At 62.0% G+C, this 57,671-nt stretch carries 52 protein-coding genes and 2 tRNA genes (1 of these 54 running past the window's edge); 19 read left to right on the top strand and 35 right to left on the bottom strand.

Annotated features, from left to right (window positions below; genetic code table 11):
- Positions 1 to 198 precede the first annotated feature (198 nt).
- The 3 genes from BX591_RS31305 to BX591_RS31315 form a co-directional block, all read right to left on the bottom strand.
- Positions 199 to 1,536, bottom strand: a complete 1,338-nt coding sequence (locus BX591_RS31305; RefSeq protein WP_111935195.1) for an ATP-binding protein — start codon at positions 1,534 to 1,536, stop codon at positions 199 to 201.
- The gene (locus tag BX591_RS31310) at positions 1,533 to 2,273 is read right to left on the bottom strand and encodes a response regulator (protein WP_111935196.1); all 741 of its coding nucleotides are present in this window, start codon (positions 2,271 to 2,273) and stop codon (positions 1,533 to 1,535) included. Before BX591_RS31310 ends, BX591_RS31305 begins: the two co-directional genes overlap by 4 nt.
- 126 nt (positions 2,274 to 2,399) lie before the next feature.
- Complete coding sequence (locus tag BX591_RS31315) at positions 2,400 to 2,771, bottom strand: GFA family protein (protein WP_111935197.1); 372 nt, start codon at positions 2,769 to 2,771, stop codon at positions 2,400 to 2,402.
- A gap of 274 nt (positions 2,772 to 3,045) precedes the next feature.
- Between BX591_RS31315 and BX591_RS31320 the strand changes: the two genes are divergently transcribed.
- On the top strand, positions 3,046 to 3,585 hold the full coding sequence (locus tag BX591_RS31320; RefSeq protein ID WP_111935198.1) for a thioredoxin family protein: 540 nt from the start codon (positions 3,046 to 3,048) through the stop codon (positions 3,583 to 3,585).
- Positions 3,586 to 3,677: 92 nt separating this feature from the next.
- Here BX591_RS31320 and BX591_RS31325 read toward each other — a convergent pair whose 3' ends face one another.
- From BX591_RS31325 to BX591_RS31335, 3 genes are all read right to left on the bottom strand, one after another.
- The gene (locus BX591_RS31325) at positions 3,678 to 4,709 is read right to left on the bottom strand and encodes an alpha/beta hydrolase (protein ID WP_111935199.1); all 1,032 of its coding nucleotides are present in this window, start codon (positions 4,707 to 4,709) and stop codon (positions 3,678 to 3,680) included.
- Positions 4,710 to 4,901: 192 nt separating this feature from the next.
- Positions 4,902 to 5,651, bottom strand: a complete 750-nt coding sequence (locus BX591_RS31330; protein ID WP_111935200.1) for a creatininase family protein — start codon at positions 5,649 to 5,651, stop codon at positions 4,902 to 4,904.
- A gap of 96 nt (positions 5,652 to 5,747) precedes the next feature.
- Positions 5,748 to 7,043 carry an MFS transporter gene (locus BX591_RS31335; RefSeq protein ID WP_111935201.1) on the bottom strand — a complete coding sequence of 432 codons (1,296 nt, stop codon included), beginning with the start codon at positions 7,041 to 7,043 and terminating at the stop codon, positions 5,748 to 5,750.
- A 148-nt stretch (positions 7,044 to 7,191) separates the two neighbouring features.
- On the opposite strand from BX591_RS31335, the gene BX591_RS31340 reads away from it, so the two are divergent.
- From BX591_RS31340 to BX591_RS31355, 4 genes are all read left to right on the top strand, one after another.
- Entirely contained in the window at positions 7,192 to 8,124 is a 933-nt protein-coding gene (locus tag BX591_RS31340; protein WP_111935202.1) for a LysR family transcriptional regulator, read from the top strand.
- Between the two features lie 247 nt (positions 8,125 to 8,371).
- Positions 8,372 to 9,724 (top strand): epoxide hydrolase family protein, encoded by a 1,353-nt coding sequence (locus BX591_RS31345; protein WP_111935203.1) that lies wholly within the window; start codon positions 8,372 to 8,374, stop codon positions 9,722 to 9,724.
- A 264-nt stretch (positions 9,725 to 9,988) separates the two neighbouring features.
- On the top strand, positions 9,989 to 10,321 hold the full coding sequence (locus tag BX591_RS31350; RefSeq protein WP_111935204.1) for a DUF4148 domain-containing protein: 333 nt from the start codon (positions 9,989 to 9,991) through the stop codon (positions 10,319 to 10,321).
- A gap of 85 nt (positions 10,322 to 10,406) precedes the next feature.
- On the top strand, positions 10,407 to 10,823 hold the full coding sequence (locus tag BX591_RS31355; protein ID WP_111935205.1) for an organic hydroperoxide resistance protein: 417 nt from the start codon (positions 10,407 to 10,409) through the stop codon (positions 10,821 to 10,823).
- On the opposite strand, the gene BX591_RS31360 is transcribed toward BX591_RS31355, so the two are convergent.
- Positions 10,820 to 11,749: a LysR family transcriptional regulator gene (locus BX591_RS31360; RefSeq protein ID WP_111935206.1), complete on the bottom strand. Its 930-nt coding sequence runs from the start codon at positions 11,747 to 11,749 to the stop codon at positions 10,820 to 10,822. The two genes, BX591_RS31355 and BX591_RS31360, sit on opposite strands and share 4 nt — an antisense overlap.
- A gap of 140 nt (positions 11,750 to 11,889) precedes the next feature.
- Between BX591_RS31360 and BX591_RS31365 the strand changes: the two genes are divergently transcribed.
- Together BX591_RS31365 and BX591_RS31370 are read left to right on the top strand one after the other, a co-directional pair.
- A complete protein-coding gene (locus BX591_RS31365) occupies positions 11,890 to 12,534 on the top strand; it encodes a glutathione S-transferase family protein (protein WP_111935207.1) in 645 nt (214 codons plus the stop codon).
- Between the two features lie 57 nt (positions 12,535 to 12,591).
- The gene (locus BX591_RS31370; RefSeq protein WP_111935208.1) at positions 12,592 to 14,655 is read left to right on the top strand and encodes a 2Fe-2S iron-sulfur cluster-binding protein; all 2,064 of its coding nucleotides are present in this window, start codon (positions 12,592 to 12,594) and stop codon (positions 14,653 to 14,655) included.
- A 63-nt stretch (positions 14,656 to 14,718) separates the two neighbouring features.
- On the opposite strand, the gene BX591_RS31375 is transcribed toward BX591_RS31370, so the two are convergent.
- The 8 genes from BX591_RS31375 to BX591_RS31410 form a co-directional block, all read right to left on the bottom strand.
- Positions 14,719 to 16,695 carry an acetyl/propionyl/methylcrotonyl-CoA carboxylase subunit alpha gene (locus BX591_RS31375; protein ID WP_111935209.1) on the bottom strand — a complete coding sequence of 659 codons (1,977 nt, stop codon included), beginning with the start codon at positions 16,693 to 16,695 and terminating at the stop codon, positions 14,719 to 14,721.
- Between the two features lie 3 nt (positions 16,696 to 16,698).
- Positions 16,699 to 18,303, bottom strand: a complete 1,605-nt coding sequence (locus tag BX591_RS31380; protein WP_111935210.1) for a carboxyl transferase domain-containing protein — start codon at positions 18,301 to 18,303, stop codon at positions 16,699 to 16,701.
- 60 nt (positions 18,304 to 18,363) lie between these two features.
- Positions 18,364 to 19,578, bottom strand: coding sequence for an MFS transporter (locus BX591_RS31385; RefSeq protein ID WP_244147175.1), 1,215 nt, complete (start codon positions 19,576 to 19,578; stop codon positions 18,364 to 18,366).
- Positions 19,571 to 20,782, bottom strand: coding sequence for an 8-amino-7-oxononanoate synthase family protein (locus BX591_RS31390; RefSeq protein WP_111935211.1), 1,212 nt, complete (start codon positions 20,780 to 20,782; stop codon positions 19,571 to 19,573). Before BX591_RS31390 ends, BX591_RS31385 begins: the two co-directional genes overlap by 8 nt.
- A gap of 408 nt (positions 20,783 to 21,190) precedes the next feature.
- Positions 21,191 to 21,685, bottom strand: a complete 495-nt coding sequence (locus BX591_RS31395) for an Lrp/AsnC family transcriptional regulator (RefSeq protein ID WP_111935212.1) — start codon at positions 21,683 to 21,685, stop codon at positions 21,191 to 21,193.
- 44 nt (positions 21,686 to 21,729) lie between these two features.
- Positions 21,730 to 22,455 (bottom strand): haloacid dehalogenase type II, encoded by a 726-nt coding sequence (locus BX591_RS31400; protein WP_111935251.1) that lies wholly within the window; start codon positions 22,453 to 22,455, stop codon positions 21,730 to 21,732.
- A gap of 26 nt (positions 22,456 to 22,481) precedes the next feature.
- The gene (locus tag BX591_RS31405) at positions 22,482 to 23,207 is read right to left on the bottom strand and encodes a haloacid dehalogenase type II (protein WP_111935213.1); all 726 of its coding nucleotides are present in this window, start codon (positions 23,205 to 23,207) and stop codon (positions 22,482 to 22,484) included.
- Between the two features lie 140 nt (positions 23,208 to 23,347).
- On the bottom strand, positions 23,348 to 23,818 hold the full coding sequence (locus BX591_RS31410; protein WP_146749840.1) for a hypothetical protein: 471 nt from the start codon (positions 23,816 to 23,818) through the stop codon (positions 23,348 to 23,350).
- Positions 23,819 to 24,196: 378 nt separating this feature from the next.
- On the opposite strand from BX591_RS31410, the gene BX591_RS31415 reads away from it, so the two are divergent.
- Complete coding sequence (locus BX591_RS31415) at positions 24,197 to 25,075, top strand: NAD(P)-dependent oxidoreductase (protein ID WP_111935215.1); 879 nt, start codon at positions 24,197 to 24,199, stop codon at positions 25,073 to 25,075.
- A 69-nt stretch (positions 25,076 to 25,144) separates the two neighbouring features.
- Here BX591_RS31415 and BX591_RS31420 read toward each other — a convergent pair whose 3' ends face one another.
- On the bottom strand, positions 25,145 to 25,759 hold the full coding sequence (locus BX591_RS31420; protein ID WP_111935216.1) for a 2-hydroxychromene-2-carboxylate isomerase: 615 nt from the start codon (positions 25,757 to 25,759) through the stop codon (positions 25,145 to 25,147).
- Between the two features lie 192 nt (positions 25,760 to 25,951).
- Positions 25,952 to 26,104, bottom strand: a complete 153-nt coding sequence (locus BX591_RS36655; protein ID WP_167444654.1) for a hypothetical protein — start codon at positions 26,102 to 26,104, stop codon at positions 25,952 to 25,954.
- Between the two features lie 123 nt (positions 26,105 to 26,227).
- On the opposite strand from BX591_RS36655, the gene BX591_RS31425 reads away from it, so the two are divergent.
- Positions 26,228 to 26,542, top strand: a complete 315-nt coding sequence (locus BX591_RS31425) for a helicase (protein WP_111935217.1) — start codon at positions 26,228 to 26,230, stop codon at positions 26,540 to 26,542.
- Between the two features lie 22 nt (positions 26,543 to 26,564).
- Here the strand turns inward: BX591_RS31425 and BX591_RS31430 are convergent, their stop codons facing one another.
- The 5 genes from BX591_RS31430 to BX591_RS31450 all read right to left on the bottom strand — a co-directional run bounded on the left by BX591_RS31430 (position 26,565) and on the right by BX591_RS31450 (position 31,484).
- Positions 26,565 to 27,794, bottom strand: coding sequence for an FAD-binding domain-containing protein (locus BX591_RS31430; RefSeq protein ID WP_244147173.1), 1,230 nt, complete (start codon positions 27,792 to 27,794; stop codon positions 26,565 to 26,567).
- A 25-nt stretch (positions 27,795 to 27,819) separates the two neighbouring features.
- Positions 27,820 to 29,388, bottom strand: coding sequence for a cryptochrome/photolyase family protein (locus BX591_RS31435; RefSeq protein WP_111935219.1), 1,569 nt, complete (start codon positions 29,386 to 29,388; stop codon positions 27,820 to 27,822).
- Complete coding sequence (locus tag BX591_RS31440; RefSeq protein ID WP_111935220.1) at positions 29,381 to 29,581, bottom strand: DUF2256 domain-containing protein; 201 nt, start codon at positions 29,579 to 29,581, stop codon at positions 29,381 to 29,383. The genes BX591_RS31435 and BX591_RS31440 overlap by 8 nt, the downstream gene beginning before the upstream one ends.
- A gap of 77 nt (positions 29,582 to 29,658) precedes the next feature.
- Positions 29,659 to 30,384: a GTP cyclohydrolase I gene (gene folE, locus BX591_RS31445; protein ID WP_111935221.1), complete on the bottom strand. Its 726-nt coding sequence runs from the start codon at positions 30,382 to 30,384 to the stop codon at positions 29,659 to 29,661.
- Between the two features lie 92 nt (positions 30,385 to 30,476).
- Positions 30,477 to 31,484, bottom strand: coding sequence for a MerR family transcriptional regulator (locus BX591_RS31450; protein WP_111935252.1), 1,008 nt, complete (start codon positions 31,482 to 31,484; stop codon positions 30,477 to 30,479).
- 223 nt (positions 31,485 to 31,707) lie between these two features.
- Here BX591_RS31450 and BX591_RS31455 point away from each other — a divergent pair, with 223 nt between their 5' ends.
- A complete protein-coding gene (locus tag BX591_RS31455) occupies positions 31,708 to 32,703 on the top strand; it encodes an NAD(P)/FAD-dependent oxidoreductase (RefSeq protein WP_111935222.1) in 996 nt (331 codons plus the stop codon).
- Positions 32,704 to 32,789: 86 nt separating this feature from the next.
- Here BX591_RS31455 and BX591_RS31460 read toward each other — a convergent pair whose 3' ends face one another.
- Positions 32,790 to 34,895: a hybrid sensor histidine kinase/response regulator gene (locus BX591_RS31460; RefSeq protein ID WP_111935223.1), complete on the bottom strand. Its 2,106-nt coding sequence runs from the start codon at positions 34,893 to 34,895 to the stop codon at positions 32,790 to 32,792.
- A gap of 133 nt (positions 34,896 to 35,028) precedes the next feature.
- Here BX591_RS31460 and BX591_RS31465 point away from each other — a divergent pair, with 133 nt between their 5' ends.
- From BX591_RS31465 to BX591_RS31475, 3 genes are all read left to right on the top strand, one after another.
- Positions 35,029 to 36,567 (top strand): RAD55 family ATPase, encoded by a 1,539-nt coding sequence (locus tag BX591_RS31465; RefSeq protein ID WP_244147172.1) that lies wholly within the window; start codon positions 35,029 to 35,031, stop codon positions 36,565 to 36,567.
- Between the two features lie 48 nt (positions 36,568 to 36,615).
- Entirely contained in the window at positions 36,616 to 36,996 is a 381-nt protein-coding gene (locus tag BX591_RS31470; protein WP_111935225.1) for a response regulator, read from the top strand.
- A 586-nt stretch (positions 36,997 to 37,582) separates the two neighbouring features.
- Positions 37,583 to 37,948 (top strand): response regulator, encoded by a 366-nt coding sequence (locus BX591_RS31475; RefSeq protein WP_111935226.1) that lies wholly within the window; start codon positions 37,583 to 37,585, stop codon positions 37,946 to 37,948.
- Positions 37,949 to 38,190: 242 nt separating this feature from the next.
- Here BX591_RS31475 and BX591_RS31480 read toward each other — a convergent pair whose 3' ends face one another.
- The 10 genes from BX591_RS31480 to fdnG form a co-directional block, all read right to left on the bottom strand.
- Complete coding sequence (locus tag BX591_RS31480; protein WP_146749841.1) at positions 38,191 to 38,850, bottom strand: hypothetical protein; 660 nt, start codon at positions 38,848 to 38,850, stop codon at positions 38,191 to 38,193.
- A 23-nt stretch (positions 38,851 to 38,873) separates the two neighbouring features.
- A complete protein-coding gene (locus tag BX591_RS31485; protein ID WP_111935228.1) occupies positions 38,874 to 39,563 on the bottom strand; it encodes a hypothetical protein in 690 nt (229 codons plus the stop codon).
- Positions 39,564 to 40,575: 1,012 nt separating this feature from the next.
- A complete protein-coding gene (locus BX591_RS31505; protein WP_420849443.1) occupies positions 40,576 to 41,178 on the bottom strand; it encodes a trimeric intracellular cation channel family protein in 603 nt (200 codons plus the stop codon).
- A 721-nt stretch (positions 41,179 to 41,899) separates the two neighbouring features.
- Positions 41,900 to 41,995 (bottom strand) — tRNA-Sec (locus BX591_RS31515).
- Positions 41,996 to 42,032: 37 nt separating this feature from the next.
- Entirely contained in the window at positions 42,033 to 43,952 is a 1,920-nt protein-coding gene (gene selB, locus BX591_RS31520; RefSeq protein WP_111935232.1) for a selenocysteine-specific translation elongation factor, read from the bottom strand.
- Positions 43,949 to 45,391 (bottom strand): L-seryl-tRNA(Sec) selenium transferase, encoded by a 1,443-nt coding sequence (gene selA, locus BX591_RS31525; protein WP_111935233.1) that lies wholly within the window; start codon positions 45,389 to 45,391, stop codon positions 43,949 to 43,951. The genes selB and selA overlap by 4 nt, the downstream gene beginning before the upstream one ends.
- 23 nt (positions 45,392 to 45,414) lie before the next feature.
- Positions 45,415 to 46,410 (bottom strand): formate dehydrogenase accessory protein FdhE, encoded by a 996-nt coding sequence (gene fdhE, locus BX591_RS31530; protein WP_111935234.1) that lies wholly within the window; start codon positions 46,408 to 46,410, stop codon positions 45,415 to 45,417.
- Between the two features lie 94 nt (positions 46,411 to 46,504).
- On the bottom strand, positions 46,505 to 47,167 hold the full coding sequence (locus tag BX591_RS31535) for a formate dehydrogenase subunit gamma (RefSeq protein WP_111935235.1): 663 nt from the start codon (positions 47,165 to 47,167) through the stop codon (positions 46,505 to 46,507).
- Positions 47,154 to 48,086, bottom strand: coding sequence for a formate dehydrogenase subunit beta (gene fdxH, locus BX591_RS31540; RefSeq protein WP_111935236.1), 933 nt, complete (start codon positions 48,084 to 48,086; stop codon positions 47,154 to 47,156). The genes BX591_RS31535 and fdxH overlap by 14 nt, the downstream gene beginning before the upstream one ends.
- A 9-nt stretch (positions 48,087 to 48,095) precedes the next feature.
- Positions 48,096 to 51,164 (bottom strand): formate dehydrogenase-N subunit alpha, encoded by a 3,069-nt coding sequence (fdnG, locus tag BX591_RS31545; protein ID WP_111935237.1) that lies wholly within the window; start codon positions 51,162 to 51,164, stop codon positions 48,096 to 48,098.
- A 218-nt stretch (positions 51,165 to 51,382) separates the two neighbouring features.
- Here fdnG and selD point away from each other — a divergent pair, with 218 nt between their 5' ends.
- From selD to BX591_RS31570, 6 genes are all read left to right on the top strand, one after another.
- Positions 51,383 to 52,447 (top strand): selenide, water dikinase SelD, encoded by a 1,065-nt coding sequence (selD, locus tag BX591_RS31550; RefSeq protein ID WP_111935253.1) that lies wholly within the window; start codon positions 51,383 to 51,385, stop codon positions 52,445 to 52,447.
- 155 nt (positions 52,448 to 52,602) lie between these two features.
- On the top strand, positions 52,603 to 53,670 hold the full coding sequence (gene mnmH, locus BX591_RS31555; RefSeq protein ID WP_111935238.1) for a tRNA 2-selenouridine(34) synthase MnmH: 1,068 nt from the start codon (positions 52,603 to 52,605) through the stop codon (positions 53,668 to 53,670).
- Between the two features lie 32 nt (positions 53,671 to 53,702).
- A complete protein-coding gene (locus BX591_RS31560; protein ID WP_111935239.1) occupies positions 53,703 to 54,758 on the top strand; it encodes a permease in 1,056 nt (351 codons plus the stop codon).
- Positions 54,759 to 54,761: 3 nt separating this feature from the next.
- Complete coding sequence (locus BX591_RS37190) at positions 54,762 to 54,896, top strand: hypothetical protein (protein ID WP_272631883.1); 135 nt, start codon at positions 54,762 to 54,764, stop codon at positions 54,894 to 54,896.
- Between the two features lie 183 nt (positions 54,897 to 55,079).
- Positions 55,080 to 55,364: a muconolactone Delta-isomerase gene (gene catC / locus BX591_RS31565; RefSeq protein ID WP_035561442.1), complete on the top strand. Its 285-nt coding sequence runs from the start codon at positions 55,080 to 55,082 to the stop codon at positions 55,362 to 55,364.
- A gap of 12 nt (positions 55,365 to 55,376) precedes the next feature.
- Positions 55,377 to 55,673: a YciI family protein gene (locus BX591_RS31570; RefSeq protein WP_111935240.1), complete on the top strand. Its 297-nt coding sequence runs from the start codon at positions 55,377 to 55,379 to the stop codon at positions 55,671 to 55,673.
- Here the strand turns inward: BX591_RS31570 and dhaL are convergent.
- Both dhaL and BX591_RS31580 read right to left on the bottom strand, forming a co-directional pair.
- Positions 55,664 to 57,376 carry a dihydroxyacetone kinase subunit DhaL gene (dhaL, locus tag BX591_RS31575; protein WP_111935241.1) on the bottom strand — a complete coding sequence of 571 codons (1,713 nt, stop codon included), beginning with the start codon at positions 57,374 to 57,376 and terminating at the stop codon, positions 55,664 to 55,666. The two genes, BX591_RS31570 and dhaL, sit on opposite strands and share 10 nt — an antisense overlap.
- 278 nt (positions 57,377 to 57,654) lie before the next feature.
- Positions 57,655 to 57,671 (bottom strand) — tRNA-Val (locus tag BX591_RS31580); it runs 60 nt beyond the window's last position.

The raw sequence follows: 57,671 nt of genomic DNA on the forward strand, positions 1-57,671 counted from the left end.
GACTTGATACTTTCGCTTTACGGCAGATTCCGGAGAATCCGCCTCGCGTCTCGCATCAAGCGCCCACACTTATCGGCTGTTAATTTTTAAAGATCATTTTGCTCAGAAGCTCTGCTTTCTTCGCGTCCGTCATCTAACGGGAGGCGAATTATGCAGACTGAGATTTCATTGGTCAACCCTATTTGCGAAATATTTTTTTCACGCCCTTTTCGCCGTCTCACTCAAGTTCTTCAATGCGAGTCTCGCTTCCAGTCCACCGCCCTCGCGATTGTGCAAGGAGAGCGTCGCGTCCATCGCGAGCGCGAGTTGTCTTGCGATGGCGAGACCCAAACCGGTTCCCCCCGTATTGCGGTTGCGCGATGCTTCGAGCCGGAAGAACGGCTCGAACACGGCTTCCAGCGACTCGGTGGGAATGCCGGGGCCGCGGTCCGACACGGTGATCGTGGCCTGCCCATCGTGCAACGCGCTGACCCTGATCTCGGCGGCGCCGCTGAACTTCAATGCGTTGTCCACCAGATTGCCGACAATGCGACGCAGCGCCTGAGGGCGCGTCATGATCGGCGTGCCGAACGATCCCTGCAACGACACCGACTGTCCAGCGTCGACGTAGTCGCACACCAGACTGTCGAATAGCGCGTCGGGATCGATACGGCAGCGCACCTCCGTCGCGCCGTGCAAAGTCCGCGCGTACGTTACGCCCTCTTTCACCAACGCTTCCATTTCCTGCAAATCCTGGCGCAGTTTCGCGCCTTCAGGTTCGCCTTCCATCACATCGACGCGCAATCGCATACGGGTGATCGGCGTTTGCAGGTCGTGCGAGATTGCCGCGAGAATCTGCATGCGCTCGGTCATGTACACCGAGATACGGTCCTGCATGGCGTTGAACGCTCGCGCCGCGCGCGCCACTTCGGACGGTCCCTTCTCCGACAACCGCGCCGCCTTCAGGTCGGGGCCGAGTGTATCGGCGGCCACAGCCAACTCATGCAGCGGACGTGTCGCCAATCGCACCGCCAGCCAGCAGCACGCAATCAGCACGATCAATTGCAGCAGCAAGCCGAGCAACAGCCAACCTGAGAGCGGCGCACTCGGCATGGGGCGTAGATCGATCGTCAACGGCGCGCCGTCCGAAAGTTTCAGATGAACCTGCAGGCGTTCGCGGTCGCCCGGTACGGCATTCACCGTGAGCGGATAGTTGGTGCCGATCCCTGCCGAGATGGACTGCGCGATCCGCTCCGACAAATGCGCATCCACCGGGCCGCCGCTCACGCCGGGGCCGAGAATAAATTCGTAGCTGCGCCGCGCGAGACGCGGCAGCCATTGCGCGCGTTCATTCGCCGGCAGGTGATCGAGCAACGCGACCGAGCTCGTCACTTCGCGTTCGATATAACCCGTCATGATGTTCGTCATGGTCTGGTCGCGTTCGGTCATGGTGAGCCAGAACGACAACGCCTGCGCCGACGCCAGGCCAATGAACAGAATCACCGTCAGCCGCGCGAACAACGAGCGTGGCCAATGCAACCAGGCACTCGCGTTCATGGCTCGTCCCCGATCACGTTGACGGCCGCGGAAAACACATAGCCCTCGCTACGCAGCGTCTTGATGTAACGAGGCTCGCGAGCCTCGTCGCGCAAACGCTGACGCAAGCGGCTCACCATCAGATCGATCGAGCGGTCGAACTGATCGGCTTGCCGGCCCTGGGTCAGATTGAGCAATTGATCGCGCGTCAACACGCGCTGCGGATGATCGAGAAACACCCGCAGCAACCGGTACTCGGCACCGCTCAGCGCGACCATGGTGCCCTCCGCGTCGAGCAGATGGCGGGCGGTCGTATCGAGCCGCCAGTCGCCGAATCCGAGCATCTGCGCGGACTCCGAGACCTGCATGCCGGGCGGCAGCATGCGCGCGCGGCGCAGCACCGCGCGAATTCGCGCGAGCAGTTCGCGCACGGCAAACGGCTTGGGCAGGTAGTCGTCCGCGCCCATTTCCAGCCCGAGAATACGGTCGGCTTCTTCGTTGCGCGCCGTCAGCATCAGCACGGGCACCGAACGGAATTTGCCGGCCCGCAGTTCGCGGCACAGCACGAGGCCGTCTTCGCCCGGCATCATCAGATCGAGCACGATCAGATCCGGCGCGCCGTGCTCCAGCGCGGCATGCATCTGCCGCCCGTTGGCCGCGAGCGTGACGCGCATGCCGTGCTTCTCGAGATAGCCGGCAATCAGTTCGCGAATGCCGCGATCGTCGTCGACGATTAGTACGTGGTCGGTCGTGTCCATCACTGCATCATCTCTTTTGACGTTTCACCTGCACCCAGCTCGAATTCAGCAACGAACACTGCACCGGGTGCGCCCATTCAGCGGCCAGCCCGCCTGCCACGAAGGCCATGATCGACAGCAGCCGCCTCATGCGTCCTCCAGAACGGACAGGCTGGCGCCGTCGGCAACACCGGCTTCCAGCGTATACGGGTCGATCCCTTCAAGGCAACCGATATTGGCGCGCCACCGCAGCGGGTCTTTACGCGTCTGATGAAACGGGTAAATACCGCAATGGCGGCAGAAATAATGCTTCGCCACCCGCGTGTTGAACTGGTACAGCGTGAGATCTTCTTCGCCCTGCAGAATCGTCAATTCATCCGCGGGAAATAGCGGCGTCATCAGCGCGCCCTTGCGCCGGCACAGGCTGCAATTGCAGCGCCCGGCGGGTTCGATCGGGGCACGAATTTCGAATTTGACGGCCCCGCAGTGGCAGGACCCTTTCAGTACCGTGGCGCTCATGAAACTCTCCGTGAATAGGCAACGACTGCTTTATAGCGCGGCTCACCGGACGATTTGTGTCGCAATGTATCTGCCTCGTCGTCAGACACAAAACATTGCACCGGGACGTACCGGGCGACACAAGCCAGATACCCGCGAACGTTCCAATAGGGCCGTGCGATCGACGGCACGACGGTCATGCAGTTCTTCTCCGCTACGCCGTTCGATCCGCAAGCAGGTTTGCCCGACCGCGCCTGCATTCACCGTTTACCAGCCGCCCTGAAAGGACTACGACATGCTCAACCTCAATCGACTGAAAACGCTGGCCATGACCGCCGCATTCGCCGCCACTGCGGTCACCGGTACGGCCGCCATCGCGGACCCGCTCAAGACGGGTCCTCGCGCGCCGGAGTTCACCGGCATCGGCACATGGCTGAACAGCGATCCGCTCACGATCCAGAAACTGCGCGGCAAGGTCGTACTGGTCGATTTCTGGACCTACACCTGCGTCAACTGCATCAACACGCTGCCGTACGTAAAGAGCTGGAATCAGAAGTACAAGGATCAGGGCCTCACGGTAATCGGCGTCCACACTCCCGAGTACCCGTTCGAGCGCGATACGGATAACGTCAAAACCGCCATCGAACGTTTCGGCATTACCTATCCGGTTGCGCAGGACAACCAGTATGCAACGTGGAGCGCTTACAACAACCAGTACTGGCCCGCGTTCTATCTGATCGACAGGAAAGGCCAGGTGGTCTACACGCACTTCGGCGAAGGCGACTACGCCAGGACCGAAACGGCCATTCAGGCACTGCTTGCCCAGAAAGATTAACGCGCAAACGGTCAAACGGGCCGCAGCGATAGTTTTATCGCTCCGGCCCGTCTTTTTACGAGCGACTCGTCAGAGTCGCTCACTGCTTCCGTTTAAAAATGGGCGACGTCGATCACCGCATCGGCGAATGCTTTCGGCGCTTCCTGCGGCAGGTTATGGCCGATCCCACCGCCAATGTTGCGATGCGCGTACTTGCCGGTGAACTTCTTCGCGTACGCGGCCGGATCAGGATGCGGCGCACCGTTAGCGTCGCCTTCCATGGTGATGGTCGGCACGGCAATCGTCGGCGCCGTGGCCAGACGCATCTCCAGTTCTTCGTATTGCGGCTCGCCCTTGACCAGCCCCAAACGCCAGCGATAGTTGTGAATCACCACCGCGACATGATCCGGATTGTTGAACGACTCGGCCGAACGATCGAATGTCGCCTCGTCGAAATTCCATTTCGGCGAGGCGGTGTGCCAGATCAGCTTGTTGAAGTCGTGGCGGTTCGCTTCGTAACCCGCATAGCCGCGTTCCGTAGCGAAATAGAACTGATACCACCACGCTAGTTCCGCTTTCGGCGGCAACGGCGCGCGGTTCGCTTCCTGACTCCCGATCAGATAGCCGCTCACCGACACCATGCCCTTGCAACGCTCCGGCCACAGCGCCGCGATGATGTTCACCGTGCGCGCGCCCCAGTCGAAGCCGCCGAAAATCGCCTTGTCGATCTTCAGCGCGTCCATCAGCGCGATGATGTCCACGGCGACCACCGCCTGCTGTCCATTGCGCGGCGTCTGCGCGGACAAAAAGCGCGTGGTGCCGTAGCCGCGCAGATACGGCACGATGACGCGATAGCCGGCCGCCGCAAGCAACGGCGTCACTTCAGCGAAACTGTAGATGTCGTAGGGCCAACCGTGCAGAAGAATCACCACCGGCCCATGGTGCGGACCCGCTTCCGCATAGCCCATGCTAAGCGTGCCGATGTCGACCTGCTTGATGTTGTCGAACGACACGAGGCGCGACCCCGCCGGCGCAGCGTTGGACTGTGCATTGGCGATTCCGCTCAGGCCCAATTCGAGCAGGCTGAGGCCCGCAACCGTCGTGCCGAGCAAACGACGGCGCCGGGTATTGATCTGATCCGACATGATTAACTTCCCTGATGTAGTTGCGCCTCGAAAGGCGCGCACGTGGCTGAAGAAAACGAACGGGCCTTGATTCCCTTAAAACCCCTAAACCATTAGACGCCGCGTACGTATCCCGCTATGTCGGGAAAGTACTCCGGTGAATCCTTATGTACCGTACGACGCCGCGGATACAGTGCGATACACACGGCTTCTTCAGTCCGGCACGCTCTCGTGGCTGAACGCCTCCATCTCGCGGATCAGGCTTCGCGCGGCCAGTTCGACCAGCGCGCCGCCTCGTTCCCGCGAGGCTTGCGCCGGGTCGGAGCCCATCCGTCCATCGGCAAAGCGCGCGCGGAAATCGAGCGCTTCGCGAATCGGTCCCGATGGCGCAATCTGAGGGCTATAGGCCGCTGATTTGATCGACTCAGGCAGCGCCCATTGCGTAATCGCGATCTCGGACGGCGTGGCGTGCGCGCCGTGGCCGGTCGGGAACTGCTCGCGCGCCAGGTCGCCGACGCCTTCGAGGTCCCACCAGTTGCACAGCTTCAGCGCGAAGCCTGCGCGCCGCCGCGCAAAACTCGCCTCGGCATATAGCTCGGAGAATGCGGCTTCGATCGACGCGATGTTGCCGCCATGACCGTTCAGGAACAGGATTTTCTCGAAGCCGTGCAATGCGAGCGATCGGGTCCAATCGCCGATGGCGGCGATGAAGGTCGACGGTCGCAGCGAAATGGTGCCGGCAAACGCGAGGTGATGCTGCGCCATGCCGATGTTGAAGGTCGGCGCGATCAGCAGATCCGCGCGCTTCTCGGCTTCATGCGCGATGATCTGCGGGCACAACCAGTCCGTGCCCAGCAAGCCGGTGGGACCATGCTGTTCGTTCGAGCCGATCGGTACGACGATCGAGCGGCTGCGTGTCAGGTATTGGCCGACTTCGGCCCAGGTCGACAGATGTAAAAGCATGTGAGGTTCTCCGCTTCGCCGTTTCCAGGTGGAACGCGGCACGTTGGGTTGCCGAGGATGCGGGTTAATTGGCCCTGTTCATGTCCGCACATGGCGTTAAGTCGACGGCGATCGGTGCGCGGCCAGCAATACATACAACAACCCCGCACCGCACAAAGCGAGCGCCGCCACGATCAACAGACCGACATGCAGATTGCCGGTCGCCGTCCTGGCCCAGCCGATAATGGCTGGCCCCCAGAATCCGCCGGACAGGCCGATCGTATTGATCAGCGCGATCCCGCCCGCCGCTGCGTCTCCCTTGATGTGTTCGGACGGAACCGCCCAGAACACGGTATAGGCCATCCAGAGCGCTGTCGTGGCGAATGTGAGCAACGCGAGCGTGATGACCAGGTGGCCGTCGCTGAGCACGCACGCACACAGCAGCACCGCCGCGAGCAGCGCCGGGACCGAACTGTGGTAACGCCGTTCGCCACACGCATCCGAGCGACGGCCGATATAGACCATGCCGAACGCGGCGCCGACGTAAGGAATCGCCGCATACCAGCCGAGCCGGATCGTGTCGTCCACACCCTGAGATTTGACGATGGTGGGCAGCCAGAAGCTCATCGCGTAGATCGACGCGATGATGCAGAAATAGGCACAAGCCAGCAGGTAGATCTTCGGGTTGCGCGCTACGTCCTTGAAGGCATGATGGCCTTCCGAAACCGGACCCAGTTCGACCGCGAGCAGACGCTTTTCGTCGTCGCTCAGCCAGTTGGCCTCGGCAGGCCGATCCGACAGGACAAACAGCGTCAGCACGCCCATCGCGATGCAGGGCAAACCTTCGGCGAGGAACATCCACTGCCAGCCGGCCAGACCCGCGTTGCCGGCGAGGCGCGTCATCAGCCAGGCCGACAACGGCCCGCCGACAATTCCGCCAAGCGGCCCCGCAAGAAACACGATCGCGATCGCCCGCGCCATGCGGGTGGGACCGTACCAGCGCGACAGATAGAAGATCATGCCCGGCGCGAAACCGGCTTCGAAAATACCGAGCAGAAAGCGCATGCCGTAAAACATCGGCACGTTGCGGACGAACAGCATGCAGGCCGACGTGATGCCCCATAACACGAGGATGCGGAAAAACGTTTTACGCGCACCGATCTTCGGCAACATCAGGTTGCTCGGCAACTCGAACAGCACGTAGCCGAGAAAGAAGATGCCGGCGCCGACACCGTAAGCGGCGTCGGAAAAACCGAGGTCGCTTTGCATCTGCAACTTCGCGAAGCCGACGTTGACGCGATCCAGATAAGCGAACAGATAGCAGACCAGCAGAAACGGCAGCAAGCGCCAGTTGAGCCGGTCATAGAGGGCGGACACTTCGTCGCCTGCGAGTGCGGTCTGAGTTGCGGCCATTCCAGTCTCCGTTTCAACGTTGTTTCCGGCTCATCGTGTGCAACCAGTTTGGCAACGCCCAATGCAACTAGCAACAGCAACTAAGTTCACGTATCGTTGCCCACAGAGCAACACTAGCCTCGGCCCAACGGAAGCGGAACGCCCGACCATGCGCGAAATCAATCAGCAACGCCTGCGGTATTTCCATGAAGTGCTGACGCACGGCACGATTCGCGGCGCGGCGGACAGTCTCAACACGTCGCCGTCCGTGATTACGCGGCAAATCAGGCTGCTGGAAGACGAACTCGGCGCGACGCTGTTCGAGCGTCAGGCGCGCGGCGTCAAGCCCACCGAGGCGGCGGCGCATCTGCTCGAATTCTGGCGCGGCTACCGGTCGCAACAGGAAAAGCTCGAAGACCGGCTTCATGCGTTGAAGGGCCTGCAACAGGGGAATGTGCAACTGGCGATCAGCGAAGGCCATGTCGACATGCTGGTCGACGAAGTGCTCACGCCGTTCTGCGCGCGCTACCCGAAGCTGGAGATCGGCGTGCAGATGCTGCCCGTCGACGACCTGCTGAACGAAGTGGCGGAAAGCCGCGCACATATCGGCCTCGCCTACAATCCGCCGCCCGATCCGCGCGTCGAGTATCGGGCCAGTTCGGCGCAACCCGTGGTGCTGCTGGTGCGGCCCACGCACCCGCTGGCGGTGCGAGGGGGCGCGGCCAGCATTCACGAGGTGCTGGCCTATCCGCTGGCCTTGATGCCGACCACCTTCGGCATCGGCCATGCGGCGAAGATGCTGGAGTTCGCCGAGAACATTGAAATACGCGCCGCGCTCACCACGAACTCGCTGACCGCGCTCAAGCGGCTCGTCGCGTCCGATAATTTCGTGACCCTGGTCGGCGAGTTCGCCGCGTATCGCGAGATCGCGGCCGGCGAGCTGACTATCGTGCCGATCGACCATCCCCTGTTTCGCGGCGCCAAGGCGCGCGTGCTCGTCAAAGCCGGCCGGCCGCTGGTGGCCGCCGCGCACGAACTGCTCGAGTGGATCTTGCGTCGCATGAACATGTTCGCAGAGCCTGACGACAACGAACGCGCGTAGGCCTCGGCCGCATGCTTGCCCCTTTGTATCGCAACGTATCTATTGGGTAGGTCGATACACGCGCTTGCAGAAACCGCACTTCACGGAAACAAGCGGGATACATCGGCGCGTTCCAATACGCCCACGCGGAGCGTACTCCGCGTGGCAGGTGGTCTTCACCCGTTCGGCGTTCAGCGTTCACCCATTGCAGCGCTTTCAGCGACGAGGTTCCTGGCGACGACCTGCCTTTCCTCCAATCGGAAACCGTATGCCCAACACCACCCTTCCCGAATCGCCGTCACGCCGCCGCTTTGTCGGCGTCGCGGCGGCGGCCGTTGCCGCAGGTTCGCTGAGTCAGCTCGCGTTTGCCGACGGCAACCCGTCCATTACCGGCCTCGCAGCGCCGGCGGCCGGCGACAAAAGCACGATTCGTCCGCTTCGTATCCACGCACCGGAATCGCAACTCAGCGACCTGCGGCGACGCATCAAGGCGACGCGTTGGCCGGACCGCGAGATCGTCAACGACGATTCGCAAGGCGTGCCTCTCGCCACGATTCAGACGCTCGCGCAACATTGGGCCACCGACTACGACTGGCGCCAATGCGAGGCGAAACTGAACGCGCTGCCGAATTTCGTTACCGAAATCGACGGGCTCAACATTCACTTCATCCACGTCCGTTCGAAACATGAAAACGCGCTGCCGCTGATCGTCACGCATGGCTGGCCCGGCTCGGTGATCGAACAGCTCAAGATCATCGATCCGCTGACCAATCCGACCGCGCATGGCGCAAGCGCTTCGGACGCGTTTCATCTGGTCATTCCGTCGCTGCCGGGCTACGGCTTTTCCGGCAAACCCACCACGATCGGCTGGGGTCCGGAGCGCACCGCGCGCGCGTGGGTGCTACTCATGAAGCGCCTCGGCTACGCGAAATTCGCCGCGCAAGGCGGCGACCTGGGCGGGATCGTGGCGAACGTGATGGCGAAGCAGGCGCCGCCGGAATTAATGGGCATTCACGTCAACTTCCCCGCGACGATTCCACCGGACATCGCCAAGGCGCTTCTGGTCAACGATCCGCCGCCCGCCAGTCTCTCCGCCGACGAAAGGCTCGCCTACGTCCAGCTAAGCGCCTTATCAAAGCGACGCGCGTACGCACTGGAGCAGGGCACGCGTCCACAAACGCTCTACGGTCTGGCCGATTCACCTATCGCATTGGCAAGCTGGCTGCTCGACCACCCCGACGGTCATGGGCAGCCCGCGGCGGCGCTCACGTCGGCCGTGCTCGGGCACACGGTCAACGGACACGCCTCGGGTGACCTGACCCTGAACGATGTGCTCGACGACATCACGCTCTACTGGTTGACGAATACGGGCGTTTCCGCCGCGCGCTTCTATTGGGAGTCGCACTTCAACTTTTACGCCGCCGCCGACGTCTCCGTTCCCGCCGCCGTGAGCGCCTTTCCCGGCGAGAACTATCAGGCGCCGAAGAGCTGGTCGGAGCGGGCGTATCACAACCTGATCTATTACAACCGCCCCGAGAAAGGCGGCCACTTCGCGGCGTGGGAACAGCCGCGGATTTTTGCCGAAGAGGTGCGTGCGGGCTTAAGGCCGCTGCGCACGTAGCGGATAAAAACATGGCGCGGAGCGTCGCTGTCCGCGCCATGTTCCCTCGCTCTGCCGATTCACCATCTCATGAGTTTGTATCGCACTGTATCCCGCGAAAACACAGACACACACCGATTCAAAACACCCTCGACCGGACACAAGCCAGATACCTCCAGACGTTCAAATACACCCATGCCGAACACAGATGCATGCCCGGACACAACAGACCCGCAAGCACTGCAAGTTCCAGGCAGGCCCTATTCAACTCTCGAGGTATTCATCATGAAATCGTTCGCTCAGGTCGCTCAAGCCGCCCTCGTCGCCGTCGCGCTCGCCGCTCCGCTCGCTTCGTTCGCCCAGTCGAATCAACCCGTCACCCGCGCTCAGGTTCGCGCGGAACTGGTGCAACTGGAACAGGCCGGCTACAACCCTTCCCGCAGTTCGGACACGACCTATCCCGCCGACATCCTCGCCGCCGAAGCACGCGTCGCCGCACAGAATGGTGCGGACACGGCGGTGGGCGGTACGCACAGCAGTTCGTCGGAATCCGGCGCGCGGTCCACTTCGCACGCAAAAGCTTTCGACGGTTTGAAGCCGGTTTATTTCGGCCAGTAAGTCATACGGCGGTCTCGGCCTCGGACGCGCAGTGCGCGGACCGGCCGCTGAGCCCGCCCCACCCATTCAACAGGAGCAAACCCTCATGACCCGCATCGAAAACGTGCTGTACACCGCGAAGACCCACACGACCGGCGGACGCGACGGCGTCGCGCGCAGTTCGGACAACCGGCTCGACATCAAACTCTCGTCGCCCGGTTCCTCGGGCGCCGGCACGAACCCGGAGCAACTGTTCGCGGCCGGCTGGTCGGCCTGCTTTATCGGCGCGATGGGTTTTGCCGCCCGCGCGTTGAAAGTGACGCTGCCGCCCGACACGCATGTCGATGCCGAGGTGGATCTGGGCACCACCGAAGGCGCGTATTTCATCCAGGCGCGCCTGAACGTGAGCCTGCCCGGTCTCGCCCACGACGTGGCTCAGGCCGTGGTCGACCAGGCGCATCAAACCTGCCCGTATTCCAAGGCCACGCGCGGCAATGTGGACTTCACGATCACGCTCGTCTAAATCACCTCCAGACGCGCCCCGGCGGTCGCCTCCCACTGCGTCCTGACCGCATCGATCAGCGCCCTGACCTTGCGCGACGGAAACTTCGTCGCGGGAAAAATCGCCTGAATGCTCGCCGGCGCCGTCGTCCAGCCGTCGAGCAGGCGTACCAGGCGGCCCGCCGCGACGTCGTGCGCGATCGAGAAGTCCGTGAGCAGCGCGACGCCGCCGCCCGCCAGCGTCGCCGCCCGGCACGCGGTGGCGGTATTGGTCAGAAACGCGGTTGGGTAGCGCAAGCTGTCCTTGCGTCCATCGCGATGCTCCAGCGCCACCGACAAAGGCCGCGGCAACGTGGCCACCGCCACATACGGCATGCCGGCGAGCGTGGCCAGCTCCGTGTGCTCGCCGTCGGCGCCGGCCACCGCCGGACTCGCCACCATCCACTTGACGAACTCGCCGATTTTTACCGCGCGGTAGTTCGAATCGGCGAGCCGCCCCAAGCGGATCGCCACGTCGATCCCCTCGCCCACCAGGTCGACGAATTGGTCGACGCATTGCAGGTCGACCTCCAACTCCGGATGCGCGCACCGCATCTGCACTAGCGCCGGCGCAACGAACAGCGAGCCGTAGTCGATCGGCGCATTCACCCGCAGCGTGCCGCGCAGTGGCCCGACCTCGCCCGCGATCGCCGACAAACCCTCTTCAGCCGCTCGCAGCGCCAGACAACTGGCGTCGTAGAAGGTGCGGCCCGCTTCGGTCACGTTGAGCCGCCGCGTGGTGCGCACCAGCAGGCTGGCACCCACCTCCGCCTCCAGCCGCTGCATGTGTTTGCTGACCATGGTTTTCGCCAGGCCGAGCCGCTCGCCGGCGCCGGTCAGCGAGCCGGCCTCCACCACCGCCACGAACACCGCCAGCCGGTTGAGATTCACATCGCGTACGTCAGCCATGAGCGATTGTCCATTATCAGGGGATTATGTTTCGCCCATTATCCCCCTTACGGAACCTATCGGCACTGACTACTCTTCAGGTCAAGCATCGAATCAGCATGTTTCGACGCCAGCCCATCTCAACTTTTCTGGATCCCATCATGCCTACCACGCAACCCGCCGCCCCCATCCGCCTCCACACGACGCTACTGTCGGGTCACGGTCATCGCGTCAGGCAATTTCTCACGATGCTGGGTCTGCCGTTCGAGATCGTGCCGATCGACATGAAAGCCGGCGACAACCGTCGCCCCGAATTTCTCGCCATCAGCCCGTTCGGTCAGGTGCCGGTGATCGAAGACGGCGACGTCGTGCTGTTCGATTCGACCGCGATCCTCGTCTATCTGGCCAAGCGCTACGGCGACGCCTCCTGGCTGCCGACCGATCCGCTGGGCGCGGCCGCCGTGCAACGGTGGTTATCGCTCGCCTCTGGCCAGATCGCTTACGGCCCGTGCCGCGCGCGGCTCGTGACCGTGTTCGGCGCGCCCTACGATCACGAAACCGCCAAGTCGATCGCGGTAAATCTGTTCAACGTGATCGAAACGGAATTCGCCCACAAGCGCTTCGCGGCCGGCGACCAACCGACCATCGCCGATATCGCCGCACACGCTTACATTGCGCATGCACCGGAAGGCGGCGTCTCGCTGGATCCGTATCCCAATCTGCGTGCGTGGCTGCGTCGGGTCGAGGCGCTGCCCGGTTTCGTCGCGATGCCGGCGAGCAAGGCGGGGTTGCTCGCCGAAGCGTGATGCACTGAAACCCACCGTCTACTCACACGATTTTCGCCGCGCCGCGTGGAGGCTCTCATGTCCGATGTCTTCATTCCTCTTGCCGATCTTTCCTCAGGGGGTTCGCCGTTTCACGCAGGCGAGCTGGCGGTGCAGGCGCGCGCCGGTGTGGTCGACTTCGCGAACTCCGTGGGGCGTCGCAGCATTCGCACCGAAATGCCGGAGCAACATCAACTGTTTTTCGCGGAACGGCCGTTCATGGTGCTAGGCGGAATCGACGCTGCGGGTCAGCCGTGGGCGACGCTGCGCGTCGGCACGCCGGGTTTCGTGTCGGCGCTCGACGCGCGCACGCTGCGCATTGCCGGCAGCGCGCTGCCCGGCGATCCGCTGGCGGGTAGTTGGCGAGTCGGCTCGATGATCGGCGGGCTCGGCGTGCAACCCGAAACGCGCCGCCGCAATCGCGTGAACGGCGTGATCACCTCGCTCGACGACGATGCGCTCACGCTGAAGGTCAGCCAGAGTTTCGGCAACTGTCCGAAGTACATCCAGAGCCGTACACCGAGTTTTATCGCGCGCGCTGCGGCCGAGCCGAGGCTGCCGCCGAGCCGCTCGACCGCCTTGAGCGAGGCCGACCGCGTCCTGCTGCAAAACGCGGACACGTTTTTCATTGCGAGCGCCAATAGTGCGGACGATGCCGGTTCGGCGCGCGGCGTGGACGTGTCGCATCGCGGCGGCATGCCGGGCTTCGTGCAGATCGACGCAGCCGGCACGCTGACCGTGCCCGACTTCAGCGGCAACCGGTTTTTCAACACGCTCGGCAACCTAGTGCACGATCCGCGCGCCGGCTTGCTGTTCGTCGATTTCGCGAGCGGCGACCTCGTCTATATCGCGGCCGATGCGGAAATCGTCTGGGAAGGCGCAGAAGTCGCGAAGGTTGCCGGTGCGGAACGGCTGATGCGCTTTCATGTGCGCGAAGTGCGGCGCACGCCGGGTGTGTTGCCGTTTCGCTGGTCGCCGGTACAGTACGCGTCGCAATTCGCGTCGATGCGCAGCGAGCCTGCGGCGGTGAAAACCGAGAATCCCGCGAGCGTATGGCACACGTTCAACGTGGTCGACGTGCAGGAAGAAACCCCGGCTATTCGCTCGTTCTATCTGCAGCCAGCGGACGGCCGTACGCTACCCGCGTTCGAGCCGGGCCAGTATTTGCCGATCCGGATTCCCGTGGCGGGCAGCGATCAGCCGCTGGTGCGTACCTACACGCTGTCCGCTGCGAGCGACGGTTTGCGTTACCGGATTTCGGTGAAGCGTGAGGGCGTTGCGTCGACATGGCTGCACGAGCACGCCACGGTCGGCACGCAGCTTCAGGCACGCACGCCGCGCGGCGCTTTTACCTTCGACGCCGCGAGCACGCGGCCCGCCGTCTTGCTGTCGGCGGGTATCGGCATTACGCCGATGACGGCGATTCTGCACAGCCTGATCGCGGCACGGTCAACCCGGCCGGTGTACTTCATTCACGGCGCGCGCACTTCGCAGGATCGCCCTTTCGCGAACGTGTTGCAGCAGATCGCGTCGGCGCATCCGCATATCGCCGTGCATCTTCTGAACAGCGCGGGCGATTCGTCCGTTGTCGCGCCGGATGGGACACGCGCCGGCCGCGTCGAAATCGGCATGGTGAAACGGCTGCTGCCATTCGACGATTACGACTTCTATCTGTGCGGCCCCGCCTCGTTCATGAGCGACCTCTACCACGGTCTGCGGGCGTTGAACGTACCGGACGAACGCATTCGCTTCGAAGCGTTCGGGCCCGCCAGCGTGAAGCGCACGCCGCCGGCTTCCGCCGCCTCGGCGCACGCCGCTTCGACCGTACCGGCGCACACCGCCGAAGTGATCTTCGCGCGCTCGCAACGCACGGTGCAATGGTCCGCGCAAAGCGGCACGTTGCTGGAGTTGGCCGAAGCCAACGGCATACCGGTCGAATCGAGTTGCCGGATCGGCGAATGCGGCACCTGTTCGACACGTCTGCAAAAAGGCCGGGTTGCGTATCAGGGCGAGGTCGCGGCGGATATCGAGCCGGGTTGCGCATTGCTGTGTGTGGGCAGGCCGGACACTGTGGAATCCGGCCCGGTGGTGCTCGATCTTTAGAACAGTGGCGGCGTCATGGACCTCGGTGAGCGACGCAGGCGAGCGGACCCCGGGCCATTAACACTACGCCGTACCGGTTGCGATGCTGGCCAGCGTTTGCCCCGCCGCCACGATGTCGCCCAGGCGGCAGTGCAGCGCGCTTAGCGTGCCGGCAGCCGGCGCATAGATGCGATTCTCCATCTTCATCGCTTCCACGATCGCGATCACATCGTCCTGCTCGACCCGGGCGCCGATCTCGACGGGCAGCGCAACCACGGCGCCGGGCATGCGCGTGACGACCTCGCCGCCGTTCGCTTTGTCTAGCTCGCCCGCCAGATCCTGGCGAGTCAGCAATTGAACCCGGGTCCCCGCCACGCTCACTTCCAGAACATCGCCGAACCTGGCGGCGGCCCAAGCCAGTTCGCCGACGCGGCCTTTCCATAAACCGCCGGATTGCGTTCCGCTCACCGCGAAACGCTGCTGCGCTACCTCGACCTCCACGCCGTCGCGGTCATGCCGGAGCAAGCCGGCTTGCAAGGGCTGCCCCTGGCACTGATAGGTCAGCCGGCCCAAAGGCGCGTCGGGGTCCAGCGCAATCCGGTCCAACGGACCGAGACTGCCGGCCCAAGGCGAACGCGTTTCGTGGCCGGCGGCCGCGATTGCTTCTGCGCTGTCCACGAATGCCGCGCACGCGGCGGCCGGCTCGATCGCGGACAGCGGCGCGGCACGCCCGATGAAGTCATCCACCAGATGCGTATCGACCTGACCTGCCTGGACGCGCGGGTCCTGCAGCAAGCGTTGGGCAAACCCAAGGTTGCTCGTCAAGCCGAGCAGAGTCGTCTCCGCGATGGCGGCCTGCAGCCGCCGCAAACTCTCCGGCCGATTCGCGCCATGCGCGATCAGCTTGGCGACCATCGGGTCGTAGAACGACGGCACCGGTTCCTGCCGGTCAAACGCCGCATCCACGCGGCAACTATCCGGCCATTGCACCCGCAACGCTTCGCCGGGCATCGGGCAGAAACCCTGATCCGGATCTTCGGCGTAGACCCGGCATTCGATCGCGTGGCCGGCAAAGCGGATCGCGTCCTGCTGCAACGGCAACACTTCGCCCGCCGCGATCCGCAATTGCCACTCGACCAGGTCGAGACCGGTAATCGCCTCGGTCACGGGATGTTCGACCTGAAGGCGGGTATTGACCTCCAGAAAATAAAACTGATCGTCCGGCGCGAGAATGAACTCGAAGGTGCCGGCGTTGACGTAGCCGATCGCTTGCGCGCCACGCACCGCCGCGGCCAGCAACCTGGCGCGCACATCCGCCGGCAGATTGCTGGCGGGCGCTTCCTCGACGATTTTCTGGTGACGTCGTTGCAGCGAGCACTCGCGCTCGAACAGATGCACCACGTTACCGTGGCTATCGCCGAATATCTGCACTTCCAGATGCCTCGGCGTGGCGATATAGCGCTCCACCAGCAAACGGCCGTCGCCGAAATTCGCCTTGCCGATACGGATCGCCGCATCGATCGCCGCGTCCAGTTCGCGACTCTCTGTGACCACCTGCATGCCTTTGCCGCCGCCGCCCGCCACCGGCTTGAGAATGACCGGGTAACCGATCTCCTCGCAGGTTTCGCGAATCAGGCCGTGCGATTCGGTCGCTTCCCTCGAACCGGGCACCACCGGCACATCGGCGCGGGCCAACATTTTTTTGGCCGTTGCCTTGTTGCCCATACTGTCGATAGTCCGCGCGTCCGGCCCGATAAAGACCAACCCGGCCTGCTCGACCGCCGCCGCGAACGCGGCGTTTTCCGACAGAAAGCCGTAACCGGGATGAATCGCTTCGCAGCCGGTGCGAAGCGCCGCGGCAATGATCGCTTCGGCGTTCAGATAGCTGCTGCTCGCGGGTGCCTCGCCGATCGGCTCGCGCTCGACCGCGCCCTCGAGATGGGCCGCGTTGCGGTCCGCCGCCGAATAAACCGAGACGTATTCCACCTCCAGGCGCCGGCAGGTTCGAGCGATACGGCGTGCTATTTCACCGCGGTTCGCAATCAATATTCGTTTGAACATGAGTTACATCCTGAAGACGCCGAAGCGGGTTTCCTGGGAGGGTGCTGCCGCGGCGAGGGCCAGACTCAAGGTGAGCCACTCGCGGGTCTGGGCGGGGTCGACAATGGCGTCCACCCACATTCGCGCGGCAACGTAGAGCGCTTGCCCCTGGCGTTCATAGGCGTCGCGAATCGGGCGCTTGAACGCCTCTTCCTCTTCCGGCGTGAACGACGTGCCCTGTTTCGCCGCCTGTTCCGCGCGGATCAACGCCAATACGGTGGCAGCCTGTTCGCCGCCCACTACCGAGGTCTTGGCGTTGGGCCACATCGCCATCAATTGCGGGCCGATGGAACGGCCGCACATCGCGAGATTGCCCGCGCCGTAACTGCCGCCGATCAGGATGCTGAACTTCGGCACGCGCGCACACGAGGCCGCGTTGACCATCTTCGCGCCATGCTTGGCGATGCCGCCCGCTTCATAGTCGGCGCCCACCATGAAGCCATTGATGTTGTGCAGGAACAGCAACGGAATCCGACGCTGCGAACACAGCTCGATGAAGTTGGTGGCCTTTTGCGCGCTCTCCGAGAACAACACCCCGTCGTTGATCAGCACCCCGACCGGATAACCGCCGATATGCCCGGTGCCGCAAACGATGGTGGTGCCGAACCTCGCGCGGTATTCCGCGAATTCGCTGTCGTCGAGCAGGCGCGACAGAATTTCCCGGGCCGGTATGTGTTCGCGCGGATTGGCGCTGACGATGCCGGGCAATTCGGCGGGATCGTGCCGCGGCGGCAACGGTGCTTGCGGCGGCGGCGCCAGTTTGCCGCGACCCCGCCGCGACACGATTTCGCGCATCAGCAGAATGGCATGTTCGTCGCTGTTGGCGTAATGATCGGCGACGCCGCTATCGCGGGTATGCACGTCGGCGCCGCCCAGCGTTTCCGCATCGACGATCACGCCGGTTGCGGCGCGGACCAGTTGCGGGCCGCCGAGGAAAATCGAGCCGTTGCCGCGCACGATGATCGTTTCGTCGCTCATGGCCGGGATATACGCACCGCCCGCGGTGCACGAACCCATCACCGCCGAAATTTGCGGCAGGCCCAGCGCGGACATTTCAGCAATATTGCGAAAGATCTTTCCGAAGTGATGTTCGTCCGGAAAGATCTCTTCCTGCAACGGCAGATAGACACCGCCGGAATCGACCAGATACAGGCACGGCAAGCCCTGCTCCCGCGCGATCTGCTGGGTGCGCAAATGCTTGCGCAGGGTCAGCGGATAGTAAGTACCGCCCTTCACCGAAGCATCGTTGGCAAAAATCGCCACCGCGTGTCCCTCGACGATCCCGATACCCGTGACAATGCCGGCGCACGGCACCGCGTGATCGTAGACGTCATGGGCCGCCAGTTGGCCGATCTCCATGAACGGCGTGCCGGGATCGAGCAGCAACGAAATGCGTTGCCGGGGCGCCAGTTTGCCCTTGGCTCGCTGGCGAGCCTGGGCTTCCTTGCCGCCGCCGAGTACGGCTGCTTCGCGCACGGCGTCGATCTGTTCGCGCAACGCGCCAAAGGCGGCCATGTTCCTGATAAACGCCTCTCCCGACGCCGGGATGCGTGATTCAATACGTGACATGATAAGTATTCCTGTTTTGATGGGCCGGCCGCTCATCCGGACGACGCCGGCGCATCGAAGCTAGCGGATTCTTACTTTCAACTTCACCTGGAGCAGGGTCAGCGCGCCGAGCGCGAACACGGCGAGCGTCCACGTGCCGTCGTGATGCAATAGCACCGAGGCCGTCGCGGCGATACCCGCCAATCCCTGCTGCAGGAAGCCGCACAAGGCCATCGCATGCGCGCCGTAATCGTGGGCCTCGCTGACGGCGGTCGCCATGCTGTTGGGAAACAGCACCGCCTGGCCGAAAATCGTCAGGCAATACAGCGCGATGAAAATCCACAGCCCGGCGAAATGATTCAGCAGACCGCCCAGCCAGGACACCAGCATCAGCGTGGTCGCGAGCGCGATCAGCGTCGCGCCGGCATGCATGAGACGCGCGCCGCCGAACCGGCTCACCATGCGATTGACCAGCATTGCGCCACTGAAATAGGCGACGCCGATCAGCAGTCCGATGCTGCCGAAGCCCGTCACGGGCAGTCGAAAATGCGCCTGGAACACGAACGGACTCACTTCCTGCAAGGTCACGGTCGTGGCGAATCCCAGGCCGCCCGCGCAGGCCGGCCACAGGAACCCGGGGCGTCGCAGCACGGCCCAGTAGGTCGCGGCCATGCCCGAGGTGGCGGCTGTGCGGCGTCCCGTCTTCAAGGGCAACGAATACGACAAGCCGATCGCCAGTGCGGCGGTCACGGCCATCAACACGAAACCCGCTTGCCAACGGCTGTACTGGCCGATCAATCCGCCGATGAACTGCCCGCCGCCCAGCGCCGTGATGAAGGCGATCGACAACACGGAAAGCCGCCGCGCCAGTTCGTCACCACGCCAGTTATCCCGCACGATGATGCGGGCGATGATCGCGGCGCCGCCGCCCGCGATGCCCTGGATGGCGCGCAACACCAGCAACGCCAGTGCGGACGTACAGCTTGCGAGCAGCAGACTGCTGGTCACGAACAGCAGCAGCGAAATCAGCAAAGGCCCGCGCCGTCCCCAGCGCTCCGCGGCGGCCCCCCAGAACAAAACCGGCAGTGCTGCGCCGATCACATAGGCGGAGATCGACAACTCGACGGCACTCTGCGTCATCTTCAACTCGCGCATGACGATCGGCAAAGACGGCAGATACACCGTCGTCGCCATCTGCGCCATGAAGACGATCAAGCACGCCAACGCCATCGCGCGAAACGCCGAGGCGGCGTTTTCCAGCGGTGCGTCGGCAGCGGCAACCGGCTTGTCACTCATGATCGGCCTTGAGCTGGTTGAGGCTCGCGGCAAAGCGCCCGATATCTTCCTGCCGCATATTTGCCCGGATCATGATCCGCAGTCCGGCACGACCCTTCGCAATCACGGGGAAGAAAATCGGCGACGTGTAGAAGCCTTGCTCCAGCAGACTCTTCGCGAAGAAAATCGTGTTGTCTTCGGAGCCGATGGAAATGAAACGGATCGGCAATCCGTCACCGCGGCTATCGGATTCGATCAGTTCGTCGAAATAGCGGACGTTGTCCTGCAAGCGGTTTTGCAGTTGGGGCAACGCGTCCGACCGGTGAATCGCGGTGGATGCGATGATCGCACCCAGACCCGCGGTGTTGATACGCTGCGACCAGGTGATCGGGCCGCCGAAACGCGTCGCCAGGTTATGGCGCTGCAGGTTGTGACGCGGCCCGAGAAAGATCGCTCCGCCCGACGCGCCGAAGCCTTTGTTCAACGAGGTGACGATCAGGGTCCGGTCATTGATCGCGCCCATCTCTTCCAGCACCAGTCCACGCCCATGGCGCCCCAAGGTCGAGAAACCGTGCGCCTCGTCGAAGAACAGGAACAGGCCGTATTTGTCCTGCAATTGCAGCAGTTCCTTGACCGGCGCCTGGCCGCCGGTGCTGTAGACGCCGTCCGCGACGTAAGCCACGCGCGGCCGGGTCTTGCAAAGGTCCTCCAGCGCCTGGAGATCGTTGTGCCGGATGGTGACGACTTCCGCCTCGTCGGCGCAAATCGGCTTCATCAGGTTCAGGCAGAAATGCGCGTTCTTGTCGAACACCATTAGCGGCGCGACGTCGTCGGTCAAGGCGCCGGAGGCCAGCAAGGGCAAGCTCGCCGCGGCGGCCGCGGCGCACGAGGGCGTGGTCAGCACATCGGCTTCGACCAGCTCCGCCAGCGCTTCTTCCGCGCGCTGCAAAATATCGAACTGCACCCGTATTCTGGAAATGGACGTATTCAGAGAACCGGTTTCCAGCACGGCATCGGCCGCTGCACGCAGGATAGCCGGATGAGAATCCAATCCAAGGTACGAATACGACGACATGTTGAGAAACGATTTGCCGGTCGCAATCGCTTCATGCACGCCGTCGTTCAGATTGCGCGAGACGATATTGGCCAATCCAGCCTGGGTGGTGACATCCCAGAAGTTATTGCTGATCTGGATGGCCTTCTTTGTATTAGAGAATAAATGCATGGAATTCCCGGAGATGACCAGCCGGCGCCGATCCACACTCCGAAGAGGCGGATCACGCTAGGCGATAGGATTATTTATCGGCCCGGCGGTCGCAGGTTAAAAATCAGGCTTGATCGGAACTGAATGACCGATATTCAATGCAGCAAGCCTAACTTTTCCCCGGAAAAAAACCTAAATAATTTTTCGATATAACGATATTTGCGTTTATAAAACGCCATGTTTTCATGCGATTTTCAGGGGAAAGCGATGCATTATCGCCATGTCGAGTAATTATTCTACTGATTCATTTTTTGAAAAAATCCAAAATGCAAACCTATCAATCAGCATTTTTTAATCCGATTGAAAGGGCGCTACCGGACACGGTGCGTACCGGCGGTCCGCTCAAACGGCAAACGCGGGCGGCCGGCGTCACGTCTCATCCGACAACAACCGTTCAAGCGGCGCGGCATGCTTCACGAACGGCGAACGAATGACGATATAGCTGAAGTACTTCTCGATGCCAAGGTTCAGATCCAGCAGCTTCTCGACCACCTCCTGATAGTGACCGATATTGCCCACCAGAAACTTCAGCAGGTAATCGTAGCCGCCGCTGACTAGATGACATTCGGTGATCTCGTCGATTTCATGCACGTTCGCCTCGAAGCGGATGAAGTCTTCGCGGCGATGGTCCTTCAGCATCACCTCGGTGAATACCGTCACCGTGTTCGTCAGTTTCGAGAGGTTGATATGCGCGCCGTACCCCGAGATCACACCGGACGCCTCGAGCCGTTTAACACGCTGCAGACACGGACTCGCCGAAAGTCCCACCGCATTCGCCAGATTCGCGTTCGTGATGTTGCCGTTCTTTTGCAGTTCCGCCAGGATCTTGATGTCGATCCTGTCCAGTTTTTGTCGAATGGTCATGTCGTGCTCTCGCGTCGGCTGGTTCTGCTGGCTGCGTGATCCGCTCAGCCTTTGCTGAGTTCTTCATGGTGCGCCTTCACCAGTTGCGCCATGCTCGTCCACTTGAACTCGACCACGGGTTCTCCCACCGTACCCACCGTCGCGCCAAACCCGCGCTGCTCGAAGCGTCGGTAGATCCAGCACGATCGGAGTCCGAGTTCACTGCACGGTTGATGATCGTGAAAGTGACTGTCCGCGACATGCAGCACTTCGTCGCGGCGCACGCCGAGCGACGGCAGAAGATCGAGCATGTAATCGAAATTGCGCCGCGCCGGTTTATAGGAGCCCACGTCTTCGGCGGTGATCACCGCGTCGAACTCGACCTGCAACTTCGCGTTGCTATGCGCGAAGCTCTCGTTGTCGACATTCGACAACACCACCAGCTTGAAGTACTTTTTCAGGTATTGCAGCGTGCTCGCGGAGTCGGGAAACGCGGGCCATTGCTTCACCGATTGCCCGTACGCTGCGGCTTCGTTCGCCGTGGCGTGGACACCCCATTCTTCCGCCAACCGCCTGAACACCACGGCAAGCAGATCGCTGTACGGCATCTCCGGCGTATAGCGCTGCTGCTGCGATTCATGACGCGCGTGCGCTTCGAGCACCTCGTCGCGCGTCAACGGCTTGCCGGCACGCTCGACCAACGGCGCGAGCGCGGCCGTGATGCCGCGCTCCCAGTCGATCAGCGTACCGTAGCAATCGAAGGTAAGCGCTTTGAAATCCGTGAGTCGCATCGCAGCCTCCCCCAAAGTGGTCGCCATTACTTTTGCAGCAAAGCGTCCTGATGCGCCTTGACCAGATCGGCCATGCTGTCGAAGCGGAAATCCACCTTCGGCTGCAAGCCCGGATTCATGGTCGCACCAAATCCCTCTTTCCCGTGCCGGCGATAAATCCAGCACGACGCGAGACCCAACTCGTTTGCCGGCTTGTGATCGTGGAACAGACTTTCGGCCGTATGCAAAATCTTGTCTTTCGCAATGCCGCGCTCGCCGAGCTTCTCCAGCATGTAGTCGAAATTGCGTGGCGACGGCTTGTACGAACCCACGTCTTCGGCGGTGAAGACCGCATCGAACTCGACCTGCAACTTCGCGTTGCTATGCGCGAAGCTTTCATTGTCCACGTTCGACAGAATCACGAGCTTGTAGTACTTCTTCAGGTACTGCAATGCGGCGGCCGAGTCGTCGAACGCCGGCCAGTTCCGCACCGACTGGCCGTACGCGACGCAATCGGCGAGCGTGAACGGCACGTGCCATTCCTCGGCGAGCCGTTTGTAGACGATCGGCAGCAGGTCCCGATAGCGTCTGGCCGGCGTGTACTTCTGTTGCGACGATTCGTGCCGCGCGTGCGCCTCCAGCACCTGATCGCGTGTCAGCGGTTGCTTCACACGTTCCAGAAGCGGTCGCAGTCCCTCGAAAATGCCGGTTTCCCAGTCGATCAACGTTCCGTAACAGTCGAACGTCAGCGTATTGAAGTCGGTGAGATTCATGCCAGGTCCTCTTGTGGGTTCACAGAATGAACTCACAGTGTATTGACGCGTGGCAGCAGGGGTAGCCGAAGTGAAGGGTGCCAGCGGCAGCCGGTTTCGTACGGGAGTAGTCGGACAGCAGATTCTGCTGTCCGACGGGCTTATTTGAAGGGCGCCTTTTCCGGCTCGGCCGCGTACTTGTCGCGGATCGCGTTCACGCAGGTGGTGAAGCGTGTGCGGAAACCGACCGGATCGACGCTTGGCGGCCGAAGTCCGTCGGAGGTCACGGTCCAGCCGTCGGCGGTACGGGTGGCGTCGAGATCGAATGACTCGCCCGGCTCGTCTTCGAGAATCACCGTCTCCCGCACGTCACGGCCTTCCGCGCGGATGATCGCCTGACACGCCTGGCGCAACCGGCCGGTGGTTTTCGTATTGCCGGCGCCCGGGGCCAGGTTCTCCGGCACGGCGCCGTACATCCGGATTGACTGAAATTGGGCCGGCATACCGGCGGTCACGAAGGCGATGTCGGTATCCGACATTCCGTCACTGCAAGCGGTGAGCCCGCCGGCAATCGCAGCCAGCATGAGGCAGGCGAAAGCGCGCTGGGATCTCGGGAAGGTGTGGCGTAGCATGGTCGGTCCAGGTACTCGCGGTATGTTGTTGTTTATGTTGTTGTAAGCGTCTTGCGGTGGTGTCTTGCAGTGGCCGGAACCCCGGAACAGCATCAACGAGAACATCTCGATCTCGCCCGGTCCAATGCGGCAGTAAGGATAGCCGATAGCGATGGCAACGATCTAGCTATCCATATCAAACGAATGCGAAGCGGCGCCTGGACGGCGGCAGTGCAATCCGCGGTAAGCCTTCATTGCGGGGAATGAGGTGAGTGCGCCTCATCTGTCGTCAAAAAATTTTCCTTTGCCGCCGCATGCTGTACCTGACATGATTCTTTCGATAAGCGCCGGATGATCTCGCATTCCGAACCCGGTTGCGCACCGGCAACGGAGATAAGCATGGATCTGGGTTTCATCGGTATCGGTGTCATGGGCCAGCCCATGGCGCTCAATCTGATCCGGGCGGGCACGCCGCTGACCGTCTGGAATCGGTCGTTCGACAGCGTCGAGCCGTTGCGCGCATTGGGTGCAACGGTGGCGGCCAGCCCTGCCGACTTGTTCAGGCGAACCTCGGTCGTCATTCTGATGCTCGCTCACGGCGACGCCATCGACTCGGTACTCGGCCGCGGCACACCTGAATTCGAGGCCAATGTCGCCCGGCACACGATCGTGCATATGGGCACGACCTCGCCCGAGTACTCGCGTGCGCTCGACGCCGATATTCGCGCAGCGGGCGGCTTTTATGTAGAAGCACCGGTTTCCGGTTCGAGAAAACCCGCCGAAGCGGGAGAACTCGTGGCCATGCTGGCCGGCGACGCCAACGTGATCGAAGCAGTCCGCATGCTGCTCAAGCCCGTCTGCCGCGAGACCTTTGTCTGTGGACCGGTGCCGAATGCCTTGCTGATGAAGCTGGCGGTCAATATCTTTCTGATTACGTCGATGACCGGACTCGTCGAGGCCGCTCACTTTGCCGACCATCATGGTCTGGACATGCAGCAATTCCGCGCGGTGGTCGATGCGGGGCAAATGGCCAGCAGTATCTCCCGCGTCAAATCGCACAAGCTGGTGACTCGCGATTTCGCGGTTCAAGCGTCGATCACCGATGTTCTGAAGAACAATCGACTCATTGCTGAAGCCGCGCGAGAAGCCAAAGTGGCATCGCCACTGCTGGACGTGTGCTATTCGCTATTCGGCGAAACCCATGCATTGGGGTACGACAAGGACGACATGATTGCGGTGGTCCGGGCGCTTGAAGCACGTACCGACTCACTAAGTTGATCGCGCTGTTCGTTGGCGCGTAACAAGGCGGACGTGCGCTGTGCGCGCGGTGTGCCTTTGTGTCGCTCGTTATCGAGCGGCTAGCAATAGCGCGTCCTCCAAACGATCGTTGCCCCAGAACATTTCTTCTCCGACAAAGAACGTAGGCGCGCCGAAAATACCGCGCCGCACCGCTTCGTCCGTTTGTGCGCGCATATCGCTCCTGTTTTGCTCGGACAGTGCGGCAGCGATGATCGCTTCCGCCGGCAAATCGAGTTCGCTCAGTGCCCGTGCAACGAGGTCCGGATCGTCGATATTCCTGTCTTCGACGAAGTTGATCTGCATCATCCGCTTGCAGAACGCTCCGATCCAATGCTGCTGCGCACCCACCAGCGCGACGCGCAGAGGAAGCAGCGCCCGGCGCGGAAACTCGCTGGGCTGAGTCCAGGGCAGGCCGTATTTCTCACACTGGCGAGCCATATCGCGCCACATATAAGCGCCTTTCTCTTTCTGCGAGACGAACGGCGAGTTGTCCCAGCCAAACGACTTGAAGATCGCCCCTAACAGGAACGGACGCCATTCGATCGCGATGTCGCGTTGCTGCGCCAATGCTTCGATGCGCATCATGCTGAGGTAGCTGTACGTGCTGCCAAAATCGAACCAGAACTGCAGTGAAGGGCGCGTCGTGAGATCGGGGCTTGTCATGGGTTCTCCAGAACCGGGCGTTTGGTGGCGAGGCGTTGGGCTTTGCTATTTTCCTCCACTCCCTCGCCTTACTTCACAAAAGCAATGCTGGTCTGCAATGAAACCGCAGCCGAGACCAATGTTCACCACCCTGCCGGACACCCTATCGACGCTGAACACAACTCGACGCTGTTCCTCAAGAGCATGCAGTTCTTACAGTCCGCCGGGCACCGCACGTTCCGCCGAATTGCTGCCGCTCGAACTCTGATAGACAAAGCCGTTGTCGAGCACGCCGCAGAGTGTGACCGTGGCCAACCTGAAGCAGGTCGTCGAACGATGGCACGCGCGCGATGGGAGCGAATTCAACGGTGTGCCGTTATTTCCGTGACGGGCTGGTTTGGGCCGCGCGGCGTGCGCTCTGGTGCTGCATGCGCGGTCGCATCGATTTGCCCGCTGCTAGAATGACGGACCTTTTCTTAGGAGCAGCAAATGTCCTGGTTCATCTATGAAGTGCCCGAATACCACGAAGACGGGGCGCGTATCGAACCGTTCAGCGACCTGCGTAACCGCGTCCTGAAAGTAAGCGGGCAAGCAATGGTCGACGAATTGGAAAGCGTCCGCGCGAACGCCGCGACGACAGCGGACACGCCCACACGCCCCTTGCGCACGGCGGAAAATCCGCTTGTATTCCCGATCCCGTACGCCGACTCGATGATCCTGGTAGGGTTCATCTTCGAACTGAAACGCGAGCTCCGGCAGTTGGTGGTATCGCCGGTGGAAATGCCGTGGTTGAAAGACGCGTAAAAATCAACTTGTTGGCGTTTCGTTAAACTGCGTTGACCGCCAGCAAGTCGGCTGTGGTACGAAAGTCGCGTGAAACCCGAGTCCACCACTTCGAGAAAGAGGGAAGCAGCTTGTCATTCGCAGGAAACAGTAATGGCGCGGGAGCACACTCCGCCCATTGCTCCTGATAAGGCGCAAAATGAAGATTGGCCACGCTGCGGATCCGACGCGCGTTCGCTAAAACCTGGCCCACGGAAACCGAATCAGCGTACCAGCAAGTGTCCGTGATCTCGCGCATGCGCGAGCCTACGAAGCGCCAGCGCCTTTCGTTCCAGGGCCATGCCTGATGAAAGTCCGACAGCAACAAGCCAATCACCACCGTGTCGGCCGGCAGATCGGCCGGCAACTCGCCCAGGCTCCATGGATGGACCAGCCAGACGTCGCGTCCGGCGACCTCTATCGACCCCGGCGCCGTAGCGCCCAACTCATCGGGAGGCACGCTCAACAGCACCGGCTCTTCAACACGCTGAAGTTGATCAATTCCATCCCGCTCGATCAATGCCGGAACGTCGACCGCACGAGCCATGCGGTCGAGGGATTCGTACGAGGCGTCGATCACACTGCCTGAACTGTGCCACGCGGGCGGGGCATAGCGGGCAACGTTCTCTGCGTTGAACACGTAAGGCTTGCTACTTCCGGTGCCCGCCACCCACTGCCAGCTCAGGTGGTTGCTTGCGAGATCGCCGTCCAACAGATGGGCGTACAGCCAATCGGCGCCGGCACGCCAGTGCACCTTACGCAGGTGCACCACATAGCTGGCCAGCCACATGCGCGCATGGTTGTGCAGCGTGCCGGTAGCGTAGAGCTCGCGAACCGCCATATCGACGACTGGCACGCCGGTGGCACCTTGGCGGATGTCGGCAGGCAACGCCTTCGCATACGCCTCCTGCGGCAGCGGTCCTTCGTGAAGAGACCGGAAAATCGCGTCTCCCCGGTGCTGCCAGACATGACGGAAAAACTCGCGCCAGCCGAGCTCATAGATGAACTTGTGCTGCACATCGAGCGTATGGCTCGCACACACGCCCGCTACCACCTCGGCCAACGTGATGAATCCATGTGTGATATAGGGCGACAGGCCGCTGACGGCGCCGTCCAGAGCATTGCGGGTGCGGGCGTACGCGGCGGGTCGTACGGCGGAAATGCGCGCACGGGCTGCCGCCAGAGTGGGTTCAGGCGCACCCAGATCGGCGTCCGCAATCAGGTCATCCGCCAACCCTACTTCGTCGGACGCTGCGGGTTTATGCCTTCTGGACACAGCCAACCTCATTCCGGCGGATTGCCGCTGCGCGCTCGCTCACGGCCTGCCTGTCAGCCGCGCTCAGACGGGCAAGGTTTTTCACCTGCAATGCCATTCGTGGATTTCTGGCAAGCAAGGCCTGATGGCGCATCAGGAACTCCCAGTACAACGTCGTGAAGGGGCAGGCACGCTCACCCGCCTTCTCGCCAGGGTCGTAGCGGCAGTTCCCGCAGTGGGGACTCATACGCTGAATGTACTTGCCGGTCGCCACATAGGGCTTGCTGCCCATCATTCCGCCATCGGCGTACTGGCTCATGCCGAGAGTATTGGGTAGCTCGACCCATTCAACCGCATCGACGTACACCGCAAGATACCAGGAATGCACCTTCTGTGGTTGAACGCCCAGCATCAGAGCATAGAGGCCGGTCACCATGAGGCGCTGGATGTGATTGGCGTAGCCATGTCTGAGTGTCTGTGCCAAAGCATCACGCAGGCACGCGAGATCCGTGGCTCCGGTCCAATACCACTCCGGCAGGTCCTGTTGGGCATCCAGCATGTTGCGCTCGCCATACGCGGGCATCTGCGTCCAGTAGATGCCCCGCACGTATTCGCGCCAGCCAAGGATCTGGCGAATGAAGCCTTCAACGCTGGCCAGCGGAGCCCGACCGTTCTGATAGGCAAGTTCAGCAGCTACGACCACCTCGCGCGGGTTCAGCAGCTTCAGATTGAGCGCAGCAGAAATGTGGGCATGGTAGAGCCAGGGATCGTCCGGCCACAGGGCATCCTGATAGCGTCCAAACAGCGGCAGCCTGTCTTCGATAAAAGTGCGCAGCGATTGCAGCGCCTGAGGGCGTGTGACGGGCCAGCAAAAGTCGTCGAGCCGCCCGGGGTGCCCGCTGAAGCGGGCATTGACCAGTGCGATCACCTCGCGCGTCGTATCGTCGGGTTCAAAACAGACGCGCGGCGGCACGAACCCGGGCCCGTCGGCACCAAAGGTTTCGCGATTGAGGCTGTCGAAGTTCCACCGGCCACCGAGCGGCTCGTCAGACGAACCGCCGCTTTCCATCAGCACCTGATGGCGCTTACGCTGCTCCCGATAGAAGTACTCCATCCGCAGAACTTTCCGGCTTTTGACATGCGCCGCAAACTCACGCACGCTGGTAAAAAAGTGGCGGTCCACCCGCACGTCCAGCGGTATCGAGCTAGCCGCAGCAACGGTCTTGATCGCCTGCAGCACGCGCCAGTCGCCCGGGGCTGTCATGATCAGGCGGGCAGGCCTGAGTCGCACCAGGTCGGCGTGCAGTTGCGCGCCGAGACTGCCGGCGTTGTTGGCGGCATCGAGCCGCGTGTAGACGAGGTCCCGGCCCGCCTCCTGCACACTCAGCGCGAAATGGCGCATAGCGGACAGAAACAGCGCCGTGCGCTGCTTGCTGGACCATACATGGGTCGACTCCTCGGCGACTTCGGCCATCCAGACCGAATCCTGTTGCGGGTCGAATCCGTCGAACGCGGACGCGTCGAGGTCGAGCTGGTCACCCAGCACGATAATCAGGGAGCGCAGATTAGCCATGGCGCACCTTGCCCCGCCTGCACGCGTCCGAGCAATATTTCACGTCAGACCAGTTCCTCGCCCAGCGACGACGCCAGCTCATGGGTAAGCCGCAAACGACGCATAGCTTGACCGGCAACGAAGCTTTGTTACCTCGATGCCGGACCGCCGACACATGATGAACGCAATTCACCCGAATCCAGATCGCAGCCATTGCCTCACTCCCGACAGGAAGGCGTTACGTTCAGCCACGCAATACCGAGCACCGCGCCACACTCTTTGCCCCGCCAGTCAATTCCGACCCGGCAGAAGATCCAGAAACTCCCGGCGCAGTGCGGGATCCCGAAGAAACGAACCGCGCATCACGCTGTTGACCATTTTTGCGTCGTCGTCTTTCGTGCCGCGCCAATGCATGCAGAAGTGGTCGGCCTCCAGCACCACGGCAAGCCCGTCGGGCTGGATGCGCTCTTCGAGCAGATCCGCGATCTGCTTGACGGCCTCTTCCTGGATCTGCGGCCGGGTCATGATCCAGTTGATCAGGCGTCCGTATTTGGACAGACCAATGAGGTTCGAATTCTCGTTGGGCATCACTCCAACCCAGACTCGACCCATGATCGGGCACAGGTGATGGGAGCAGGCGCTACGCACCCGTAGCGGACCCACGATCATCAACTCGTTGAGCCGCTCGACATTCGGAAATTCGGTGACAACCGGCGCGGTGTCGTATCGTCCGGCAAAGACCTCGCGCACGAACATTTTCGCCACGCGTTGCGCGGTTTCGTGCGTGTTGTGATCGTTGTCGACGTCGATGACGAGCGAGCGTAAAACGCCTTGAAGCTTGTCCGCGACTTCCCTTTGCAGCAGCTCCAGTTCTCCCTCGCGAAGATAGTCGGCGATGTTGTCGTTCGCGTGAAATCTGGCTCCCGCACTCAGAAGCCGACATCTGATCCGCTGCGACAGCGGTACACCTTCGCCCAACTCCAGGCCTTGGCGTAAGTCCTGCGCTACTGATTCCATGAGACTTTTTCTCCCAACGTCAATGTGTCAATTCGTACGCGTTGCCTGCGCCATGTAATGTGCGCTGTGTCCTCGACTCGCGAAGCCGGGTCTCACTCCGCCTCATGCGGTTGCGGCGACCCGCCTTCTTCGCGCACCACACGTTCGAGCGCCGACTCGATCAGCACGCGCGCGCGATTGGCGACGTCGCCGAGATGCCGGTGTAAAGCAACGTCTTGCGCCGAGCGCGACGTACATGCGTCGCTATAGGATTCGAACGTGGCCAACTGCATCACCAGTTCAGCGAGGTGCCGGGGACACTCGCACGCGATCGTCGACGAGCGGGCCGCGATGGCTTCGAGCTCGGCGTCGTCATACCGACGTGGGGAGCGCGACCAGGTGGATGCATCGCCGGACTCATGCGTCAGTTGAGCGCGCTGGAAAAGATCGCCGAGCATCTGGCGAAGTTCAGTTCTGCTGTCGGGCTCCCGATACAGCCGCACACCGGCGAGGCGCAACGCTTCTGCCGCGCGCCCCGTACCGAAGCCGTACACCACGGCGACCGCCGCCGCACCGCAGGCGTCGGCGAGCGCGAGAACCTCGGCGGCGGCGTCCTCGTGCAGAGAAGGAACACGCAACAGCAGGAGGTTCGCCTCTTCCCCTTCCAGTGACGCGTGTTCGCGCGCCGCTGCCATATCCGCATACTCTGCGAGCTTGCCAACGCCGTAGCGCCGCAGATCGATACCCGTTTCGGCCAGGCGCCGGGCGAGCGTCTCGCCCACCAGCGTGAGCCGGAACCTGAGCTCGGAAAGCGTTTTGGCCGGGCGCGCTCCGCCGGTTGACGAATTTCCGGCGGCAAGAAACTCGAGTTGTTCGCGCTCCAGACGCGCAATCGCTCCAATCGCGTGACCGCGTTGCACCAGCGCATTGATCAGCACCAGCCGGCGCACGTCGTCATCGGAATAGAGGCGCTGTCCCGCCTCACTTTTAGCCGGGCCCACCACTTCATAGCGACGCTCCCAAAGCCTTAGCCTCGTGACCGGCATCCGGGCGAGCCGCGCGGCCTCCCCGCTCCGGTAATGGCGCGGCAGCGACGTGTCTTCGGCGGAGGTTAGCGGCATGGCCATTCCTCTAGCGTTGCATGAGTCTGGATCATATGCCCGTTTCGAGTCAATGTGAATCCTTATTGCGAGTCAAAATTCTGGATATCGGCGACATATCGAAGATTTTCTGTCACAATTTGTCATCTTTACTCTAAATAACAAGTCATGGTGACTCATATCGGCGAGCAATAGTCTTTGCTAGTGGCTCACGGCGAGTTCCTGAACCCAGGAGAGAGCAGTCATGCCTATCAAGCGGAAAGGCCCACGAATAGCCGTCGTCGGTGCGGGGATCGCCGGCTTGTCATGCGCGACGGTCCTGCGCCGCTCCGGTTTCGAGGTCAACGTGTTCGACAAGAGCCGCGGGCCGGCCGGGCGGATGAGCACCCGTCGCGAGGGCAACTGGCAGTGCGACCATGGGGCCCAGTACTTCACCGCGCGCGACCCACTCTTCCTGGCGGAAGTGGCGCGTTGGCAAAACGCGGGCGTCGCGGCGATCTGGCCTGCACGGATCGCGGTGCTCGATGGCTCCGCCCAGATCGCATGGGCGAGCCCGCAAGACCGCTTCGTCGGTACGCCGTCTATGAACGCGCCCGCGAAGTATCTGGCTGCCGCTCAGTCGGTGACCTTGGGTTGCACGGTCACGGCGTTGCATCCGCATGGGCGACACTGGCGCCTCGAGTCCGCCGAACAGGGCACGCTGACGGAGCGTTTCGACGTCGTGGTCCTCGCCATGCCCGCACCGCAGGCGGCGGACTTACTGCGGGAAGCCGCGACCGGACTCGCGGCGTTCGCAAGCAAAACGACGATGCGCCCATGTTGGGCACTCATGGTGCGTGTACCTGAGCGCTTGCCGGTGCCGTTCGATGCCGCCTTTATCAATCAGGGGCTCCTGCGCTGGATCGCGAGCGATAGCAGCAAGCCGGGCCGCAACGGTCCCGAAACATGGCTGTTGCACGCGAACGCGGAGTGGAGCGAGCTTTATATGGACGCCAGCGCGGAACGCGTTGCGCATTGCCTGCTCGAGGCGTTTGCGCTGCACGGTGGCCAACGATCCAGCGAATGGACGGCGCACCGCTGGCGCTTCGCCGACACCGCGCCGAACGACGAACCGGCGCCCGGATACGTCTGGGACGAAGCCAGCGGCCTGGCAATGTGCGGCGACTGGCTCAATGGCGGCAGAGTCGAGGGTGCGTGGCTAAGCGGCCGCATGCTGGGCGAGCGTCTCGCCTCGAGGTAGCCGGCGGCCCTTTCACACAGCCGCTACCAGGCGGGATTAAAGCAATTCCTGCCGTCTGCCGGCGGCAAAGAGTCCAGACCAAAGCGTCATGTCCCGTTGCTACGACGCACGGTGTGTTCATGCAGCAGTGACACTAACGCCGCAGCACTCACAGGCTTTGGCAGGTGGCCGGTGAAACCTGCGGCCAAGGCGCGGTCTATATCGCCCGCGCGCGCCAACGCCGTCACTGCGAAGGCAGGCTTGCTGAATCCCGATGCCCGCGCTTTAGAAATAAACGAATAGCCATCTTCATCAGGCATGCAGATATCTGAAAAGACGCAGTCGACGTCGTTGCTGGAAAGTATTTCACTGGCCCTGGCGGCTGAGCTGGCGGAATGGACGATGACGCCATAAGAAATCAGCATCTCGCACAGAGCCTCCAGGGAATCGGCATCATCTTCAACAAGGAGGACTTCGATTCCGTCCAGACGCAGGTTCGACGCTTCAGCGGAGAGGGACTCACCGGCGGTCAGCCTTTTTGGCGCGCCGAGTTGTTCCGAATGATGCGGCAAAGTGATCACGAACGTTGCCCCTTTCCCCAGTCCGTCACTGAACGCGGCGATTTTGCCGCCGTGCATCGCGACCAGCTTACGCGAGATCGCCAGACCGAGGCCTAGCCCTCCATGCTTGCGCGTCGTGGACCCATCAACCTGCGCGAACGAGGCGAAGATCGTTTCAAGAAAATCCGGTGGTATTCCCTCTCCGCTGTCTTTGACTGTAATTCGGGCACCGCCGGCATCCGCAGCCAGCGTCACCCGGATTTCCCCTCCCGCGGGCGTGTGCCTTAATGCATTACCCAGAATGTTTGAAAAGACCTGCCTCAGACGAGCCGCGTCTCCAATGACCGGAGCAACCGATCCAAACGAGCGCGCCAGTGCCACTCGCTTGCGCTGGGCGAGAGGCTCGATGGCGAGCAACTCGGCGTCCAACGCTTGCGCCAGATCGACGGCGTCAGATTCCATGTGCAGTTTGCCCGCGGCGACCCTGGACGCGTCAAGCAGATCGTCGACGAGACGCGCCTGGGCCATCGCGTTACGTCTGATAACCTCTGCGCACCGCCGGACAAACCCTTCCTCCTCCGGTTTTCGCTGGAGCAGTTCGGTCCACCCCAGAATTGCTGTAAGAGGCGTGCGAAGCTCGTGAGATGCCGTTGCAATGAAGGTGTCCTTCATCTGGCTGTCCTGTTCGGCCGCAATGCGCTGAAGGCGTTCGCTCTGCAATAGCTGCGCGCGATCCTGCTCCAGCCGCTTCTGCGTTGAAACGTCGATGGTGATGCCATCGAAACGCACCGGCGTTCCGCGGTCGTCCCGGCGCACCCCGCCCTTCGCCCGGATCCACCTGACTTCTCCGTTTTCCGACAGCGACCGGTATTCAATGTCGTAGCTCTGGCCGTTCACGACTGCGGCGTCGACTGCCGCACGTGTCCTTGCGCGATCATCCGGATGCAGCCGGGAATAGAAAAAATCAAAGTCAATGACGAGATGTGACTTCGTCAACCAGAAATGTTCAGCACATTTTGCGTTCCAATAGATCAACCCCATTGGCAGCGGCACGTAAAACGTTCCGATTTCGGCTGCATCGACCGCTGATTTCAATCGGCTAAGCGTTTCAAGCAGAAAGCGATGTGCGGTAGTCCCCGCTTTCCGCCTGAACCAGGGAGTTTGATGTCTACTGGTTGTCGGTGCCGTGTTCTGCGCGTCATCCAGTCGCTCGACTGGAGGCTCGGCCTGGCAGACAAGTATTCGGGATCCGGCTCCATCCCGACGAGGGAAAACCGTCAGATGAGGCGAGCCAGCAGACGGCTCCCGACAAGGGAAGACCCGTGGACTTCCGCTGGCAAGCACCTCTTCGAGCATTGCCTGCAACGCAGCCGGATCGGGCAACCAGTCTGGAAATCCGAGCAGTTTGGGAACGTCGAGCACGTGTGTGTCTCGAGGCACATCACCGCCCGCGCCCACAGGCGGCGTAACGACTCGCAAAGTCTCGCCAAAGACAATGACCGGCGCCACCTCCGACAATCCGGATGCGTCTGCTCCTTCTGCTGAATTTTTTCCCATGCGCTTCAATGTGGTTACGCTCTCGAAGAGCACTATGTTGTACCCTACCCACCATGCCGCCGCTGCAACAGCTTCGCCAGGCATCCGTCCCAGCAAGCTACAGCTCGTAAGAGCGTACCTCTTTGAGGTGCTTTTCGAACTGATTCAGTGAAACGCCGAAGCGCTGCAGCCACAAAATTGTACGTTCGGCCTGCATACAATTTCCCCCACAAAAATGAGAAAATAAAGCTTGCTGCGTCGGCTCATCAGCCGAGAGACCATTGCCCGACTGTTCCTACATCAAGGCAGTCAATGGCCAGCCAAACATCTTATCGAATACCTTCAGGCGATGGCACAGAGCATAAAGCGGTTGACCAGTCAGGTCCCCGGTTTCGACACGATCCTGGGAGGCGGCCTGCTTGCAGGTTCTTCCTATATTCTTCAAGGACGTCCGGGCGCGGGCAAAACTATCCTTGCCAACCAGATTGCTTTCGCTCAGGCACGACAGGGTGGCAAGGTACTTTACATTACCCTTCTGGCCGAGTCGCACGACCGGCTTTTCCAGTCGCTTTCAACCCTGCGTTTTTATGAAGCAAACCGGGTTGGCAAAGATCTGACTTATCTGAGCCTGTTCCGCACCTTGCGCACGGAAGGCCTGACCGCTCTGGTCGACCTGTTGCGCAAGGAGCTCGCCCGTCAGGGTTCAACCATGCTCATCCTCGACGGACTGCTTAATGCGCGGGAGAGCGGACAAAGCAATCTTGACGTAAAAGCGTTTGTGTCGGAACTCCAGGGGCATGCGGCATTTAGTGGTTGCACGGTTCTTTTCCTGACGAGCGCCAGGATTGACGACTCGAGTCCGGAGCACACCATGGTAGATGGCGTGCTGCAGCTCGATGAAGAACTGTTTGGTTCACGCACAGTGCGCCGCATGCGGGTCACGAAGTCGCGCGGCAGCAAGGCGCTCGGCGGCTTGCACCACTACCAGATCTGCGATAGCGGAATCGTTGTCTATCCTCGCCTTGAAGCGCATCTCCATCACCCTTCCAACACGGATCACGCGCCAACGAATCGGGTTCCAAGTGGCATTGACGATCTTGACGGCCGCATCGGCGGCGGCTTACCTGAGTTCTCCGCCACCGCAGTAGTCGGGCCCGGCGGTAGTGGCAAAACGAGTTTTGGTCTGAACTTTTTGCGTCTTGCAACCCCCGAGCAACCTGCGTTGCACTTTGGTTTCTACGAAACGCCCGCGCGGCTCGCGAGCAAGGCGCACGCGCTCGACATCGACATCGACGAACTGGTTACTGCCGGAGCACTTTCCCTTCTGTGGAATCCACTGACCGAGAACGTCATCGATGGTCTGGCTTATCAGCTTCTGGAAGCCGTCGAGACCCGTCGCGTGTCGCGACTGGTGATCGATGGCCTGGCAGGTTTCGAGCGCGCTGCGGTTGACAGTCACCGGGTTATCGAGTTTCTCGCGGCACTGACCAACCAGTTGCGCACCCTGAACGTCACCACGCTTTGTACATGGGAAACGCGCGGGTTGTCCGCACCCGCGCTCAATGCATCGTCGCCCGAAGTGCTCAGCCTCTTCGACAACGTCATTGGAATGCAACTCGACGAAGTGGACGGCATGATTTTCCACGGCATGAAAGTCGTCAAAATCAGAGACAGCGCGTTCGCGCCCACCGTCACAAAGCTGATCATCCCTAACTCGACGACAGGTGTGATCTTGTCCGATCCGGGCAAGCACGAGCCCGATAATGCTGGGCACGCGCCGCGTTCCTAACGACATGCGTAACAAGAAACGCGTGGGAAAAAGCACGGACGGCGAGGCATGACGACAATTGTTGTGGTGGACGACGAATACCTGATTACCGACTTCCTCTCGTTCTTCCTGAGAGAAGCGGGGTATTCCGTGCATGTTGCGCGTGACGGCAACGCGGGGCTGGACGTTATCGCCACAGTCACACCTGATATCGTCATTACCGACTTCATGATGCCAGCAATGTCAGGGTTGGAGCTTGCACTCGCGCTCAAGGCCGACGAGGCGCTTGCACACATTCCGATTATTCTCGCGAGTGCAGCGCAAGGCGCAACGGCCCGCGAACATTCGCAACTCTTTGCTGCCGTCCTCGACAAACCATACCCCCCGTCCCTGCTGCTGGATGCAATCGCGGGCGCTCTGGAAGGTCCGTCCAATCCGGAAACTGGATGAGTAGCGTGGAATAGCCTGGACCGTTAGAGAAACAGGCTAATGGTGGTCATCCGAAATACGTGTCTCGTATGTGGCGGCAGCATTAGATTCGTACACACTATCGATCCATAAATTCCCAAGTACCGATTTGTCCTGGAAAGGAATAACAAGCTTGTTATGCCACCGGCATCCGCCAATAGCCAACATGACGGACTTTTGCGCGATTTCATTAATTCTGAAAGAGCACGCGAGGCCAGACGACAGCCCGCTATGAGAATCGCATACGCGCCAGCGTTGCACGCGTAGATCGCATGGGTACGGCCCAATCATTGGACTTAAAACGTCCCGATGGCCCGGAGCGGTTTTCATGTGCTGCGCGCACACCGGCGCCCAACGTCACGTGATAGCGGCAACACAAACCTGAGAATCCCAAAATAATCTTCCTGGTGCTTGACGCCGGATGAGCCAAGTTTCTCGTGATCAAATCGATGCTCAGGGATCGCCAAACAGCAGCCATGAACGCCTGGATAAAGGGTACCGCGTTTTCGGGGAACGCGAATTGCTAGCGCATGCATATGCTTAATCAACATACACAGGCAGACGTCGCATGCACTCCATTCTGCTTGTTGATGACGAGCCGGATATTTTGACGGCTTGGCACCTGATTCTGGTTGAAGAAGGGTATGAGGTGCGTTGCGCCGCGAACGGGGCCGAGGCACTCCAGTTTCTGGACGATTGGCGGCCGGACCTTATCATCACCGACTGGATGATGCCCTTGGTAGATGGGGGGGAACTCTGCCGCCATATCAGATCGCATCCGGAATTGTCGCGCATCCCCGTGCTTGTTCACACGGCCGCCCCGGCAGCCGCTGAGGAGGCCGAATGCTACGACGTCTGCCTGCGAAAGCCGGCGGCTGTCAAAGTCGTCCTCGCAACCGTGGCGAAGCTTTGTGGCAGCGCGTACACAGACTAGGCGTTCAACGCCGAATTCAACGCCCGCGAGCAACCGGGTAGTGGCGGCGGCTCTCGTCCGCGCCCAGTCCGACTTCAAATTGCGAAGCCGAAAATCTCGCGCGCAACGACCGCGAGACGCATGGCCGCGATCTTGACGAGAGCATCGAGCGCGGCGAGTTTCCGCGCCGGACGCTCTTCATCCGGCACGCTCGAGGAAGACCCGACGTGATGTTGTCGGGTGCGCCCTTTATGCATCCATCTTTAGTGCGCCGCCTTTGCCGACATGTACTGTTCTCGCACTGCCAGGCCTCCATAAGGCAAGTGAGACGCTGTCACCGTCGCAACATAGTCTGAATACGAATATTCCACCCTTGCCACCGCCACGGGTTTTTCCATTAGAGAGGTCAAGGTGGCATCGCCGGTCGTCGCTGTCGGCGCTCCAAGGGCTTCGCGCAGATTTTCCAGGGCAATCCGCCAGCTCTGCCTGGTCTCGGATTCAGTCATGCCCCGGCGGTAAAGATTGATCGCCATGAGTGTGCGGTCCGGTTTAAAGCTGAACCATATTTCGCTAACAGGCGGGCCGTTTGTGCGAAGCAGTTGCGCCGGTACGCCGCGACAGCGCAGATAGCGAAAACCACGTGAAATCTCGTCGCAATGCACGTTGTCGCGTGCCATCTGTCCGGCCACGTCCATCTCCGTACTGCGATCGAGCTGGAGCCCGAGCGCCGGACGGTCCGGCGCCGCAAGCGAGCCTCGCTCCCTCGAAATGGCGTTGTTCCGCATGGAGAGGACGACCTGTGAATCGACCGTATCGACCGGGCATGAAACGCCGAGTCTGGCTAGAAGCTGCCGCCCCTGCGACGTGTGCATCCAGCCGATCGCAGCGATGCTCACGCACATCGCTGCAACGAGGCCAGCCATGATGCGCGTGCCTCGCGCCGCCGTTAGCCGGAGCATGATGTCGCAACCGTAGGAGGCAGATAAAGCGGGCCACCCGGCGTAGCGGTCGTGATGGTGCCGCGCAGGTTGAACAGCGTTGGCACCGCACTGTATTGGAACTTTGTGCCAACCGGAATGCCAGCGGAATTGGTCATGGTAAGCGGATACGTTCCATTGGTCGTCGAGGTCAAGGCGGCGAAGTCCGCGGCGGGCAGCTTGCTTTGGAACGTCGCGACCAGATCCACCATGAACTGATCGAACACGCAGCCAGGAACGCCGACGTCGTTGTGTGCGGTCGTCATGTCCTGACACATCTCGGGTTGGGCGTCGACATCGCCGGCAACTTTCACCGGTCCCGGATAGGTGTACGGACCGCCGAGGAGCGATTCGAACTGCAGCGTCAAACATGCTTCCAGGCGGGCGGGGGTGTCATGCGCCGCACTGCTTTTGCTGGTATTGCCAGTTACCGCTGCAAAATACGGCGCCTCGACCGGATCGGCCAAAAGACCCGTGACTGCCGCGTTCACGACGCCGGCCACGGCCGCGGGGGCAGCCGAGTCACCCCCGAGTGCGGACCAGATCGCCTGATTCTCGGGATGCTGAACCACCGGCGGACTGAGATCATTGCCGCCGCCACAAGCAGTGAGCGCCACCAGTGCTGCCGCGGCCGACAGGATGCCAACGAACCGTTTCATGGATTGTCTCCTCAGGAAGCCATCGCGACGCCGTTGTCTCAAGTGCAACGATAGGCACTGCGGCGGGACGGTAAAGCTCTTATACGTGGGCTGAGGTAGAACGGATGCAGCGTGCGCTTCCCTCGACGAAGGCGTGGATAGAACATGGTGGCGGCGTCAGCTGTCATAACGCATACCGGCCCTGCAATATGTAGCCATGCAGCGGTCCTGCGCGCCGCAGACACGAATGGGCCAATCCATTGATCTGACAATTCAGTCAGCGCGCGCTGCTCCCGCCGCGGCTGCCGTCTATGACCGGCCATCCCACAGTCCAGACAGGGACGTGTGACCCGCAACGCCTTCACGCCTGTGTCGGCGCAACGCGTTCCGTGGGGCATGCGCTACCGATCCTGGGCGACCTAATCCGTTGGCTGATCGAGCAACGTTATGTCCGGGTCACTTCCTTTGCTCGCATGAAGGCGAACGCCTCCTGGATTATCAGGCACGACCATCTGATCCCAGGCGACCGGGTTATCGTGATCGGCCAGCAGAATACTCGATGGATGCGGATTCGCTACGCAGGTGGAGGCAAATCATCCGCCGAAGTCTTGAAGAAAAAACAGGACGTCGCTCGATAACGGGCACGACGCCCCCCCTCAGTCATTGGTAGAGCCGTCGACTCAACTACTCAACGATATCCGATCTTGAACGGCGACCGAACGACGGCGAATGGGACGATCCGGACTACGGCGACCACGATTGAACTGAACGGCACAAATGTCGCGCACGAAAGCGATGACCTGTGCATCTGCGGGTGCAATCCGCCGCCGAAGTCGATTGCCTCGCAGAACATGATGTCCACCGACGCATGGCGGTCAGGATTCAGCGAGTTGGAACTGAGGTTGGCGGTGCACGCCTCGCGAAACCGGCTCGCTCATCGAGTTGCATCCCCTGTGCGTAACTGGATCGATGTTCGGAGCGTCTCGGACGCGGTTGACGGCTCGCACAGATGCGCCGCGCGACTCCTGGCCAATCACCTCATTGTGGCCTTCGGCAGTTGCCAGCCGTGCGTGACGGCAAGCATCCGCAGCACGAAGCAGACCGCCCCGCCGAGCAGCGCAGCCGCGACCGGTGGCACACCAAAGCGTCGCGCGGCCACGAGCGCAACACCGCCGACGAATGCCGCACTCGCATAGATATCGGCGACCAGGATTAGCGGCACGCGCGCGAGCAGCAGGTCGCGAATGACGCCGCCGCCCACACCAGTTACCGTACCCATAAGCGTTGCGATAAATGGTCCGATCCCATAGTTGAGCGCCTTCTGCGTGCCTGCGCACGCGAACAGCGCGAGCCCCGCCGCGTCGAGCGTCGTGACGACCATCGGAGGCAGCTCGCGCGCCGCGCCGTGAAAGACGAAGGTCAGCAGTCCCGTCACAAACGCGAGCACGGGATAGCGCCAGTCGCGTACCGCGTTCGGCGGCGTTGCGCCGATCAGAAGATCGCGGATCACGCCGCCGCCCAGCGCGACGACGAATGACAGCACCATCACGCCGAGCAGGTCGAGACCACCTTGCATAGCGGCGAACGCGCCTTCCAGCCCGAACACAACGGTGCCCGCAAGGTCGGCCGCCAGCACGACCGTTTCGATTCTTTTCATGGGTGTCGAGAGCTTTGTGAAGAGGAGGATCGGCACGATGCCGTCCGATGACTCACCGCAACGGGCACCGCGACTAGCCCTTGCAACTAGCCGCACCCGTTGGCGCGCAAGCTATACCATGACATTTGCGTTTGCCTTTCTGGAGCGCGCGCACCATCGCCACCGGTAGCCAGAAAACCGCCAGTTGGTTGGCTACCAGGATGTACGAAGGCGAACGAAACACCGAAGAAGGACCGGGAGAGCTTTCTGGCATTCTACGACTTCGTGGCCTGGTACTGGCAGCATTTGCGGCATCTGACTTTATGCTGCGTGAAGTATCTGGGTAAATTCCGCTCAAGGCGCTCGAACCGGCTTTGTCGAGTTACTGAGGCTGTCGCGTAGAAATGTTGAGATGACAAGTTGCAGATTGCGCTATTACGCAAACGCTTTCCTGCGGTGACCGTGATAAAGCGATTTCGTCTTCTTCATCATTTCATTCTACCGCCGCCTCCCGATCAACCTGACAGTGCCGGTGCAACTGTCGTCCTGCCATATTGCTCTCTCTTCCCACACAAAACCCATTTCGCTACTCAAACTTCGTGCGGACATTGTGCGGAACGTTGATGGAAGCAGCGAGTACGTCGTTACCCAAAAACCGCGCTGAAATCAGCGATCTGGAAGGCGTTTTCGGAGGATATCGGAACGGCCCGGACGCCATGGCTGGCGGAAGGCAGCCGGAGTCGAACCGACCTGAGCGTGTCTGACACCCTCAACTGGGTTTGAAGCCCAGCCGCACCACCGGATGCGAATGCCTTCCTACGGTGATTGAACCACGCGAACCACGTGCTACTTTTTCAAAGCAGATCGAGCCAACGACTCTCCGCGCGCATCAGATGCAGGCCACGGTGGAAGCGAGTATAGCCAACGCGATCGAAGAACTCCAAAAGCTGGATCGCGCGTTTTCGCCCCAGCCCGGTGACATCGCGAAACGGCGCAGCGGCTACCGTACCGCCATTCTTTCCAGCTTCAACGGCCGCAATCGCGGCCAGTTCACGGATAACGTCCTGGTGATAAAACAGATCACGCACGACCTGAAACAGTTCGCCTTGCCGCGCGAGCTTGCGCATCAGTAGTCGCATACGTTCTTCTGAAACGCCATGCATCGTTGCCAGATCGCGCACCCACGGAGGATCGAAGCGCCCCGCTTTCACCACAGGCAGCACCGCTGCGGCGAGCGTTTGATCGGCGTCGTCGAGCGTCACTGCATGACCCGGCAGATGCAACCATGGCCCGCGTTTGACAATGTCCCCGCGTGCAGCCGCATCGTCGACCAAGGCCCGCCACAGCGCATCGTCAACCAATGGCGCAGCGATACGCCGCAAACGCGATACGTCCGGACCGAATTCGTCCGGCGAACGCTCATGGTACTGACCGAGCGATGTGATCAGCCGGTTCGCCAGCGCCCGCCAGGACGCCTCAGCTACCAGCAAGGCATCGTCGCCATGAAGCTCGACAGCGCGAGTGTCGCGCGGCCACGCAGAGGCAAGCGCGGCCGCAGGCCGCCCCGTCAACCGCTCCAGCAGCGAGCGCGACAACCCATATGGCGCTCTTGCAAACAGCGCGTCGAGCGTGCCGGTATCGAGCATGTTTTGAATGGCATCGAGCCACGCCAGCCGCTCAACCGAACGACGCTTACGCGACGGCGCAAACGGATCGAGCACCCGTCCACCGCCCACCGTGCGACTGGCCTGCGCGTTGCGCACCACGAACCGATCACCCGGCAGCGCACATACCGGCCGGTCGAACACGAGTTGCACGCGCGCCTGTTGACCCGCGCCGAGTGTTTCGCCATCGAGCAACGCAACATGTGCAACCTGATGCTGCGTGCCAAGATGAACATGCAGCGGCGCCCAATGCGCCAGACTGCACGAAGCATCGGCGAGCAGATTCAACATGACGTCGACCCGCTCCGACGCTTGCGACAAACGCGGATCGACAATCCAGTCACCCCGTTCTATCGCACTTTTCTCAATGCCAGCGAGATTCAACGCACAACGTTCGCCCGCTCGTCCGCGTTGTACCGGGCGATTCTGCGCGTGAATACTCCGCACACGCACCGGCTGATTCCTCGGCGCCAGCAGCATCGTATCGCCGACGCTCACGCTGCCCGACGCCACCGTCCCCGTCACGATCGTGCCTTGCCCGACCAACGTGAAGACGCGATCCACCGCGAGACGAAACAGACCGTCGTCGCGTTTCATCTGCCACGCTGCGGCGGCCGCATGTAAATGCGCGTTCAACGCGGCCACGCCGATATCGTCGGGCCGCGTCGCGCAGGTTTCGAATATGGGCGCGTCCCGCAGTACGCTATCGCTCAGCAACGCGGTCACTTCATCTCGCACTTCGCGTAGACGCGGCTCATCGACGCGATCGATCTTGGTCAACGCAACCGCACCGCGTTGAATGCCGAGCAATTCGATAATCGCCAGATGCTCGCGCGTCTGCGGCATGACACCGTCGTCGGCAGCGATCACGAGCAGCGCAAAGTCGATACCGCTCGCCCCGGCGGCCATGGTATGCACGAGCTTCTCGTGGCCCGGCACGTCGATCAGACCGAGCACTTCACCGTTTTCGAGCGGCACATAGGCGTAGCCCAACTCGATTGAAATGCCGCGCGCTTTCTCTTCCTTCAGACGATCCGTATCTACGCCCGACAGCGCCTTCACCAGACTCGTCTTGCCGTGGTCGATATGCCCTGCCGTACCGACGATCATGCGGGCGCGCTCTTCGGTTGTTCGATAAGTTGCCCGATCAATTCCCGTTCGTCGGCGGCTTCGAGACAGCGCAGATCGAGACGCAATGCGTCATCCGCGATACGGCCGATCACCGGCCGCGCCATCTCGCGCAGCAGTTTTTCCAATGCGAGCAACTGACGGCCGCCGCGCTTGCCGTCAGCGGTTCTGATCACGAGGCCGTAGCTCGGTAGCACGTCGACCGGCAAAGCGCCGCTACCGATCTGGCTGAACATCGGCTCGGCCAGCACCGCATAGCGCTCGCCGATCGCGCGCTGCAAGACGGGCTGCACACGCTCCGCGGCGAGCCGGATATCGTCGGCGACACGCGTGAGTAAGCGCAACGTGGTGAGCCGCTCGGCGAGTTTCTCCGGCGCGCGATACAGCTGCAAAACCGGCTCCAACGCAGCAAGCGTCAGCTTGCCGACACGCAGCGCACGCTTGAGCGGATGCTTCTTGATCTTCGCGATCAGATCGCGCCGGCCGACGATCAACCCCGCCTGCGGCCCACCCAGCAATTTGTCTCCGCTGAACGTGACGAGATCCGCGCCCGCTTCGACGGTTTCGCGCACGGTCGTCTCTCGCGGCAAGCCCCATTGCCCCAGATCGACCAGCGTGCCGCTGCCCAGATCCACCGCGACCGGCAGGCCGCGCGCATGCGCCAGCGACGCGATCGCGTCGACGCCGACCTCTTTGGTGAATCCGCTGATCGCGTAATTGCTCGCGTGGACTTTCATCAGCAGCGCGGTGCGCGGGCCGATGGCTTCCTCGTAATCTTTCAGATGCGTGCGGTTCGTCGTGCCGACTTCGCGCAGCCTCGCGCCCGCACGACTCATGATGTCGGGAATCCGGAACGCGCCGCCAATCTCGACGAGCTCGCCGCGCGACACGATCACTTCTTTCCTCGACGCCAACGCAGAGAGCGTGAGCAGCACCGCGGCCGCATTGTTATTGACCACGGTCGCCGCCTCGGCGCCGGTCAATTCGCCGATGAGTTCGTCGACCAGATCGTCGCGATCGCCACGCTTGCCCGAGTCGAGATCGAATTCGAGGTTGGCGGGCTGGGTGAGCGCTTTCATGACGGACTGCACCGCTTCATCCGGCAGCAGCGCACGGCCGAGATTGGTATGCAGCACCGTACCGGTCAGATTGAACACACTCTGCAAACGCGAGCGGTTGCGCCGCCGCAGCGAGGTATCGACCACGGCCTGCAAACGCGCGACGTCGAGTGCGCTCACCGACGCAGCGCCCGATTGCGCACTCGCACGCCAGTGGTCGAGCGCGTCGCGCAACGCCGCCACTACCTGGCTGCGGCCATACGCGTCCAGCAGCGCCGCGAACTCCGGCGACGCCATGACCTTCTCGACCGACGGCACGCGCGCCATGAGCGCCCGCAATTCGGAGCCGCTGACATCACTCACGAAGCAATCCCCTTCTGGTCGTTCTAATCCGGCTTGCTGGAAGACTCGTCCGCGTGGTCGGCCTGTTCGGGCCACAGCCACGGATGCGGCGACGCGCGCCGGTAGCCCTCGGCACCCATCAGCAGATCCAGCGTGAGGCTGGCGAGATCGTCCGCGAACGGTTCGAAATCGTAGTCTTTCGACTGAATGCCGATCTTGCGATAAGTATGGCATTCGTCGCAGGATTCCGCCTTCAGGGCGGCATTTCGGGTCGCGGCTTCGCGCTCGGCTTCGTCGGCCTCGGGCGAACCCACCGCGTGATAGGCAATACCCTTGGTCGAATCGCAATTCGAGCATTTCGTGCGGACCATGTGCCACTCGGTCGCGCACAGGCCGCATTGCAGATAACGGTAATTGTCATACGCGCCGCCCACGCGCACGAGACTCGCGACCGGATGCGATCCGCAAACAGGGCAGAGACCCAGGATATCGAGGTACGGCACCGCGCGCCTGTCGATGTCGGCGGCGAGATCGGTCCATACCACCTGCAGCGCGGCCATGATGAACGGCGCGCTTGCCGGATCGACTTCGCCGAAACGCTGCGCGAAGATCGCATCGGCCTGCGCGTCGAGCGTGACGGGTTCGAGTGTGCGCAACTTGCCGATCAGCGCCGCGAGCGGCGGCGTTAGCGGACCCGCGCCTGCCACCTTGTCGAGCAACTGGCGCAGCACGTCATGCCATGCCGGGTCGCGTACGCCGGAGAGCGCCGGAATCAGCGGCATGGAATGCTGCTGCGCGCTCGCAATCGACTCGGGGCTTGGCGGCCGCGCCTTGAAGCCCGTCATCACGGTTTGCTGCGCGTCGGCCAGCACGGCCATCAGGCGCAAATAACCGGCAATCGGATTGCTCCGCGCCGCCAGTTGGCGAAGACGAGCAGCGCGCGCAGCGAACACCGCGAGCCGCTCCGGCGTACGAATACGCGGAATCGCAGTGTGATCGAGCGCTTCAATGTCGCCGGCTTCGAGAATACGTTGGACCACAGTGTCGACCTCTAAAAACTGAAAAGCCGCCGCCGTTCATAGGAACCCAAGCGACGGCCCGGCGTGCGGCGCGCAACAACCCGCGCGGCTTGCTTCAATCCGACTTGCCGATGATGTCCTTGAACCAGTTCGGATGATGCTTTCTCGCCCAACCATACGTTACCGTGCCGCGCGTCATCGCACCGATCGATCCTTTGATCCACAGCGCCGCATAGATATGCACGACGATCCCGACGATCAGCACGAACGCCGCGGCCGCATGCACCAGCGCCGCGAGGCGAATGATCTCGATCGGGAAGTAGAACGAGAAATAGCGCCGCCAGATCACGATGCCGCTTGCCAGCAACAGCAGCAGGCACATCACCATGGTGAAAAATAGCAGCTTTTGGCCCGCGTTGTACTTACCGATGGCGGGGAGCTTTTCTTCGCGATTGTTCAGCACGTCGCCGATCTGCCTCATCCATTGAATGTCGGCGCGGTCGAGATAGTTGTGATGCCAGAAGCGCAGCGCAAGAATCAGGAACGACAGAAACATCACGCAGCCCACGAACGGATGCAGAATCCGCGTCCACTGCCCGCCACCGAAAATCGCGTACAGCCAGGACATGGCCGGATGAAACATCGCCAGCCCGGAGAGGGCGAGCAGCACGAAGCTGATCGCGGTGATCCAGTGATTCGTCCTCTCATTCGGCGTATAGCGTTCGATCAGGCTGTGGCCTTTGACGTCCCTCAACTCGCCTTGCTCACCGTGTTTCATCGGGCGCCTCCTGAGAACGGCGTGCTTCGTCGGCTTCGTGCTGGGCCTCGGCTTCGTCCGCCTCGGACACCTCGTTCGGACCGATCCGCGTGTAGTGGAAGAAGCCGGCCAGCGCCGCGAACGCAATGCCGGCCAACGCCAGCGGCTTCGCGAGCCCCTTCCACAGGTAAACCATCACGCTGATCTTCGGGTTGAGCGGCAGGCCGTGATACAGCGTCGGCTTGTCGGCATGATGCAGCACGTACATCACATGCGTACCGCCCACACCGGCGGGATCGTACAGACCGGCGTTCTGAAAACCGCGCTCTTTCAGATCCTCGATACGATCCGAGGCCTGCTGTTTCATGTCTTCTTTGGTGCCGAACATGATCGCGCCGGTCGGGCACGTCTTCACACACGCCGGTTCCTGACCGACCGCCACGCGATCCGAACATAGCGTGCACTTGTACGCCCGATTGTCCTGCTTCGAGATACGAGGCACGTTGAATGGGCAACCGGTCACGCAATACCCGCAGCCAATGCAGTTCTCCTCGTGGAAATCCACAATGCCGTTCGTGTACTGCACGATCGCACCCGGCGACGGACACGCCTTCAGACAGCCGGGATCCTCGCAATGCATGCAGCCGTCCTTGCGGATCAGCCACGAGAGATCGCCTGCCTCGTTTTCGTATTCGGAGAACCGCATGACGGTCCACGAATGCTCGCTCAGATCGCGCGGGTTATCGTAGACACCGGTGGTAATGCCGATCTCGTCGCGCAGATCGTTCCATTCCATGCAGGCCGTCTGACACGCCTTGCAGCCAATGCACTTCGACACATCGATGAGCTTGGCGACCGTGCCCGTCACCGGTACACGCGCTTGCGGTTCGGGCAAGGTCGTGGCCGACAGGCGTTTGATATCGAGGGATTGAAGTGCCATCTCTGATCCTTATGCCTTTTCGACCTTGACGAGGAACGACTTGAATTCAGGTGTTTGCGAATTCCCATCGCCTACGGAAGGCGTCAGCGTATTGACGAGATAGCCCGGTTTCGCGAGGCCCTTAAAGCCCCAGTGCAGCGGCAGGCCGACGGTCTGGACTTTCTTGCCTTCGATCATCAGCGGTTTGATCCGCTTGGTAACGAGCGCCACGGCAATGATGTAACCGCGGTTGGACGACACCTTGACGCGATCGCCCGCGACTACGCCGACCTCTTTCGCCAGATCTTCGCCGATCTCCACGAACTGCTGCGGCTGCACGATCGCATTCAAGCGCGCGTGCTTGGTCCAATAGTGAAAGTGTTCAGTCAGACGATATGTGGTCGCCGTATGCGGGAAGTTCTCGTGCGAGCCGAACGCGGCGCGGTCGTCCGGGAATACACGTGCCGCCGGATTGCTGACCACCGCTTTGTTCTGCGGGTGCAGCGGGTTGTAGCCGAGCGGCGTTTCGAACGGCTCGTAGTGCTCGGGGAACGGACCTTCCACCAGACCGTCGCGCGAGAAGAAACGCGCCACGCCCTCCGGATTCATGATGAACGGGTTCATGCCGTTCTCCGGCGGCTCGTCCGCCTTGAAGTCGGGAATGTCGGGCCCCGTCCACACCGTGCCGTTCCACGCGATCAACTTGCGGGTGGGATCGAACGGCTTGCCGCTGACGTCGCACGAAGCGCGGTTGTACAGAATCCGCCGGTTGGCCGGCCACGCCCATGCCCAGTTCAGCGTGTTGCCTATTCCCGTCGGGTCGGAGTTGTCGCGCCGGCCCATCTGATTGCCCGCCTGGGTCCATGCGCCGCAGAAAATCCAGCAACCGCTCGCGGTGCTGCCGTCGTCGCGCAACTGCGCGAAGCCCGACAACTGCTCGCCTTTCCTGACGAGTAGCTTGGTGGGGTCTTTGGGATCGGTGAGGTCGGCGAGCGCCTTGCCGCTGAACTCCATGGCGATCTCGTCCGGCGTCGGGCTTTCCGGGTTGGCATAAGGCCAACTCATCTTCAGGATCGGATCGGGATACTTGCCGCCGTCCTTTCGATAGGCCTCGCGCATGCGCAGCCACAGCCCGGACATGATCTCAAGGTCGCTCTTCGCTTCGCCCGGCCCGTCCGCGCCTTGCCAATGCCATTGCAGCACGCGGCTCGAACTTACCAGCGAGCCGCGCTCTTCCGCGAAACAGGTGGTCGGCAAACGGAATACTTCCGTTTGAATCGACTTCGGGTCCACGTCGTTGAATTCGCCGAAGTTCTTCCAGAACTCCGACGTTTCAGTCGCAAGCGGATCCATCACGACGAGCCACTTCAGTTTGGCCAGACTCGCGCCGATCTTTGCCTTGTTCGGCGCCGCGGCGAGCGGGTTGAAGCCCTGCGCCACGTAGCCGTTCATCTTGCCTTGATTCATCAGTTCGAAGGCTTGCAGCAGGTCGTACGATTTGTCGAGCTTAGGCAGATAGTCGAAGCCGAAATGATTCTCGGCGGTTGCATTATCGCCCCACCAGGACTTCATGAAACTGACGTGAAACGCGCGATAGTTGCGCCAGTAGCTCAACTGATTCGGCCGCAACGGCTGGGTGGCGCGCTTGGCGATGAACGCGTCGAAGTCCTGCTCGTCTTCCATCGGCAACGTCATATAGCCCGGCAACAGGTTCGACATCAGGCCGAGGTCGGTCAACCCCTGAATGTTCGAATGCCCGCGCAGCGCGTTCATGCCGCCGCCCGCAATGCCGATGTTGCCCAGCAGCAATTGCACCATTGCGCCGGTGCGAATGATCTGCGCGCCGACCGAATGATGCGTCCAGCCGAGCGCATACAGCACGGTGCCGGCGCGTCCCGGCACGGCTGTGGAGGCCAGCATCTCGCACACCTTGAGGAACTTGTCCTTCGGCGTGCCGCAAGTACTCTCCACCTGCTCCGGTGTATAGCGCGCGTAGTGCTGCTTTAGCAACTGATAAACGCAGCGCGGGTTTTGCAAGGTCGGATCGACTTTGGCGAAGCCGTCGTCGCCGCGTTCGTAGTCCCACGAACTCTGGTCGTATTTGCGCTTGTCGGCGTCGTAGCCGGAATACAGTCCGTCTGCAAACGAAAAATCTTCACGAACGATGAACGACATGTCCGTGTAATTCTTCACGTACTCGTGCTGGATCTTGTCGTTCGTGAGCAGATAGTTGATCACCCCGCCGAGGAACACGATGTCCGAGCCGGTTCGAATCTGCGCGTAATAGTCCGCGACCGAAGCCGTGCGCGTAAAGCGCGGATCGACCACGATCAGTCTGGCCTTGCGGTGCGCCTTCGCTTCAGTGACCCACTTGAAACCGCACGGGTGCGCCTCGGCCGCATTGCCGCCCATCACGAGAATCACGTCCGCGTTCTTGATGTCGACCCAATGGTTCGTCATCGCTCCACGGCCAAACGTCGGGGCAAGACCTGCCACCGTCGGGCCGTGTCAGACACGCGCCTGATTGTCGAACGCCAGCATGCCGAGACTGCGGGCAGTCTTGTGCGTCAGATAACCCACTTCATTGCTGCCGGCAGAGGCCGCAAGCATGCCGGTGGTCAACCATCGGTTGACCTTCTTGCCGTCTTCCGTCGTTTCGACGAAGTTGGCGTCGCGGTCTTGCTTCATCAGTTTCGCGATGCGATCGAGCGCGTCTTCCCAGGAAATACGCGTCCACTCATTCGCGCCGGCCGCACGATACTCGGGATACTTCAGACGGCTGGGACTATGAATGAAGTCGATCAGACTCGCGCCCTTCGGGCACAACGTGCCGCGATTGACCGGATGATCGGGATCGCCTTCGATATGAATGATGCTGGACCTGGCGTTCTTGGCGCCGTCGCCGAGTCCGTACATCAGGATGCCGCAACCTACCGAGCAATACGGGCAGGTGTTGCGGGTTTCAGTGGTACGCGACAACTTGTACTGACGGACTTCCGCCAACGCGGGTGCGGGCGAGAAGCCCAACAGGGCAAGACTCGATCCGGCTAGCGTGGTGGCGGACACCTTCAGGAATTGTCGCCGGGACATGTGGGGCATGTATCGGCCTCGGCTCTTTTTGGGATCCTGAGTTGATTATAGGGGCGGAAATAGCGTCGTGCTTCATATCTTGCCCGATTGAATACATTGTCAAATATGAAACCACATAGCCGATTCAATGAAACGATAACGCTGCCGTGCTGCTGGCCACGCTCAAGACCCTGCGCCCGAACTACCCGCATAATGCGGTCATTCCCAGTCCGAGTTTCAGCACCGCCATGACCGATAACGCCACGCCCGCAACCCAGTCGCCCCGCTTGACCAGCCTGTCGCACGGCGGCGGCTGCGGCTGCAAGATCGCCCCCGGCCTGCTCGCCGACCTGCTCAAGCGCAGCGCACCGCTGCCGTTCTTCCCGGACCTGCTGGTCGGCAACGATACCGCCGACGACGCCGCCGTCTACAAGCTCAACGACGAGCAGGCGATCGTCGCGACCACAGACTTCTTCATGCCGATCGTCGACGACCCGTTCGACTTCGGCCGGATCGCCGCCACCAATGCGCTGTCCGACGTCTACGCGATGGGCGGCAAGCCGATCATGGCGCTGGCCATCGTCGGCATGCCGATCAACGTGTTGCCGCACGACGTGATCGCGGCCGTGCTGAAAGGCGGCGAGTCGGTCTGCGCCGAAGCCGGCATTCCGCTCGCCGGCGGCCATTCGATCGATTCGGTCGAGCCGATCTACGGACTCGTCGCGCTGGGCGTGGTCGATCCGAAGCGCGTCAAGCGCAATGCCGGCGCGCAGGCCGGCGACGTGCTGATTCTGGGCAAACCATTGGGCGTCGGCATTCTCTCGGCGGCGCTGAAAAAAGACCGGCTCGATGCCGCCGGTTACGCCGCGATGATCGGCGCCACCACCAAACTCAATCGCCCGGGCGCCGAACTGGCGAAGCTGGACGGTGTGCATGCGCTGACGGACATCACCGGCTTCGGCCTGCTCGGCCACACGCTGGAATTGGCACGCGGCTCGCGGCTGACGGCTCGCGTGCGCTACGCCGATCTGCCGTGGTTGCCGGACGTGCTTACATTCGCGGAAGCCGGCATTTTTACCGGCGCCTCGGGTCGCAATTGGGACGCGTATGGGCAAAACGTCGTGTTGCCGTCCTCGTTGCCGGCAACGGCGCGCACCTTGCTGACCGATCCGCAAACCTCGGGTGGGTTGCTGGTGTCGTGCGCACCGGAAAGCGTCGACGAGGTGCTCGCGCTGTTCCGCGCCGACGGTTTCAGCGACGCGCGCGCGATCGGTGAGATGGTGGGCGGCGAAGGCCGCGTCGAAATCGTTTAAGGCCGGCGGCCGGCACACGCGATAGCGCGGCGCAAGGGTCAATCGACTGAAGATCCCCAGACGAGTCCTGGACGCAGGCCTGATCGGCCGCCTGCCAGCTTTGGCGGCGCATGCGATAATTTCAGCCTTCCGCCGCGCCACCCTGTCCGTTCCCCTTGAAAAATCTTCTCGTCAGCCTCGAAAAAGCCGGTGATTTCGACGAAATCATCGACGTACGCACGCCTCTCGAGTTCGCGGAAGACCATATCCCGGGCGCGACCAATGCCCCCGTGCTCAGCAACGAGGAACGTGTACTGGTCGGCTCGACTTACAAACAGGTGTCGCCGTTCGAAGGCACGCGAATCGGCGCGGCGCTGGTCGCGCGCAACATCGCGCATCACCTGGAAACGACCTTCGCGGACCGGCCGCGCCACTGGCGACCGCTGATCTATTGCTGGCGCGGCGGCAAACGCTCGGGCTCGGTCACGACGCTGTTCAACATGATCGGCTGGCAGGCACGCCAGCTCGACGGCGGCTACAAGAGCTACCGGCGCGCCACGCTCGAGACACTCGGCACGTTGCCGACCCGCTTCACTTACATCGCGCTGGTCGGTCCCACCGGCAGCGGCAAGACGCGCCTGCTCACCGCGCTGAATCAGGCGGGCGCGCAAACGCTGGATCTCGAAGCGCTGGCCTCGCATCGCGGCTCGCTGCTCGGCGCGTGGGCCGGCGTGCCGCAACCATCGCAAAAGCGTTTTGACACGTTGCTCGCCACGGCCCTACGCACTTTCGATCCCGCCCGGCCGGTATTCGTCGAAGCGGAGAGCCGCCGCATCGGTTCGATTACGCTGCCGCTCGCGCTGCTCGACACGTTCCATCAAGGCGCCTGCGTCGAAGTGCAGTCGAGCCGCGAAGATCGCGCGGCGTTCCTGCTGCACGACTACGCGCATCTGTTCGACGACCCCGAGTCGCTGAAAGGGCAACTGCAAAGAATGATCGGCTTGCACAGTCGCGAGCGCGTCGCCGGCTGGCAACATCTGGTGGACAGCAATGCGCGCGCCGAGCTCGCCCGCGAGTTGATCGAACGGCACTACGACCCGGCGTATGCGCGCAGCAGCCATCAGCATTTCGTGCAATTGCCGCGTGCGTTGCCCCTGCTTTTCCGCCCCAATGATGCCGATGTCGTCGACCAGGCGAAGGCACTATTGGCGCGACTCGACAGCCACACACTCGTTGTTACCTGATTACCCGATTAAAACTTACGTTTAACACCATCATGCAATCAACTCTCCGTCAGCCTCGCGTCGCGTTGGGCTGGATCGTGTTCCTGCTGATCGCCGTCGTCGGCCTCTTCTATGTGAAGTGGTTCCCGTACTACAACCGCGCGTTCGTCGCGGCGAGCCAGCATTCGATCGGCAAGTCGATCCTGATGGGCGCCTCGGCCAGCGCGCCCGCGGCATCGTGGCAGGCCGCCGTCGATTACGCGTTCGCTTATGGCAAGGCGATCTGGCAAGCCATGGTGCTCGGCCTGCTGCTGGGGTCGGCGGTGCAGGCGTTGATTCCGCCGCAATGGGTCGCGCGTGCGCTCGGCCGCAGCGACTTCAGCAGTGTCGTGAAAGGCGGCCTGATGTCGTTGCCCGGCATGATGTGCACCTGCTGCGCGGCGCCGGTCGTCGCTGGATTGCGCGCGCGTCAGGCCGCGCCCGGTGCGGCGATCGCATTCTGGCTCGGCAATACCGCATTGAATCCGGCCACGCTGATCTTCATGGGCTTCGTACTCGGCTGGCAGTGGATGGGCCTGCGGCTCGTTCTCGGCATCGTGATGGTGTTCGGCCTCGGCTACATGGTGAACCGCATGGTCACGCCGAAAGAAGCCGAAGCGTCGCGCGAAGCCATGGCCCAACTGGTCACGCTCGACGAACCCGGCACCGCGTTCACGCGCTGGGTCAAAATTCTCGGCACGATGACGCTGCGGCTGATTCCCGAATACATCGTGCTCGTGCTGATTCTCGGCGCGGCTCGCGCGTGGCTGTTCCCGCACATCGGACCGGATATCGACAACAGTCTGCTGTGGATCGTCGCGCTGGCGATTGCCGGCACCTTGTTCGTGATCCCGACCGCGGGCGAAGTGCCGATCATCCAGGCCATGCTGTCCTTCGGCATGGCGGCCGGTCCTGCCGGTGCGTTGCTGATGACGTTGCCGCTGATCAGCGTGCCGTCCATGGCCATGCTCGGGCGCTCGTTTCCGCGTCGCGTGCTGACGGTGGTTGCGTTGGCGGTCGTGGTGTGTGGTGTGGTGAGCGGCCTGCTTGCCGTCGCGTTGAGGTTTTAACGTATGAAACATATCGCTGCATTCGCCCTGACGAGCTGGTCCGCCGCGGGCCTGCTTTACTTCGGACAACACTCGGTCGCGATGATCGTGGTCAGCGGCGTTGTCGCGTTGGCCGGGTACGATCTGTTTCGCCCTTAACGGCAGAAGACGTCCACACGGGACTTCTTTCTTCAAGTCGGCAAGGTACCGCGATCAGCCTTGCACGAACGCGGCCTCGCGTGCGCCTTCCTGATGCATGCATGTGATCAACCCGAGCGCGCAGGCATGAACACCAAACGCAAAGCAGCCGCCATGCGCGGCCTATCCGATGGAGGAAACAAGATGTTGTATATGGTTCATATGCAGGTTCAGATTCCTGCCGACGCCGACACGGCGCTGATCGATCGCCTGAAGGCGGAAGAAAAGGCGTTCTCGCAAAAGCTGCAGCATGAAGGCAAATGGCGGCATCTGTGGCGCGTGGCCGGACAGTACGCGAACTACAGCGTGCTCGACGTCGAATCGAACGACGAGCTTCACACGTTGCTCAGTTCGTTGCCGCTGTTCCCTTACATGGTGTTGAACGTCACGCCGCTCGCGCAACATCCGTCGGCGATCGTGCCGAACTGACGCGGAGCGCGCATGCCGTACATCATCGAAACATTCGACAGGCCCGGGCACGCACACGTCCGCGTGCGGGAACGCGAAACGCACCTGGCGTTTCTCGAGCAGAACAAGGCGCTGCTGCTCGCCTGCGGCGCAAAGCTGAACGACGACAGCAGCGGCGCGGGCGGCGGCGTGTACGTGGTTGACCTGAACACGCGCGAAGAAGCCGAACGGTTTATAGCGGCCGACCCGTTTTCACAGGTCGACCTGTTCGAGCGTGTGACGATCACCAACTGGTGTAAAGCCTACTTCGACGGCGAGTGTTACCTGTAAGCGCCGGCGATCGCCGCGAGCCATAACGCCACGGCATGCGCGCCCGGATCGACATGGCCGAGCGCGCGGTCGCCGACATAACTCGACCGCCCTCGCCGTGGATGCATCGACGCGGTTCGCGCGGCGCCTTCGGTGGCCGCATCGACGGCCGCCTTCAATGCAACGCCCGTTTCTTTCGAACTCGCTAGCGCGGATTGCAATGCGTCGGCGGAGGGTTCGAGCGCATCGACCATCGTGCGGTCGCCTGGGTGCGCTCCGCCGAGTTCCATCAAGCCCGTTACGCCCGCGCTGAATGCGGCGGCCCAAGCCTTCGCGCTAGCAGTAGCCGAGGGTCCGCTCGACTGCTCGAGCGTAACCGCCGCGCGCACCAGCATCACCGCATAGAGCGGCCCCGATGTCCCGCCGACCACGCGCCTTACCGTCGCGGAGATACTTCGCAATACGGCGCCCGGTGTCGATTCGGCGGGATAGGTATCGATCTCGCCGAGAATCGCGCGTGCGCCGCGTGACAGACTGATGCCGAGATCGCCGTCGCCGACGCGCTGGTCCATTTCGGTCAGCGTCGGTTCGGCTTCCAGCAGGCAGGCGCAAACGGCTTCGATCGCGCGGCGCAACGGCGCTTCGCGCGAAAGCGTCGGACCCGTCACGCTCTCGGGTTTAGCCGGCGCTGGCCGTACGGAAACCTGTGCAACGCGCCCGCTCAATGCGGGCCACGCGCTGGTGTGCGACGCGGCGTCGAGCCAGCGCAGGCGTTCGTCGTCCACGCGCAGCAGCGACAGCGAAACGCCCGCCATTTCCAGTGCGCTGAGGAATGTACCGGCCCACGCCCGCTCGACCTTGATACCTTTGCTGGCCAGGTAACGCAGCGCGGACCCTGCCACGACGTTCAATTCGCTCGATGGCGTGCCGCCCAGGTTGTTCACCAGCAAAGCCACGCGCTCTTCGGCCTGCAACGACAGGTCGCCGACGATCTTCGTCAGCAGTTTGCCGACGATAACCTCGGCCGACTCCATCGCACCGCGCTCCACGCCGGGTTCGCCGTGAATGCCGAGTCCCCATTCGATTTCATTGCCGGCCAGTTCGAAGCCAGGTTTGCCGGCCGCCGGCACCGTACACGGCGTCAACGCAACGCCCATGGTGCCGAGCCCGCCTGCCACCTCCTGCGCGATTCGCGCGACTTCCGGCAAGCTCCGCCCCGCTGCTGCCGCCGCGCCCGCGATCTTATGGACCAGCACGGTCCCCGCGAGTCCGCGACGGCCGGCATGGTCGCCGCTTGCCGTCAGCGCGACGTCGTCGGCGACGATCACCATCTCTGTGGGAATGCCCTCGGCGCGCGCGATCTCGGCAGCGAGGCCGAAATTGAAGCGGTCGCCCGTGTAGTTCTTCACGATCAGCAACACGCCCGCATGGCCGGCTACCGCGCGTATCGCGTCGAGCACGGAGTCCGTTGAAGGCGACGTAAAGATTTCGCCCGCCACCGCAGCGCTCAACATGCCTGCGCCGACATAGCCGCCGTGCGCCGGTTCGTGGCCCGAGCCGCCGCCTGAGATCAACGCGACCTCGCCGCGCGCGGCAGCGGATTCGGCGTCGGCGCGCACGACGATCGAGCCACCGTGCAGCAGGGAGAGATTGGGATTGAGCGCCGCGAGTCCGTCGAGCATGTCCGGGACAATCGCGGAGACGTCGTTGATCAGCTTCTTCATGCGTCAGCTTCCTTTTCAAAGCTGCCGGCGCTGCGTGGCGAACACGGCAGTTTATTCAGTGGCGAAACGGCGAGGCCTAACTGTACCGCGCATTGGCGACGGACGACGTGGTACGTGAGCTTTGCATGCGCGAAAGCACGACGGTTGCTGCGATGGATTGGGTATAACGGAGGGAGTGACTACGACGGACTGCACGCGCGATTCGCGGGCATTGGGTGATACTTTTGACAGGACCGTAGACGAAAGCGGAGCCGCTTTCGTCTACGTCACTGATGCGTTGGTAGGCTCGATTGGA

This window comes from Paraburkholderia bryophila, from assembly GCF_003269035.1.
Taxonomy (GTDB): Bacteria; Pseudomonadota; Gammaproteobacteria; order Burkholderiales; family Burkholderiaceae; genus Paraburkholderia; species Paraburkholderia bryophila.

Bases quoted from the DNA above. Each gene is read 5' to 3' on its own strand.
- selD (WP_111935253.1), top strand. From the start codon at position 51,383: ATGACCGATAACGCCACGCCCGCAACCCAGTCGCCCCGCTTGACCAGC.
- BX591_RS31375 (WP_111935209.1), bottom strand. From the start codon at position 16,695: ATGTTCAAACGAATATTGATTGCGAACCGCGGTGAAATAGCACGCCGT.
- folE (WP_111935221.1), bottom strand. From the start codon at position 30,384: ATGGAATCAGTAGCGCAGGACTTACGCCAAGGCCTGGAGTTGGGCGAA.
- BX591_RS31380 (WP_111935210.1), bottom strand. From the start codon at position 18,303: ATGTCACGTATTGAATCACGCATCCCGGCGTCGGGAGAGGCGTTTATC.
- BX591_RS31450 (WP_111935252.1), bottom strand. From the start codon at position 31,484: ATGCCGCTAACCTCCGCCGAAGACACGTCGCTGCCGCGCCATTACCGG.
- catC (WP_035561442.1), top strand. From the start codon at position 55,080: ATGTTGTATATGGTTCATATGCAGGTTCAGATTCCTGCCGACGCCGAC.
- BX591_RS31355 (WP_111935205.1), top strand. From the start codon at position 10,407: ATGACCCGCATCGAAAACGTGCTGTACACCGCGAAGACCCACACGACC.
- BX591_RS37190 (WP_272631883.1), top strand. From the start codon at position 54,762: ATGAAACATATCGCTGCATTCGCCCTGACGAGCTGGTCCGCCGCGGGC.
- BX591_RS31425 (WP_111935217.1), top strand. From the start codon at position 26,228: ATGTCCTGGTTCATCTATGAAGTGCCCGAATACCACGAAGACGGGGCG.
- BX591_RS31360 (WP_111935206.1), bottom strand. From the start codon at position 11,749: ATGGCTGACGTACGCGATGTGAATCTCAACCGGCTGGCGGTGTTCGTG.
- BX591_RS31370 (WP_111935208.1), top strand. From the start codon at position 12,592: ATGTCCGATGTCTTCATTCCTCTTGCCGATCTTTCCTCAGGGGGTTCG.
- BX591_RS31325 (WP_111935199.1), bottom strand. From the start codon at position 4,709: ATGTCGGATCAGATCAATACCCGGCGCCGTCGTTTGCTCGGCACGACG.
- BX591_RS31435 (WP_111935219.1), bottom strand. From the start codon at position 29,388: ATGGCTAATCTGCGCTCCCTGATTATCGTGCTGGGTGACCAGCTCGAC.
- BX591_RS31315 (WP_111935197.1), bottom strand. From the start codon at position 2,771: ATGAGCGCCACGGTACTGAAAGGGTCCTGCCACTGCGGGGCCGTCAAA.
- BX591_RS31400 (WP_111935251.1), bottom strand. From the start codon at position 22,455: ATGCGACTCACGGATTTCAAAGCGCTTACCTTCGATTGCTACGGTACG.
- selB (WP_111935232.1), bottom strand. From the start codon at position 43,952: ATGATCGTCGGTACGGCAGGGCATATCGACCACGGCAAGACGAGTCTG.
- BX591_RS31345 (WP_111935203.1), top strand. From the start codon at position 8,372: ATGCCCAACACCACCCTTCCCGAATCGCCGTCACGCCGCCGCTTTGTC.
- BX591_RS31475 (WP_111935226.1), top strand. From the start codon at position 37,583: ATGCACTCCATTCTGCTTGTTGATGACGAGCCGGATATTTTGACGGCT.
- BX591_RS31440 (WP_111935220.1), bottom strand. From the start codon at position 29,581: ATGGCTGCGATCTGGATTCGGGTGAATTGCGTTCATCATGTGTCGGCG.
- BX591_RS31340 (WP_111935202.1), top strand. From the start codon at position 7,192: ATGCGCGAAATCAATCAGCAACGCCTGCGGTATTTCCATGAAGTGCTG.
- BX591_RS31330 (WP_111935200.1), bottom strand. From the start codon at position 5,651: ATGCTTTTACATCTGTCGACCTGGGCCGAAGTCGGCCAATACCTGACA.
- BX591_RS31320 (WP_111935198.1), top strand. From the start codon at position 3,046: ATGCTCAACCTCAATCGACTGAAAACGCTGGCCATGACCGCCGCATTC.
- BX591_RS31480 (WP_146749841.1), bottom strand. From the start codon at position 38,850: ATGGCTGGCCTCGTTGCAGCGATGTGCGTGAGCATCGCTGCGATCGGC.
- BX591_RS31455 (WP_111935222.1), top strand. From the start codon at position 31,708: ATGCCTATCAAGCGGAAAGGCCCACGAATAGCCGTCGTCGGTGCGGGG.
- BX591_RS31350 (WP_111935204.1), top strand. From the start codon at position 9,989: ATGAAATCGTTCGCTCAGGTCGCTCAAGCCGCCCTCGTCGCCGTCGCG.
- BX591_RS31310 (WP_111935196.1), bottom strand. From the start codon at position 2,273: ATGGACACGACCGACCACGTACTAATCGTCGACGACGATCGCGGCATT.
- dhaL (WP_111935241.1), bottom strand. From the start codon at position 57,376: ATGAAGAAGCTGATCAACGACGTCTCCGCGATTGTCCCGGACATGCTC.
- BX591_RS31405 (WP_111935213.1), bottom strand. From the start codon at position 23,207: ATGAATCTCACCGACTTCAATACGCTGACGTTCGACTGTTACGGAACG.
- BX591_RS31560 (WP_111935239.1), top strand. From the start codon at position 53,703: ATGCAATCAACTCTCCGTCAGCCTCGCGTCGCGTTGGGCTGGATCGTG.
- BX591_RS31335 (WP_111935201.1), bottom strand. From the start codon at position 7,043: ATGGCCGCAACTCAGACCGCACTCGCAGGCGACGAAGTGTCCGCCCTC.
- BX591_RS31410 (WP_146749840.1), bottom strand. From the start codon at position 23,818: ATGCTACGCCACACCTTCCCGAGATCCCAGCGCGCTTTCGCCTGCCTC.
- BX591_RS31470 (WP_111935225.1), top strand. From the start codon at position 36,616: ATGACGACAATTGTTGTGGTGGACGACGAATACCTGATTACCGACTTC.
- BX591_RS31420 (WP_111935216.1), bottom strand. From the start codon at position 25,759: ATGACAAGCCCCGATCTCACGACGCGCCCTTCACTGCAGTTCTGGTTC.
- fdxH (WP_111935236.1), bottom strand. From the start codon at position 48,086: ATGGCACTTCAATCCCTCGATATCAAACGCCTGTCGGCCACGACCTTG.
- BX591_RS31305 (WP_111935195.1), bottom strand. From the start codon at position 1,536: ATGAACGCGAGTGCCTGGTTGCATTGGCCACGCTCGTTGTTCGCGCGG.
- BX591_RS31570 (WP_111935240.1), top strand. From the start codon at position 55,377: ATGCCGTACATCATCGAAACATTCGACAGGCCCGGGCACGCACACGTC.
- BX591_RS31415 (WP_111935215.1), top strand. From the start codon at position 24,197: ATGGATCTGGGTTTCATCGGTATCGGTGTCATGGGCCAGCCCATGGCG.
- BX591_RS31535 (WP_111935235.1), bottom strand. From the start codon at position 47,167: ATGAAACACGGTGAGCAAGGCGAGTTGAGGGACGTCAAAGGCCACAGC.
- BX591_RS31390 (WP_111935211.1), bottom strand. From the start codon at position 20,782: ATGCATTTATTCTCTAATACAAAGAAGGCCATCCAGATCAGCAATAAC.
- BX591_RS31385 (WP_244147175.1), bottom strand. From the start codon at position 19,578: ATGAGTGACAAGCCGGTTGCCGCTGCCGACGCACCGCTGGAAAACGCC.
- BX591_RS31395 (WP_111935212.1), bottom strand. From the start codon at position 21,685: ATGACCATTCGACAAAAACTGGACAGGATCGACATCAAGATCCTGGCG.
- BX591_RS31365 (WP_111935207.1), top strand. From the start codon at position 11,890: ATGCCTACCACGCAACCCGCCGCCCCCATCCGCCTCCACACGACGCTA.
- BX591_RS31485 (WP_111935228.1), bottom strand. From the start codon at position 39,563: ATGAAACGGTTCGTTGGCATCCTGTCGGCCGCGGCAGCACTGGTGGCG.